Genomic DNA, 57,671 nt, shown 5'->3' on the forward strand with positions numbered 1-57,671 from the left:
GGTAGGAATGGATGCCGATCTGGCGGAACAGGCCTTCCATGCCGAAGGTGCGCGATTCGTCGGGCACGATGGGCACGATGATCTTGCCCAGGGCAGGGTCTTTCAGCAGGGTGCCGAGGATGCGCACGAAGGCCATGGTGGTGGACGCGCCCCGCTCGCCGCTATCCTTGAGCTGGGTGGCGAACGCGGACAGCGGCGGGATGGGCAGGGGCGCCACCTTGCTGATGCGGGCCGGGATGTAGCCGCCCAGCTGTGCCCGGCGCGCGGCAAAGTAGCGCGCTTCCTCGCTGTCCGGCGCCGGTTTCAGATAGGGCATGTCTTCCAGCTGCGCATCGCTGACGGGCAAGGCGAAGCGGTCGCGGAACGCGCGCACGGCGTCGGCGCTCATCTTTTTCAGCTGATGGTTGATATTCTGTCCTTCGCCCGCCTCGCCCATGCCGAAGCCCTTGACGGTCTTGGCCAGGATCACGGTGGGCCGGCCAGTCGTGCGCATGGCTTCCGCGTAGGCCGCGTGGACTTTTTCGGGATCGTGTCCGCCGCGCGTCAGCTGCCAGATTTCGTCATCCGTCATGTGCGCCACCAGCGCCAGCAGTTCCGGATACTTGCCAAAGAAATGCTCGCGCACATACGCGCCGTTCTGCGATTTGAAGGTCTGGTAATCGCCGTCCACGCATTCCATCATGCGCTGACGTAACAAGCCGCTCGTGTCGCTCTGCAATAAAGCATCCCAGCCGCTGCCCCAGATGACCTTGATGACATGCCAGCCCGCCGCGCGGAAGGTGCCTTCCAGTTCCTGGATGACCTTGCTGTTGCCGCGCACGGGGCCATCCAGGCGCTGCAAGTTGCAGTTGACAACAAAGATCAGGTTATCCAGGCGCTCGCGGCCACCCAGGGAAATGGCCGCCAGGGACTCTGGCTGGTCCATCTCGCCATCGCCGAGGAAAGCCCACACCTTGCGCCCCTGGTGCTCCTTCAAGCCGCGGTACTCGAGGTACCGCATGAAACGGGCCTGGTAGGCGGCCGTCAGCGGCCCCAGTCCCATCGATACCGTGGGGAATTGCCAGAAATCCGGCATCAAACGGGGATGCGGATACGACGACAAGCCCTCGCGGCCCGCTTCGCGGCGGTAATTGTCCAGCTGCGCTTCCGTGATGCGGCCTTCCAGATAGGCGCGGCCATAGATGCCGGGCGCGGAATGGCCCTGGATGTAGACCAGATCACCGGCAAACTGGTCCGTATGGCCGCGGAAGAAATGGCTGAAGCCGACGTCGTACAGCACGGCCGCCGACTGGTAGGTGGCGATGTGGCCGCCCACGTTCGAGTGCCTGGCAGCGCGCAGCACCATCACCATGGCGTTCCAGCGGATGTAGGCATTCAGGCGGCGCTCGATGGCCAGGTCGCCCGGATACGCGGGCTGGCGCGCCGTGGCGATGCTGTTGGTGTAGGCGGTGGTGACGCGGCCGGGCATGCCGCCGTGCTGCGCGGCGTCATGATCGACGAGCTGGTCGAGCAGGTAGTGGGCGCGCGGACGCCCTTCCACGGCGACGACGGCTTGCATCGCCTCCAGCCATTCTTTGGTTTCCTGCGGATCGATATCGGGTACAGCGAGGGATGGGGTCATGGCAGTCTCCTGGGGGTGGGCATTCATCGTCATTATCGATTGCCATTGCAATCATTGCATTTGCAATCGTTATGCGGGCCATTGTATCGCGCTATAATTGCATTTGCAACTGTGATCGATCTGGAGGAATACCGATGTCTGCAACTGAGCCTGCAAGCAAGTCCGCAACCGCGCCCGACCTGTGGTTTTCATTCGTGCGCACGCACCGTTTGATGATCCGCGAGATCGAACGCCGTCTGGCGGCGGCCAAGCTGCCCGTGTATGCGTGGTATGACGTGCTGTGGGGACTCGAAAGCGGTCCGGACGGGTCGCGCCGCATGCACGAACTGGCCGACGCGCTGGCCATCGAGCGCTACAACCTCACGCGCCTGGTGGACAAGCTGGAAACGGACGGGCTGGTGACGCGCACGCGCTCGATGGAAGACGGGCGCGCCGCCTTTGTCTCCATCACGGAAGACGGCAAAATCCTGCGCAAGCAAATGTGGGCCGTGTACCAGGCCACGGTGGCCGACCTGTTCCTGGCGCAATTTGACAGCGGCGAGCAGCAGGACTTCAGCGCCGCCCTCGCGCGCGCCGCCGAGGCGGCCCGCGGCGCAGGCCAGAGCAAGGTTCAGAGCAAGGCGTAGCGCCGCAGCGCGTAATCGACGAACTGCACCGGCAGCGCGCCATCGTCGGCCAGGGCTTTCAGCGCGGTGACGGCTAGCCATGGCGCACTCGTTTCCATCCGGGTATCGGCACCGACGGCGATAAAACGCCCGCGCACGCAGCCGCCAATCTGGCCCGCGATATGCTGCCCATAGCCGGTGACGGCGATGACGGGCGCGGCACTGTCATCGAGGCAACGCCGCACATGGGCCAACCTTGGCGTGGCGCGCGGGTGGAGCAGGTTCCACTGTTCCGCCGCCTGCGCATCGCGCGCCAGGCGCGTATAGCTGGGACAACTCCACACTTGCGTGGCAATATCCCAGTCCTCCTTCAGCAGGCGGGCGGCATCGGCAACGACGGCCAGCATCTTCCCTGCCCCGCACAGGCGCACCCGGCCTGGTGCAGGGCCCGGCGGCGACACGCGGTACATGCCCAGGCTGGCCGCTGCCGCATCGGCGGCCGACAATGGCGCCGCCACCGCATCCTCATCTTCATCATGTGTGGCCAGGTAGTAATAGCCAGGCTGCTGTTCCAGGTACAGCGTTGCCAGTGCCGAGCGCAGGATGGCGCGCACTTCCTCGCCCGTCGCCGGGTCGAACGGCATGCAATTGTGCTGCGCGGCCAGCCAGGCGGGCAGCGCGGGGGGCACGCCTTTCGGCCAGTGCGAGGCTTGCGTTTCCGCATCATTACAGACGATGCCACGCTCACCCGACTCGGCCAGCACCGCGCGCAAGGCCGGCAGCGAAGCGGGGCTGCACAGGTAGAGCAGCGGCTTTTCCGCCTGCGTCGCGCCATGCCGGTAGCGCACAGTCCAAGCACCCGCGGACGCTCCCACTTCCCAGGCGTCGCCGTCCGAGAACGGCGGCGCGTGCGTGCCCACCTTGCGCATCCGCGCCACCACGGCGCCGCCCTGCTTCAGGCTGCCCGCCATGGCGCCCAGCGCGCGGCGCGGCGAAGCATGTACCAGTGGCAAGCCCGACGCTGGCGCCAGCGCGGTCATGCAGGCATGGGCGGCACCGCCCGTTTCGCCGCCTGGCAGTGGAGAATGGGGAAATAAATGGGGTGACTGCATGGCGGCTCCTGTTTCCGTATCGCTTGCGCAAGGCAGACATTGCCTATACGATTGCAAATGCAATTATTGTAGTTGCAATCCTTTGCGCGAGCAAGGGACACGAGAGCCAACCGGAGTTCCTGCCTTCAAGGTGAAAAATGACGCTGAACAATTCTGAAACCGTGCGCATGGCCTACGCCGTGAAACTGACGAATGCGCAAGTCGAAGCGGCCAAGCGCCTGTATGCCGCGCATTTCGGCGCCACGGACAACCCGCAGGCGATGGCCGCCATCATCGCGGCGCTGGCGCGCAACTACAGTTCCGCCGTGGCGGCGAATGTGCTGTAGCCCATCACGCATGATGCATGACGCGGGCAAAAAAAAGCCCGCTATGGAAGCGGGCTGAATCTAATTCCTGTGAGGAAGTAGAGGAGACAGATGCATGATGCCGCATCGCAGCATAGCTATCCAATTGCATGTTGTGATGATAGAAATATGTTTTATCAATATCACGTCCGGGCCGTTCCAAAAATGACGAGCTTTCGATGCGACCGTTGTTCGCGCGTCACCAGCACGCGGGCTTGCTCGACGCTTACGCAAGCGTGCGGCGCAAACCCCGCTGGCACTATCTCCGCATCGCGCTCGATGCGTTGCGGGTCATTGATCACGTCATAGTCTGCGCGCTTGAAAAGCAACTGCTCGATTCCGGCGTCCCCTTCTGGCATCGGTTTGAGAACGATGAGCGACCAAAGGCCCTCATCGCCCAGGAATTGCTTGTGCTTCAGAAATGCGTTAACGCGATCCGCATGAGGCGCCGAGTCGCTGATCCCGCTCTCATAAACACCCATCGGGCACAGCATCGTGCCGGCTGGCCAGCCCATATCAGGCAACGCTGCGACCGTGACCGGTCGCAATTGGGCCAGGTGGCGCTCAAGCGGGTGCTTTTCGTCCGAACAGGCACCGAGCGCTATCAGCGCCAGCATGCCGGCGGCGCGAAACAAAGGCATCATCAACTTGTCTCCTTGGGTATGGTCAGGCAACGGTATCTTAAGCGATGAAGCGGTGGAGGCCTGCATGATAATGCGCAAGGGCAAAAAAAAGCCCGCTATGGAAGCGGGCTGAATCTAATTCCTGTGAGGAAGTAGAGGAGACAGATGCATGATGCCGCATCGCAGCATCATTATCCAATTGCATGTTGTGATGACAGAAATACGATTGTTCTATATCTCAGCCATAGCGGCCTCCCCTGCCCCTGCGATCCTTATGCCACGTTGTCGCCGCGCAAGGTTTTCGCCGCCGCCACCATATTGGCCAGCGCGGGAATGACTTCTTTCCAGCCGCGCGTCTTCAGGCCGCAATCGGGGTTGACCCACAGGCGCTGGGCGGGAATGCGCTCGGCCGCCTTGCGCATCAGTTTGACCATCTGTTCCTGGCCAGGAATATTCGGCGAGTGGATGTCGTAGACGCCAGGGCCGATTGCGTTCGGATAGTTAAAGTCATCGAAGGCATCCAGCAATTCCATGTCGGAGCGCGACGTTTCAATGGTGATGACGTCCGCATCCATGTCGGCGATCTGCGCGATGATGTCGTTGAATTCCGAATAGCACATGTGCGTGTGGATCTGCGTCTCGTCGGCCACGCCATTGGCCGTGATACGGAACGATTCCACGGCCCAGCGCAGGTACTCGGCCCACTGGGCTTTACGCAGTGGCAAACCTTCGCGCAAGGCCGCTTCGTCGATCTGGATCACGCGGATGCCGGCCTGTTCCAGGTCCTGCACCTCGGCGCGCATCGCCAGCGCCAGCTGGTGGCACGACACGGAACGGGGCTGGTCGTCGCGCACGAAAGACCAGTTCAGGATGGTGACGGGGCCCGTCAGCATGCCCTTCATCGGCTTGTCCGTGAGCGACTGGGCGTAGGTGCTCCACTCGACCGTCATGGCGCGCGGGCGGCTGATGTCGCCGAACAGGATGGGCGGCTTGACGCAGCGCGAACCGTACGATTGCACCCAGCCGAACTGGCTGAAGGTGTAGCCGTCGAGCTGTTCGCCGAAATACTCCACCATGTCGTTGCGTTCCGCTTCGCCGTGCACGAAGACGTCCAGGCCCAGGGTTTCCTGTTCCTTGACGCAATGCGCGATTTCCGCCTGCATCAGTTTCTTGTAGCTGGCCGCATCCAGCTGGCCGCTGCGAAACTGGCTGCGGGCCTGGCGGATTTGCGCCGTCTGCGGAAATGAGCCGATGGTCGTCGTCGGGTACAGCGGCAGTTGCAGCAGCGCGGCTTGCTTGGCGGCCCGCTCGGCATAGCTGCCGGCGCGCTGGCCCAGGCTTGCGTCGATGCGGGCCACGGCCGCCTTCACTGCGGGATTGTGCACGCGCGGCGACTGGCGGCGCGCTTGCACGGCGGCGAAATTCGCGTCCAGCGCCGCTTGCACGGAGGCGCGTCCATTATTCAACGCGCCGGCCAGGGTGCGCACTTCATCGAGCTTTTGACGGGCAAAGGCCAGCCACGACCGGATATCCGTATCCAGCTTTTGCTCGCTGTCCAGGTCGACGGGCACGTGCAGCAGGGAGCACGACGGCGCGATCCACAGGCGCGACTGCAGGCTGGCGTGCACGGGTTCCAGCCACGCCAGCACTTGCGTCAAATCCGTCTTCCAGATATTGCGGCCATTCACCACGCCCAGCGACAAGACGCTGGAACTTGGCAATTGCGCGATCACTTGCGCCACTTCCTCGCGGGCGTTGACGGCATCCAGGTGCAAGCCTTGCACGGGCAGCTTGCACGCCAGTGCCAGGTTATCTTGCAGCTTGCCGAAATACGTGGCCAGCAGCAGTTTGACGTTGTTGACCTTGCTCAAGGCATCGTAGGCGGCGACCAGCGCCTGCTGCCAGGCGCTGTCCAGTTCCGTGACGAGTACCGGTTCATCGATCTGCACCCACTCCACGCCCTGCGCGGCCAGTTCCTGCAACAGTTGCACATAGACGGGCAGCAAGCCTTGCAGCAGCGCCAGCTTGTCGGAATCGTCCTTGGCCTTGCCCAGCCACAAATAGGTGACAGGGCCGATCAGCACGGGCTTGGCCTTTACATTCAGCTGGCGCGCCTGCGCCAGTTGCTGCAACAGGCGGCTGCTGTCGAGCTTGAACTGCGTGTCGGCCGCAAATTCCGGCACGATGTAGTGATAATTGGTGTCGAACCATTTCGTCATTTCGCCGGCGTGGATACAGCTGCAATCGCTGTCGCTGGCCGAGCGGCCACGGGCCACGCGGAAATAGTTGTCGAGCGCTGCGCCAGTCAGGTGGCGCACGCGCTGCGGCAAATTACCCAGGGTAAAGCTCAGGTCCAGCACCTGGTCATAGAAGGAAAAGTCGCCCACGGGCGCCAGGTCCAGCCCGTCCTGGTCTTGCCAGTGGCGCTGGCGCAGTTCGGCGCCCCGGCCTTCCAGCGCGGCCAGCGTGCTGTTGCCTTTCCAGTAGTCTTCCAGTGCGAATTTCAGTTCGCGTTTGGCGCCGATGCGCGGGTAGCCCAGATTATGTGTCGTGACGGTCATGGCGGTAGTGCCTCCTGGTAAAGTATGGAGACATCATAGAGGCTTTCATCCATGAAAAATAATGGTAAAACTTCATGCATCCATTATTAATATTCATGTGAGCCCAGGCTCGAAGGCGGCGGGGCGCAGGCAAAAAAAAGCCCGCTGCGGGAGCGGGCTGAATCTAATTCCTGTGAGGAAGTAGAGGAGACAAGTGCATGATGCCGCATCGCAGCATAGCTATCCAATTGCATGTTGTGATGATGGAAATATGATTCATCAATATCTGCCGTCAACCGTGCCCGTCAGGCGCTGGCCCGCGCGATCAGCTGGTAGGCCAGCGGCGCCAAGGCTGGCGGCGCGGCGCCCTCGTCCACTTCGCCCAGGCGCTGCAGGATCGCCTGTGCAGCCAGGCGGCCGATGTCATAGCGCGGTACGCGGATCGTCGTCAGCGCGGGCATGAGTTTTTCCGAGAACGGGAAGTCGCCAAAGCCCGCCACCGCGCATTGCTCGGGAATGCGGATGCCCAGGCGCGCCGCTTCGTAGATGGCACCTGCCGCCATGTTGTCGTTGGCAAAAAACAGGGCGTCGGGACGCTCGGCGCGCGCCATTTGCTCGCTGAACACTTGCCCGCCCGCGTCGAGCGGCGCCGTCACCAAAGCTTGCACGATTTCAGGACGCAAACCCAGCTGCCGCATGGTTTCCTCATACCCCTGGGCCCGCTTGCGCGCGCGGAAATCGCTGCCGATGCCGCTGTCCACATACACGATGCGCCGGTAGCCTTGCGCGTGCAGGTACAAGGTCATGTCGCGCCCCGTGGCGATATGCGAAAAGCCGATTTGCGGATACGGCCGCTCGGGGCGAATATCCCACGTTTCGATGACGGGAATCTGCAAGCCCGCCAGCAAGGTTTCCGTGGCGGCGCTGTGGTCGGCGCCCGTCAGCACCAGCGCGCGCGGCGACCAGCCGAGAAAGGCGCGCACCACCTTTTCTTCCGTCTCGATCGAGTAATCGTGGGTGGCCAGCAGCAACTGGTAATTATGCTGCGACAAGGTAGTCGACAAGCCCTGGATGGTTTCCGCAAAGATGGAATTCGACACGCTGGGCACGATGGCGCCCACGATGCGGCCCTGGGTCGACGCGAGGCCGCCGGCCGCCTCGTTGCGGATATAGCCGAGCTGGTCGATGGCGCTCTTGATGCGCTCGCGCGTTTCCTGTGACACGCGGTCCGGCTCCTTGAAATAGCGCGACACGGAAATGGCCGAGGTCTGTGCCAATTTGGCCACATCGAACACGGTGCTGCGGCCGAGGCCGCGCCGCTTGCGTACTGGGTCGTTCATGGGTACTGCCTTCTCAAAAATCGGTGATCACCATGCATCATGCCATGGCCGGCTGCACAGGGGATGCCAGAGTGGCGCCGGTGCGCCACGGCGTGCCGCGATACTGGCAGGCCGGGCCGCAGAAATTCCACCCTGGAAATTGGCGCCAATGAAATCATGCCGATAGTGTAATGGCTGCGCGCATTCCCCCTGCATTAAATCTGTTGACAGCCCCCGGCGATTCAAATTATATTTCGCTGTACTTGCAATGTTAGCGCTAACAAAGACTGACAGCAAGACCCGAGACAGCCGCACTGGAACGCCATACGCAGCGCGCCAGGCAACCAAAAAGGACACACATTGAGCTCCGCTACCTCCCGCCGCACGCTGGAATCCCTGCGCAGCCAGCGCTGGCTGGCCCCAGACGACATGCGCTCGTTCGCCCACCGCCAGCGCTTGCAGCAGATGGGCTTGCGCCGCGAGGAATTCCTCGACCGCCCCGTCATCGCCATCATCAATACCTGGAGCGACCTGTCGCCGTGCCACTCGCACCTGCGTGAGCGGGCCGAAGCCGTCAAACGGGGCATCCTGCTGGCCGGCGGTTTCCCCGTCGAGCTGCCGGCCCTGTCGCTGGGCGAAGTGATGGTCAAGCCCACCACCATGATCTACCGCAACTTCCTCGCCATGGAAACGGAGGAGCTGCTGCGCTCGCTGCCCATCGACGGCGCCGTGCTGCTCGGCGGCTGCGACAAGACGACGCCAGGCATGCTGATGGGCGCCATCAGCATGGACATCCCCGCCATCTTCTGTCCTGCCGGCCCCATGCTCAACGACCGCTACCGCGGCCAGAGCGTGGGCGCGGGCACGCATACCAAGAAATTCTGGGACGACTACGTGGCCGGCGACATCGCCAAGCCCGAGTGGATCAAGCTGGAAGCGAAGATGACGCGCTCGCCCGGCACCTGCAACACCATGGGCACGGCGTCCACCATGACGTCCATCGTCGAAGCGATGGGCTTTACCTTGCCGGGCGCCACCAGCATCCCCGCCATGGATGCCAACCACGTGCGCATGGCCTCGCAATGCGGCGAGCGCATCGTCGGCATGGTGTGGGAAGACTTGAAGCCGTCGCGCTTCTTCACCCGCGCCGCGCTGTCGAACGGCGTGGCGGCCTACATGGCGCTCGGCGGCTCGACCAACGCGGCCATCCACCTGGTGGCCATCGCCGGGCGCGCCGGCCTGGCCCTGTCGCTCGATGAAATGGATGCGATGGCGCAAAAAGTACCGGTCATCGCCAACCTGTTCCCGTCCGGCGACAAGCTGATGGAAGATTTCTTCTATGCGGGCGGCATGCCGGCCCTGCTCAAGGAAATCATGCCGCAGCTGGACTTGACGGCCTTGACGGTGACGGGCCGTACCTTGGGCGAGAATATCGCCGACGCCGTCTGCCTGGACGACAGCGTTATCCGCAAGGTGTCGCAGCCGGTGGCCGACGGCGCGGCGCTGGCCGTGCTGCGCGGCAACCTGTGTCCTGGCGGCGCCGTCATCAAACCATCGGCCGCCAATCCGAAGTTCACCAAACACCGCGGACGCGCCCTCGTGTTCGACTCGAACGCGGAAATGCTGGCGCAAATCCATGCGCCCGACCTCGATATCGATGAAAACACGGTCTTAATCCTGCGCAATGGCGGACCCATCGGCGCGCCAGGCATGCCGGAATGGGGCAATCTGCCGGTGCCGAAAAAGCTGCTGCAGCAGGGCATCCGCGACATGGTGCGCATCTCCGACGCGCGCATGAGCGGCACCCACTACGGCACCTGCGTACTGCACGTGACGCCCGAAGCGGCCGTCGGCGGTCCGCTGGCGTTGGTACGCAACGGCGACATGATAGTGCTCGACATCGCCGCGCGCACCCTGAACATGGAGGTAACGGACGAGGAACTGGCGCGCCGCCGCACCGAGTGGCAGGCGCCGGCGCAAAAATATGCGCGCGGCTACACCAAGCTGTACATGGAGCACGTGACGCAGGCGGACCAGGGCTGCGACCTGGACTTCTTGCTGGGCAACGCCGCCACGCCGGAGCCGCCGATTTTCTGACGCCGCCGCCTTCCCTACCTATATTAGAGAGCACAACTATGGATATCCTGGACAACCGTTTCCGCGCCTTGCTGGCGGACAAAGCAGTACCGCTGGGCAGCTGGCTGATGGCCGGCACGCCCGTGACGGCCGAAGCCATGGGCTGCGCCGGCTTCGACTGGCTGGTGCTGGACATGGAACACGTGCCCATCGACTACCAGGACGCCTACCAGATCCTGCAGGCAGTCGGCGGCACGCCGGCCTGCCCTGTCGTGCGCCTGGCCTGGAACGACCTGGTGCAAATCAAGCGCGCGCTCGACATCGGCGCGCAAACCCTGATGTTCCCGTTCGTGGAAAATGCCGGCGAGGCGCGCAGCGCCGTGGCCGCCACCCGCTATCCGCAGCCGGGCCAGGCCATTCCCGGCACGCGCGGTTTTGCCGCCATGCACCGCGCCAGCCGCTATGGCACCGTGCCCGACTACGCCACGCGCGCCAACGGCGCCGTCTTCTCGATTATCCAGCTGGAAACCCCGGCCGCCCTGGCGCAGCTGGAAGAAATCGCCGCCGTCGATGGCGTCGACGCCCTGTTCGTGGGACCGGGCGACCTGTCGGCCGCCATGGGCCACATCGGCAATATTGGCCACCCGGACGTGCAGGCGGCCATTGCCGACGCGGCCCGCCGCGCGCGCGCCATCGGCAAACCGATCGGCATTGTCGGCCCCTCGCCGGAAATGGTGCACACTTTCATCAGTTACGGCTATGACTACGTGGCCATCGCTTCGGACATGGGCATGATGATGCGCCAGGCCAATGCCTTTATCACGGCCCTGAAACCGTCGCTGGCGAAAGCCCTCGACACGGGAGCCTACTAATTATTCTGTTGCGACACACTGTTGCAACGCACGTAGCGCGCTCAGACGCGTCATTCGCATCTTTTGGAGACAAGCATGTCAGGTGTAAAACTGGAAAAGGTCGTCAAGAAGTACGACAACGGCGTCGAAGTCATTCATGGCATCGACCTGGAAATCAAGCAAGGCGAGTTCGTCGTCTTCGTGGGCCCTTCGGGTTGCGGAAAATCAACACTGATGCGCATGGTGGCGGGCCTGGAATCGATCACGGGCGGCACCATCTCCATCGAGGGACAGGTCGTCAACGACTTGCCGCCGCGCGAGCGCGACATCGCCATGGTGTTCCAGGACTATGCGCTGTATCCGCACAAGTCCGTGTTCGACAACCTGGGCTTTGGCTTGAAGCTGCGCAAGTTCCCCAAGGCGGAAATCGAACAGCGCGTGCGCGCCGCCGCCACCATCCTGAAAATCGACCACTTGCTCGACCGCAAGCCGCGCGCCCTGTCCGGCGGCCAGCGCCAGCGCGTGGCCATGGGCCGCGCCATCGTGCGCCAGGCCAAGCTGTTCCTGTTCGATGAGCCGCTGTCGAACCTGGACGCCCTGCTGCGCTCGGAAATGCGTACAGAAATCAAGAAACTGCACCAGCGCATCGGCGCCACCACCATTTACGTCACGCATGACCAAGTCGAGGCGATGACCCTGGCCGAGCGCATCGTCGTACTGTCTGGCGGCAACATCATGCAGGTCGGCACGCCGGACCAGATCTACAACGAGCCCGTATCGAAATTCGTCGCCGGTTTCACGGGCTCGCCGCCGATGAACTTTCTCGGCGCCAAGGTGGCGCGCAACGGCGCCGGCCAGGCCGAGATCGTCCTGGGCGCGTCCCGCCTGGCCCTGCCGCTCGAGCGCCAGGCCGCATGCGGCAAGCTCGACGGCCGCGCAGTGGAATTCGGCATCCGCCCGGAAGACATCACGCTGGAAGCGGCCAGTCCCGCCAGCGCCGCCCTGGCCGCGACGGTTGTGGTGGTCGAGCCGCTGGGCGCGGAAACCCTGGTCATCTTCCAGTGCGAAGGGGGCGAATTGACGGCGCGCCTGCCGCCCACGTTTGCCCTGGCGCCGGGACAGCAAGTCTCGGTACAGCTGGACATGGAGAAATTCCATCTGTTCGATCCGCAAGGGGGCGCGGTACTGCCCTCCCGATAAGCCGCGAACGACCGGCATACCCATTCCAAAAACAGGAGACAACATCATGCGTATCAAATCCCTCGTCCTGGCGCTCGGCGCCACCTTCGTCCTCGCTACCGGCGCGCACGCGCAAACCGTCAAGGTGTTCGTCGGCGGCCAGGAGCGCCCCGAAGTCATGCGCGAACTGTTCGCCAAGTTCATGGCCGCCAATCCCGGCGTCAAGATCGACCTGGAAACGGGCGGCGCCACGTCCGAACTGCAGCAGAAATACCTGAACACGGTGCTGTCGGCCGGTGACACCACCCTGGACGTGTTCCTGATCGACATCATCCGCCCGGCCCAGTACGCGTCGGCCGGCTGGATCGAAAGCCTGGACAAATACCTGGGCGCCGACCGCGACAAGATCATGGGCCAGTACTTGCCCGCCTACAAGCAAGCCAATATGGTCGACAACAAGGTCGTGGCCCTGCCCGCCTTTGCCGACGCCATGTTCCTCTACTACCGCAAGGACTTGCTGGCCAAGTACAAGCTGGCGGCGCCAAAAACCTGGGATGAGCTGGCCAGCGTGGCGCGCACCATCCAGGCCGGCGAAAAGAATCCGGAACTGCAAGGCATCAGCTTCCAGGGCAAGGCCATCGAAGGCGCCGTCTGCACCTTCCTGTTGCCGTACTGGAGCCAGGGCGGCGAACTGGTCACCAATGGCAAGCTGACCCTGGACAAGCCCAAGGCGGAAGCGGGCCTGGCCATGTGGCGCAAGCTGGTCGACCAGGGCGTGGCGAAAAAGAATATCGCCGAAGTGGCCACCGACGATACGCGCAAGGAATTCCAGGCCGGCAACGTGTTGTTTGCCGTCAACTGGGGCTATGCCTGGAATCATTTCCAGGATGGCGCCGACAGCAGCGTGAAAGATAAAGTCGGCGTCGTCAGCCTGCCGGCCATGGCGGGCGGCAAACCTGCCTCGTGCATCGGCGGCTGGCAGTGGGCCGTGTCTTCGTTCTCGAAAAATAAGGAAGCATCGGCCAAGCTGGTGCGTTGGCTGTCGAGCCCGGAAGTGTCGAAGCAGCTGGCCATCAAGGCATCCAACCTGCCCGTCTACCCGTCCGTCTACCAGGACAAGGAAGTACTGGCCGTCAATGGCTGGTTCGCCGATGCCTTGCCGGTGGTGCAAAGCGCCCGTTCGCGCCCCGTCACGCCGCGCTACAGCGAAGTGTCCGAAGCCGTGCGCGTCAACACGAATGCCGTGATGGCGGGCGTGAAAACGCCGGCGGCGGGCGTGGCCGAGATCGAAAACCGGGTCAAGCGCATCCTGCGCTAAGGAGACCGAACCCGTGCCGCCACGACGGCGGCGCGGGCGGCACACGCATACGCACACCGCAACAGACGAGGAAATCATGAGGCAACGCACCCTGAAAAGCCGCATCACGGACCCCAGCGAAACAACGCTGGCCTGGGTCCTGCTGACGCCGGCGATTCTCTTTTTACTGCTGATCGTGGCCTACCCGGTCAGCAAACTGATCTACAACAGCTTTTTCGACATCCGCCTGTCCGGCGGCAGCCTGCCCAGTTTCGTGGGCCTGGACAACTACAAGATGGCGCTGGAAGACAGCCTGTTCTGGAAGTCCTTGAAAAACACCGTCATCATCACCGTCGTCACCGTGCCGGGCGCGCTGGTGGCGGGCCTGGGCCTGGCCATGCTGGCCAACATGCCGTTCAAATACCGCTGGCCCGTGCGCCTGGCGCTGCTGCTGCCGTGGGCCTTGCCGCTGGCCTTCGTCGGCCTGATCTTCGCCTGGTTCTTCCACAGCGAATACGGCCTGGTGAACGACATCATCCGCCGCATCGACCTCTTGATCCCCGGCCTGGGCTGGGAACCGCAGATCTGGTTCAACTCGCCCGCGCTGACCATGGCTGCCATCTGCATCACGACCATCTGGAAAACCTCGTCGTTCATGGCGCTCATTTTGCTGGCCGGCCTGCAGACCATCCCCGCCTCGCTGTATGAAGCGGCCGAAGTGGACGGCGCCAGCAAATGGAAGCAATTCACGGAAGTGACCCTGCCGCTGCTGGTGCCATCGATGCTGGTGGCGCTGATCTTCCGCACCCTGACGGCCATCCAGTCCTTCGATATTCCGTACAACATGCCCGGCCCTGGCGACGAAACCAAGACCCTGGCCATGTATATCCAGTCCAATACCGTCGACTACCTCGACGTGGGCTACGGCTCGACCCTGGCGGTCTTCATGTTCCTGCTGTCGATGGCCACCACGTTTGTGTATCTGAAATATGTAAGAGGAGACAAAGAATGAGCGGCCTGTTTTCATCGAAGCGCCTGCGCTGGTTCGCCGCAGCGATCGTCATCCTCAACGGCGTCTTCCCCGCCCTGTGGATCCTGTTTACCTCACTGAAAACCGAGAGCGAACTGACGCAAAAGCCGATCACCTACTGGCCGCACGAACCGACCATCGGCAATTTCATCTCCGCCTTCCAGGACCAGCCGCTGCTGACGTTCCTGACCAACAGCCTGATCGTGGCCGGCCTGTCGACCCTGCTCAGCCTGTTCATCAGCGCGCTGGCCGCGTATGCGATTGCCCGCTTGCGCCTGCGCTTCCGCGGCCTGATCCTCACTGCCATCATCGGCGTGTCGATGTTCCCGCTGGTGACGCTGATGGTGCCATTGTTCGAAATCATGCGCAGCCTGGGCTTGCTCAATTCCTACTGGGCGCTGGTGCTGCCGTACACGGTGCTGAACCTGCCCATCTGCACCCTGATGATGGTGAGCTTTTTCCAGGATATCCCGCGCGACATCGAGAACGCGGCCATGCTCGACGGCTGCACCCGGTTGAGCGCCCTGTGGCGCATCGTGCTGCCGCTGGCCGCCCCTGGCGTGGCGACGGCCGCCATCCTCGCGTTTGTGAATTCCTGGGACGAGTTCCTGCTGGCGCTGTCGATGAATTCGGCCGTGGCTTACCGCACCCTGCCCGTCGGCATCCAGCTGTACCAGGGCGAGTTCGCCTTCCCGTGGCCGATCATTTCGGCGGCACTGGTGGTGGCCATCGTGCCCATCGTCGTGCTGATCGTGATCTTCCAGGAAAAGGTCGTCAGCGGCCTGACCTCGGGCGGCTTGAAGGGCTGAAAATGGACCACCAGTCTCCCTTCACCCTGGCGCACGGCGACTGCCGCGCCGACGTCCACCCGGCCACGGGTGGCGCGCTGGCGGCTTTCCGCTGGCGCGGGCGCGACATCCTGCGCGCCGCGCCAGCCGCTGCCGACGTGCGGCAGATGGCCTGCTACCCTTTGGTGCCGTATTCGAACCGCATCGGCAACGCCGTGCTGCAAGCGCAGGAACAGGCGCATGCGCTGCGCGCCAACTTCCCGCCCGAGCCGCACAGCATCCACGGCTTCGGCTGGCAGCGCGCCTGGCACGTTGCGGCGCGTGCGGACGACAGCGCCGAACTGCTGCTGGTGCACGGCGGCGACGCCGACTGGCCGTTCGCCTGCGAAGCGCGGCAAACCGTGCTGCTCGACGCTGCCGGCCTGCGCCTGACCTTATCCGTGCGCAATGACGATACGCGCGCCATGCCCGCCGGCCTGGGGTTTCACCCCTACTTTCCGCTGGCGCCCGGCCTGCGCCTGCAGGCGCAATGGGATGGCGTGTGGAGCATGGGCGATGACCACTTGCCGGCCGGCCTGGCGCCCGTGGCGCAAGCGTCGCCATTCGCCACGCCACAGCCCGTGGCCGGCTGGCGCAGCGACCATTGCTACAGCGGCTGGACGGGCCGCGCCAGCCTCGATTACGGCGACTACAGTGTGCAGCTGTCGGCCAGCGAGAATTGCCGCCATCTCGTGTGCTTCGCGCCCAACGACGAGCGCAGCTTCATCGCCATCGAACCCGTCACGCACGCGAATAACGCGTTTGCGCTGGCCGCGCGCGGCGCGCGTGACACGGGCATGCGCTTGCTGGCGCCCGGCGAGAGTCTGCACATCGCCATGCGCCTGGCCATCGAGGAGAGCCAGCATGCGTGAATGGCAAGCTGAACTCGTGCTCGATGCGCGCGCCCAGCTGGGTGAATGCCCGCTGTGGAGCGTGGCCGAGCAGTGTTTGTACTGGATCGATATCGCCGGGCGCCGCCTGCACCGCTACGATCCGGCCACAAGCCTCGACCGCGTCTGGTGGGTGCCGTGCGAGCCGGGCTGCATCGCGCTGGCTGAAAAGGGCGGCCTGGTGGCGGCCCTGCGCGACGGTTTCTACCGCTTCTATCCGCAGGAAGGCTTGCTCGACAAGCTGGCCGACGCCCCCTACGACAGCCGCGACATGCGTTTCAACGACGGCCGCTGCGACAGCGCCGGGCGTTTCTGGGCCGGCGCCATGTACGAGCCGCGCACGGCGGAACTGGCTGCCATGTTTTGCCTGGAACGGGGCGCCACGCGCCTGGGCTGGGGGCCGCAACAGGATCTTGGCGTGAAAGTCAGCAATGGCCTCGCCTTCGCGGCCGATGGCCAGTCGCTGTTCCAGTCCGACACGCCGAACCACGTGATCTACCGTTTCGCCTTTGACGCGGCCAGCGGCCAGGTGGACGAACGCAAGGTGTTTGCCCGCCTGCCCGTCAAGGGAGAGGACGCCGTGTACGGTGGCCGCCCCGATGGCGCGGCGCTCGATGCGGAAGGCTGCTACTGGAGCGCGCAATACGAAGGCGGCCGGGTGCTGCGCTTTTCGCCGCAGGGAGAGATCATCGGCATCGTGCGCGTGCCCGTCACGCGCCCCACCATGATCGCCTTTGGCGGCGCCGACCTGCGCACTCTGTACATCACCAGCGCGCGCGAAGGCGCAAGCGACGACGAACTGGCGCGCCAGCCACAGGCCGGCGGCCTCTTTGCCGTGCGCCTGGACGTGGCCGGCCGCCCCGAACCCCTATACCGGGATTGATATCCGGATCTTCACCCTGAGGACAGCATGAACGCCAACATCACTCTCTACCCCAGCCTGCAGGACCGCGTGGTCTTCGTTTCCGGCGGCGGCTCCGGCATCGGCGCCGCGCTGGTCGAACACTTCGCCCTGCAAGGCGCGCAAGTGGCTTTTTGCGACATCGACCGCGACGCCAGCGACGCCCTGGCCGCGCGCCTGGCGCCCTTGTGCCGGCACGCGCCCTATTTTATCTACAGCGACATCCGCGACATCGCCGCCTACCAGGCCAGCCTGGCCGACGTCGAGGCGCGCTTCGGCGCCATCCGCGTGCTGCTCAACAACGCGGGCCGCGACGACCGTCATTCGCTGGCGGAACTGACGCCCGAATACTGGGACAACTGCCTGGCGCTGAACTTGAAACACCACGTGTTCGCCATCCAGCAGGTGGCGCCCGGCATGGCGGCCGCCGGCGGCGGTTCCATCATCAACCTGGGCTCGATTTCGTGGATGCGCGGGCGCCCCAACCTGGTCGGCTACACCACGTCCAAGGCGGGCATCGCGGGCCTGTCGCGCACCCTGGCGCGCGAGCTGGGCGAGCAGAATATCCGCGTCAACGCCATCGCGCCGGGCGCCATCGCCACGGACCGCCAGGCCGCGCTGTGGCGCGACCCGGAAGAAGACCGCCGCTTCATCGAACTGCAATGCCTGAAATACCGGCTCGACGCGGGCCACGTGGCGCGCACGGCCCTGTTCCTGGCGGCCGACGATTCGGACGGCATCACGGGCCAGAACATCATCGTCGATGCCGGCCTCGCGCAAGTATCTGTAGCTGGCTAAGCCCCCATTCAAGGAGAACCCTCATGTTGAACCTGCAAGACGCAAGCCTGTTGAAACAGCAATGCCTGATCGACGGCGCCTGGTGCGACGCCGACGACGGCGCCACCATCGATGTCACCAACCCGGCTACCGGCGCCGTGATCGCCACCGTGCCGCGCATGGGCGCCGCCGAGACGCGGCGCGCCATCGCCGCCTCGCATGCGGCCTTCCGGCTGTGGCGCAAGCAGACCGTCAAGGCGCGCGCCACGGTGCTGCGCGCCTGGCATGCGCTAATCCTGCAGCACGCGGACGACCTGGCGCTGATACTCACCAGCGAGCAAGGCAAGTCGCTGGCGGAAGCCAAGGGCGAGATCGTCTCGAACGCGGCCTACCTGGAATGGTTTGCCGAGGAAGGCAAGCGCGCGTATGGCGACGTGATCGCGCCGCCGTCGAACGACAAGCGCATCGTCGTCATCAAGCAGCCGATCGGCGTGTGCGCGGCCATCACGCCGTGGAATTTCCCGAACGGCATGATCACGCGCAAGGCCGGCCCCGCCCTGGCGGCCGGCTGCAGCATGGTCCTGAAACCGGCGTCGCAAACGCCGCTGTCGGCCCTGGCCCTGGCCGAACTGGCGCTGCGCGCCGGCGTGCCGCCCGGCGTGTTCAATGTGGTGACGGGCGCGGCGCAAGCGATCGGCACGGAACTGTGCCATAACGACCTGGTGCGCAAGATCACGTTTACGGGATCGACGGAAGTGGGCGCCTGGCTGTCACGCGAGGCGGCCGGCACGATCAAGAAGCTGTCGCTGGAACTGGGCGGCAATGCGCCCTTCATCGTTTTCGAGGATGCCGATATCGACGCGGCCGTCGAAGGCGTGCTGATGTCGAAATACCGCAACAGCGGCCAGACCTGCGTCTGCGCCAACCGCATCTACGTGCAGGACAGCATCTACGACGACTTCGCCGCCCGCCTGGTGGCCAAGGTGGCCGAGCTGAAACTGGGGGCCGGCACCGAAGCAGGCGTCACGCAAGGCCCGCTGATCGATGAAAACGCCGTGCGCAAGATCGAACAGCATATCGCCGACGCGCTGGCCAAGGGCGGCAAGTTGGCCATCGGCGGCAAGCGCCACGCGCTGGGCGGCAGCTTCTTCGAGCCCAGCGTGGTGCTGGAAGCGAACAGCGACATGCTGGTGGCCACCGAGGAAACCTTCGCCCCGCTGGCGCCCCTGTTCCGCTTCGGCAGCGAAGAGGAAGTCGTCGCCATGGCCAACGCCACGCAGTTCGGCCTGGCCGGCTATTTCTACAGCCGCGACCTGGGCAGAGTCTGGCGCGTGGCGGAAGAACTGGAAGTGGGCATGGTCGGCATCAACACGGGCATGATCGCCAATGAAATGGCGCCGTTCGGCGGCGTCAAGCATTCGGGCATGGGCCGCGAAGGCTCGCATTACGGCATGGACGACTTCCTCGATATCAAATATTTGTGCATGGGAGGGATTTGATTATTTCAAGGTAGGCAAGGCAGGGATCAGCAACCATACTCATAAAAAACACAGGAGACAAGATCATGCAAACGACTTTACGCAAAACCACATTGGCTGCGGCCATCACCGGCGTGCTTCTCTCGGCACCATTTGTTAGCGCTAACGCGCGCGCCGACGAACTGAGCGACATGAAAGCCATGCTGGCCCAGTTGCAGGACCGGGTGGCGCAGATGGAAGCGAAAGCGGCCCAGCCAGCGCCAGCAGCAGCGATGGCTGCCGCACCGGCAGCGGCGCCCGTGAAACCGGTCACCGGCTTCAACTGGAAACTGTACGGCCGTGGCGACATCGGCTATACGGTTTCGCGCGGCAAGGATGCCAGCGGGCGCCAGCTGACCAACCACCGCCTGAACCAGGGCGAGATGGCCAGCCGCCTGGGCCTCACGGGCGCCTGGGTCTTCAGCGATGAATACAAGGCCATCTTCGGCGTCGAGACGGGCTTGAACCTGTTCAACGGCAATGCGGGCGGCGGCACGCAAAACAACACCACCTCGTCCGTGCTGTTCAACCGCGGTTCCACTGTCGGCTTTGCCTCGACCACCTGGGGTTCGATCGAAGGCGGCACCATGTACATGGCGCCGTTCTGGGTCTCGCTGGGCGCCGACCTGGCCTCGGCGCACAATTACGGCGCCAACGACTTCAGCGCCCTGTTCTCGCTCACGCGTCCCGAATCCCTGGGCCGCTACCTGAAGGATCCCGTCACGGGCAACGCCAGCAAGACGACGAGTTTGGCCGGCAACAACTCGGGCACGGCCTTGTTCTACGGCAATGCGCTGCGCTACCGCAGCCCCACCTGGAACAACATCTCGGCGGAAGTGTCGTATTCGGCCGGCCAGCAGGCGTCTTCCGCCACCGACCTGGAAAACGATGGCCGCAGCTGGGCCGCCAACGTGCTGTACAAGAAGGGCGACCTGTTCCTCGGCTATGCGCATATGGATTACCAGCAGAGCAACGACATCAGCACGGGGGGCACGCCGAACTTCCTCAAGCGCAACCAGGTCACGGACATCGTCGGCGCGCGCTACAAGTGGCACGATTTTACCTTGGGTGGCTCCTACACCTCCTACCGCGTGTCGAACGCGGGCGGCTATGCGGCCGACGCCTTCGGCGTCTCGGGCGCGTATGACCTCGGCAAGCACCGCATCGAGGGCAGCCTGGCGCACATCAGCTATGACGGCGCCAACGCCAAAGGCGCGTTCGGCACGAACACGGGCGATGGCGTGGGCAAGCCCACGTCGACAGCCTACTCGCTGGGCTACCTGTACAACTTCCAGCCGACCCTGTCGTTCTACGCGTATGCCACGCGCATCGCCAACAACAGCCATGCCAAGCTGGGCGTATTGCAGTTCCGGGGGGACAATAACTACTTCGGCTACAGCCCCGTCGAGCTGACCGCCGGCATGTTCCTCGTCTTTTAATTTAGTGCTTATTTGTTGATGCACCGCCGGCCCGCCCCACGCCACCATGCGGGCGGCCGGTTTTCACAGGAGTTGATCGTCATGCAGTACACACTACACCAGGAAAATGACAGCGTCGCCCTGCGCTGCGCCGGCCGCTTGCTGCTGCGCCACGGCGCCGATACCCCATGCGTGTTCGTCGGCCAGGGCCGCGAAAGCATGGAAATGTACCGCGGTAACTTCGCCATCGAAGATTACGTCGAGGAGCGCAGCGCCCTGCGCGCGCTGGCCGTCACGCAGGACGGCGACGGCGCCACCCTGAGCTTTGCGCGCCATGCGGGCGATTCTCCGCAACTGGTGCTGGCCATCCAATCACAGCCGCATGGCGTGCACCTGGTGGTGCGCTACGCGGCGCCGGGCTGGAACCGCCTGTGGCTGCGCCTGCCCGCGGAACAGGACGAGCATGTCTGGGGCTGCGGCGAGCAGATGTCGTACTTCGACCTGCGCGGCCGCCATTTCCCCCTGTGGACGTCGGAGCCGGGCGTGGGCCGCGACAAGTCGACGCACCTGACGTGGCAGGCGGACGTCACATCCAAGTCGGGCGGCGACTACTATCACACGAATTATCCGCAGCCGAGCTTCATCTCCTCGCAGCGCTACTGCCTGCATGCGGAGACGACGGCGTATGCGGACTTCGATTTCCGCCAGCCGGATTTCCACGAGCTGCAATTCTGGGCCATGCCCGAGCGCCTGGAATTCATGCTGGCCGAGACCTTCGTCGACCTGGTCGGCGTGGTGTCGCAGCGCTTCGGCCGCCAGCCACAGCTGCCCGCCTGGCTGCAAAATGGCGCCATGCTGGGCCTGAAAGGCGGCGAAGATCACGCGCGCGCCATCCTCGCGCAGGCGCAGGAGCACGGCTTGCCCGTCAGCGCCCTGTGGTGCGAAGACTGGGTGGGCTTGCGCCAGACCTCGTTCGGCAAGCGCCTGTTCTGGGACTGGCGCTGGCAGCCGCAGCGCTATCCGGACCTGAAAAACTGGATCGCCGACCTGGCCAGGCAGGACATCCGCTTCCTCGGCTACGTCAATCCGTATTTGTGCAACGACGGCACCCTGTACCAGGAAGCGCTGCGGCAGGGCTTTCTGGCCACGGCCATCGATGGCGGCGCCTACCTGGTGGACTTCGGCGAATTCGATTGCGGCGTCGTCGACTTCACCAACCCGGCCGCCGCGCTGTGGTTCGAGGAACGCATCCTGCGCCAGGAAATGCTCGACTTCGGCCTGTCCGGCTGGATGGCAGATTTCGGCGAATACCTGCCGATCGACCTGCGCCTGCACAATGGCGTCGATGCGCGCCTGATGCACAACGCCTGGCCGACCCTGTGGGCCGAAGTCAATGCGCGCGCCATCGAAGCAGCCGGCAAGACGGGCGACGCCACCTTCTTCATGCGCGCCGGCTACACGGGCGTGCAGGCGCACTGTCCGCTGCTGTGGGCGGGCGACCAGTCGGTCGACTTCAGCCGCCACGATGGCTTGCAGACGGTGATTTGCGGCGCGCTGTCGTCCGGCCTCCTGGGCAACGCCTACCACCACAGCGATATCGGCGGCTACACGAGCTTGTTCGGCAACCTGCGCACGGCCGAACTGTTCCAGCGCTGGACGGAGATGGCCGTATTCACGTCGATGATGCGCACGCACGAAGGCAACCGTCCCGACGAAAACTTCCAGTTCTACCAGGATGAACAGGTATTCCGCCACTTCGCCCGCATGACGCGGCTGCACGTGGCGCTGGCGCCGACCATCCGCGCCCTGGCCGAGGATGCCGTGGCGCGCGGCCTGCCGCTGCAACGCCCCCTGTTCCTGCACTATGAGCACGACCGCGCCACCTACGCCATCCAGGACCAGTATCTGTTCGGCCCCGACCTGCTGGTGGCGCCCGTGCATGCGGCGGGTGCTGCGCGCTGGAGCGCCTACCTGCCGCAGGGCGACGCCTGGATCCACCTGTGGAGCGGCGCCGCCTTCGAAGGCGGCCAGCGCGTGGAAGTCGATGCGCCGTTGGGCCAGCCGCCCGTGTTCGTGCGGCGCGGCTGCGCGCAGCAGGACTTTTTCCTGTCGCTGGCAAAATGAGCCTGGCATGAGCGTGGCGTCGCATCTGCTGTTCCTGGCCTGCGTGGCGCTGGCCAGTTACGCGCAGAACTTGACGGGCTTTGCCTTCGGCCTGATCCTGCTGGGCCTGACGGCCGTGCTGCACCTGGCCAGCCTGGGCGACGTCGCCAACGTGGTCAGCGTGCTGGTGCTGGTGAATGCCGCCATCACGTTTGGCCGCACGCGCCCGCAGCTGGCCTGGCCCGTATTCGGCCCTGCACTGGCCGTCAGCCAGCTGGGCGTGGGCGCGGGCGTGGCCCTGCTGGGCTGGTTCAGCGCGCAGCAAGTGACCCTGCTGCGCTTCCTGCTCGGTTGCGCCATCGTCGTCTGCGCGTGCATGCTGGTGCTGCGTGCCAGCGCGCGTGCGCGGCAATCCGGCCTGCCCGCCTTCCTGTTCTTCGGCGGCGTGTCCGGCGTGATGGGCGGCCTGTTCGCCAGCGCCGGCCCGCCCATGGTGTACCACCTGTACCGCCAGCCATGGCCGGCCGACATGATCCGCCATTCGCTGATCGTGCTGTTCGCCGCGAATGCCGTGCTGCGCCTGGCCCTCGTGCTGGCGCATGGCCAGTTCAGCATGACGGCCCTGTGGCTGACCCTCGAAGCCTTGCCGCTGGTGACGGGGCTGACCTGGCTGGCGCGCCGCCACCCTTCGCGCCTGCCCATCGAGCACGTGCGCCGCGCCGTCTTCGTGCTGCTGCTGGTCGCCGGCCTGGCCCTGGTGCTGCCGCCCGTGCTGTCGCTGCTTGCCTGAGGCGGCGCCTTTTTTCCTTTTACTTTTACAAGACGAACCTTCCATGTCCGCTTCCCGCTTTTCCTCCCTGCCCTCCGACTGCGACCTGCTGGTCGTCGGCGGCGGCATCAATGGCGCCGGCATCGCGCGCGACGCGGCCGGCCGCGGCTTGCGCGTGGTGCTGTGCGAACAGCACGACCTGGCGCAGCACACCTCGTCCGCCTCCACCAAGCTGATACACGGCGGCCTGCGCTACCTCGAATACTATGAATTCAAACTGGTGCGCAAGGCGCTGCAGGAACGCGAAGTGCTGCTGCGCGCCGCGCCCCACATCATGTGGCCGATGCGCTTCGTCATGCCGCACGACGCCGCCCAGCGCCCCGCCTGGATGATACGCGCGGGCCTGTTCCTGTACGACCACCTGGCCAAACGGGCCTTCCTGCCCGCCTCGCAAGGCATCGCGCTGGACAAACACGCGGCGGGCGCGCCGCTGAAGGCCGGCTACCGCAAGGGCTTCGTGTATTCCGACGGCTGGGTCGACGATGCGCGCCTGGTGGTGCTCAACGCGCTCGACGCGCAGGAGCACGGCGCGCACATCCTCACGCGCACGGCCTGCATCGATGCGCGCCGCGATGGCGGTGCCTGGCACGCCACCCTGCAAGCCGAGGATGGCCAGCGCAAGACACTGCGTGCACGCGCCATCGTCAACGCGGCGGGACCGTGGACGGCGCAATTTGCCGGTGCGGCCGGCGGCGGCAAGACGCAGGGACTGCGCCTGATCAAGGGCAGCCACATCATCGTGCCGCGCCTGTTCGAGCATCCGAACGCCTATATCTTCCAGAACCCGGACCAGCGCATCATCTTCGCCATTCCCTACCAGGACGACTTTACCCTGATCGGCACCACGGACGAGGAATACAAGGGGGAAGTGAGCCAGGTGAAGATCAGCCAGGCGGAGATCGATTACCTGTGCCAGGCGGCGAACCGCTACTTCAAGCGCGAGATCGGCCCCGCCGACGTCGTGTGGACGTATTCGGGCGTGCGCCCCCTGCTCGACGACAGCGCGCAGAACGCGTCGGCTGTCACGCGCGACTACCTGCTGGAAGTGGCGCGCGGCGACGCGGCGACGGGAGCGCCCCTGCTCAATATCTGGGGCGGCAAGATCACCACCTACCGCAAGCTGGCCGAGGAAGCATTGGGCTTGCTGGCGCCCCTGCTGGAGAATGGCGCCCCGGCCTGGACGGCGCAAGCGCCCCTGCCCGGCGGCGACCTGCAGCAGGAGAATCGACTGGTGGACAGCCATGATTTCGACGCTTTCCTCGCCCGCTTCCAGCGCGATCACGCCTGGCTGCCGCCCGCGCTGGCGCGCCGCTATGCGCGCGCGTACGGCAGCCGCGCCACGCGCCTGCTGACGGGCGCCGCTTCGATGGCCGACCTGGGCGAGCAGCTGGCGCCCGGCCTGTACGAGGCCGAGGCGTGCTATCTGATCGAAGTGGAATGGGCCAGAAGCAGCGACGACATCCTGTGGCGGCGCAGTAAACTGGGTTTGCGCTGCGCGCCGGCCGACGTGGCGCGCCTGCAGCAGTGGCTGACGGTCCATCTGGCGCAAGAGGTGGCGGCATGACGTATTTGCTGGCCCTCGACCAGGGCACGTCCAGTTCGCGCAGCATGGTGTTCGATGAAACGGGCGCCATCGTCGCCGTGGCGCAGCGCGAGTTTCGCCAGCTCTTCCCGCAACCGGGCTGGATCGAACACGACCCGATGGAAATCTGGCACAGCCAGTTGGCGACCTGCCGCGAAGTACTGGCCAAGACAGGCCTGAAGGCAGATGCCCTCGGCGCGCTGGGCATCACCAACCAGCGCGAGACGACGGTGGTGTGGGACCGCGCCACGGGCGAACCCGTCTACAACGCCATCGTCTGGCAAGACCGCCGCACGGAAGCGCTGTGCGAGGACTTGCGCGCGCGGGGCCTGGCCGGCGCCATCCACGCGAAAACGGGCCTGGTGCTCGACCCGTATTTTTCCGGCACCAAGCTGCGCTGGATACTCGACGCCGTGCCCGGTGCCCGCGCGCGGGCCATGCGCGGCGAACTGGCTTTCGGCACCATCGACACGTGGCTGGCGTGGCAGATGACGGGCGGCCGCCTGCACGTGAGCGACGTCACCAACGCTTCGCGCACCATGCTGTGGAACCTGCATGAAGGCTGCTGGGATGCCCAGCTGCTCGACTGGCTGGACATTCCCGCCAGCCTGCTGCCGTCCGTCCATCCATCGAGCCACGTGTACGGCGAAACGGATACGGAAGTGCTGGGCAGCCCCGTGATCATCGGCGGCATCGCGGGCGACCAGCAGGCGGCCCTGTTCGGCCAGACCTGTTTCACGCCGGGCATGGCCAAGAATACCTATGGCACGGGCTGCTTCTTGCTGCTCAACACGGGCGAGCAGTGCGCGCAATCGCAGCATGGCTTGATCAGCACGGCCGCCTGCCAGGTGGGCACGCTGCCCGCGTATGCGCTCGAAGGCAGCGTCTTCATCGGCGGCGCCGTGGTGCAGTGGCTGCGCGACGGCCTGGGCGCCATCGGCCACGCGGGCGAAGCGGAAGGCCTGGCCGCCTCCGTGCCCGATTCGGGCGGCGTGGTCTTCGTGCCCTCGTTTACAGGCCTGGGTGCGCCGTACTGGGTGCCATCGGCCAAGGGCGCCATCCTGGGCCTGAGCCGGGGCAGCACGGTGGGCCACATCGCCCGCGCGGCGCTCGAAGCGATCGCCTTCCAGAGCGCCGCCCTGCTGGATGCCATGACTCGCGACGCGCAAGCGCCCATCACCGAGCTGCGCGTGGACGGCGGCGCCTGCGCCAACAACCTGCTGCTGCAATTCCAGGCCGACCTGCTGGGCATCCCCGTGGTACGCCCGCAAGTGATTGAAACGACCGCCCTGGGCGCGGCCTATCTGGCGGGCCTGGCCATCGGCCAGTACCGTGGCGTGGAAGAGCTGGCGTCGCACTGGCGCGCCGACAGGACGTTTTTACCCACCATCGGCCGCGACCAGGCGGGCAGCCTGATGCAGCAATGGGAGGTGGCGGTGCGGCGGTTTGCGGGAAATGGGGAGGGATAGCCAATATAACAGGCAAAAAAAAGCCCGCTGCTGGAGCGGGCTGAATCTATTTCCTTGGAGGAAGATAGAGGAGACACATGAATGATGCCGCGTTGCAGCATATAAAACCACTTTATATTCGTGATGTCAGAAATACGCAACGGTGATATTAAGGGCAACGAAGAATTCCATGCGGCAACTTTTATGCTGCCGCTTCCGTTTTCCCGTCGCCAGAACGCAACATATTCTTGATGCCTCGCAACGCTTGCCGTACCCTCGCCTCGTTTTCGATCAGGGCGAAGCGCACGTATTCGTCGCCGTATTCGCCGAAGCCGATGCCGGGCGACACGCTGACCTTGGCTTTTTGCAGCAGCAGCTTGGCGAACTCCAGCGATCCCAGGTGGCGGTACGCTTGCGGGATATGCGCCCAGATATACATGGAGGCCTTCGGTTTTTCCACCATCCAGCCCGCTTCATGCAAGCCTTTCACCAGCACGTCGCGGCGGCGCTGGTATTGGGCGCAGATTTCCGTCACGCAGCTCTGGTCGCCTTCCAGCGCGGCGATGGCCGCCACCTGCACGGGCGTGAAACTGCCATAGTCGTGGTAGCTCTTGATGCGCGCCAGGGCCGCCACCAGTTCCGCATTGCCCACCATGAAACCGATGCGCCAACCCGCCATGTTGTAGCTTTTCGACATGGTGAAAAATTCCACGGCCACGTCGCGCGCGCCGGGCACCTGCATGATGGATGGCGCCTTCCAGCCATCGAACGTGATGTCGGCATACGCCAGGTCATGCACCACCAGAATATTGTGCTGTTTCGCCAGCGCGACGACCCGTTCAAAGAATTCCAGCTCCACGCATTGCGCGGTCGGGTTGGATGGGAAGCCCAGCACCATCATCTTCGGCTTCGGGTAGCTTTCGCGGATCGCCCGTTCCAGCTCGGCAAAAAAATCCACGCCCGGCCCCATGCGCACGGAGCGGATGTCGGCGCCCGCGATCACGGCGCCCCAGATGTGGATCGGATAGCTGGGATTGGGCACCAGCACCGTGTCGCCACGGTCGAGCGTCGCCAGCATCAGGTGCGCCAGGCCCTCTTTCGAGCCGATGGTGACGATGGCTTCGCTGTCCGGGTCGATGTCGACCTCGTAGCGCTTCTTGTACCAGTGTGCAATGGCGCGGCGCAAACGGGGAATACCTTTTGATGCGGAATAGCCGTGCGTGTCGGGGCGTTTCACCGTCTCGACCAGCTTGTCCACGATGTGGGCCGGCGTGGCGCCATCGGGATTGCCCATCGACATGTCGATGATGTCCTCGCCACGGCGGCGCGCGGCCATCTTGAGTTCGGCGGTGATATTGAAAACGTAGGGGGGAAGGCGATTGATGCGCGAAAAGCTGCGCGGAGCTTGGCTGTCGGTCATGGTTATCTCTGTACGTAAGCGCCCGGATCCGTCCGAGCGACGTTGGCGCAGTGGCTGCGCCTGCAACGATACTAACCCGGCTTCGCAAGAACTGGCAAGGCCGATTCGGACAAGCTACAATACGCGCTGATCGAAAATGAGCGCACCGGTTGGTAACCCGGTAAGTGCCCGGCACCGTCCGGCATGCTCCCGCCCACGCGGACCCACGGCGCTGACCCTTGGCTGTTACACCAGCCGGGGAGGTGTTCTGGTTCGTGCATCTTTCCGCCGCGCCATCCCTCCCCTGCTTTCTATTTTAGGAATGAGACGGATGGCAACACACGACACCGCAGTAACTGGCATGACCCTGGACCGGACCGGCATCGAGCAGCAGCTGGCCCTGCCCGTGCGCCACTTCATCGATTGCGCGTTCGACGGCGAAGACTTGTCGCGCCTCGATTTGCAAGGCTGCACCTTCGAGCGCTGCACCTTTGCCGACACCAACTTATTCGCCAGCAAGCTGGCGCGCAGCACGTGGCGCCGCTGCCGCGCGGGCAGCGCCGATTTCGAATCCGTCGACGCCGTCGACGCCAGCTTCGAAGGCTGCGACCTGAACAACACAAAATGGCGGCGCGCCAAGCTCGCTTCGGCCACCTACCGCGGCTGCAAGCTGACGGGCGCCTCGTTCGAGGAAGTGGCCCACCTGGGCCTCACCTTCGAGGACAGCCTGCTGGTGGGCGCCGATTTGCGCGGCTTTTCGTTCCGCAAGGCGATACTCAAACAGCTGGATTTTTCCGACGCCTACCTGGCCGGCTGCGATTTCCGCGACGCCGTCTTCGAAGGCGGCAGCCTGCGCAACGCCACGATCAAGCTGGCAAAGTTCCAGGGCGCGGACTTGCGCGGCGCCGATATCGACGGTTTCAAATTGAGCGACGCGGCGCTGCTGAAGGGCGCCGTCATCACGCATGCGCAGGCGGCCAACTTCATGCGCGCGCTCGATCTGGTGGTGATTTAATCTGAACAGGCAAAAAAAAAGCCCGCTGCGGGAGCGGGCTGAATCTATTTCCTTGGAGGAGATAGAGGAGACAAGTGCATCTTGCGGCATCGCGGCATATCACGCCACTTTATCTTCATGATGATAGAAATATCCATTAGTGATAACGAGGCGCCATCAGGGTTTCACGCCGTGCGGCGTGTGGCTTGCGGCAGAAATTCTCCCAGCCACACCAGCAGGGCCAGGCCCGGAAACGCCATGCCGGTCAGCAAGGTCGCTTGCCAGCCATAACTGGCGTACACCCAGGCACCGATGGCCGAGCCGGCCGCGCCGCCGGCAAAGAACAGGGCGAAATACAGGCCGTTCAGGCGACCCCGCACTTCCGCGCCCAGGCTGAAGATGGCGCGCTGTCCCAGCACCAGGTTGGCCGCCACGCCCATGTCGAGCACGATGGAGGCGACCACCAGCAGCCCCAGCGCCACGTGTTTCGACTCTGGCGCCAGCATCGGCAAGGCAAAGGCGACGATGCCCAGCGCCAGCGCAGCTGCCGTGGCCGGCAAGGTGTGGCCCGCATCGGCCAGACGGCCGGCGATGGGCGAGGCAACGGCGCCTGCCATGCCCACCAGGGCAAAGATGGCGATACCCGTTTGCGACAGGCCGAACGCGGGGCTGGACAGCACCAGTGGCGTGACGGTCCAGAACAGGCTGAAGGCGCCAAACAGGCCAGCGTGATAGGCGGCGCGGCGGCGCAGCACGGGCGTGCCCAGCAGCAAATGCCACAAGGACGCCATCAAGGCCGGATAGCGCATGTTCGACACGGGCTGGCGCACGGGCAAGGCGCGGCGCAGCACCAGCGCCAGCAGCACCATCAGCACGGCGGCGCCGCCAAACACCACGTGCCAGCTCGCATGGGCCGCCACCAGCGAGGCCACGGGACGGGCCAGCATAATGCCCAGCAACAAGCCACTGACCACCTTGCCCACGGTCTGGCCCCGCGTCGCTTCCTGCGACAGGTGGGCGGCAAACGGCACGATCACTTGCGCCGCCACAGAACCGAGGCCGATGGCCAGCGCGGCAGCGAGAAACACGATGGCGCCCGTGGAAAGGGCCGCCACGACGAGGGCCGTGGCCGTCACCAGCAGGGCCGTGATGATCAGGCGGCGGTTTTCCAGCAAGTCGCCCAGGGGCACGACAAACAGCAGGCCCAGGGTATAGCCCACTTGCGTCAGGGTGACGATCAGCCCGGCCGCCTTGGCCGACAGGCCCGTCGAGGCGCTGATCGGCCCGACGAGGGTTTGTGCGTAATACAGATTGGCGACGATCAGGCCGGAAGCGATGGCCAGCAGCAGCACCATGGCGGGCGCAATGTCGTGGGGAGCAGAAGGTGAGGCCTTGTTCATGTTGTTTCCTCGGTTCGATAGGGATGTCGCTATTCTAGGCAAAGCCGGGGCAAAGATAATTAGGGCATAATCACCCTACACTTTTCACATAATATGAACAATGAAAGCTATCCCATGGACAAGATCAAGGCCATGCAGACCTTCGTGCGCATCGTCGAAGCCAACAGCTTTTCCAAGGCAGCCGAGACACTGAATTTGCCGCGCGCCGCGCTGACAGCCACCCTGCAAAAGCTGGAAGCCTACCTGGGCACGCAACTGCTGCAGCGCACCACGCGCCGCCTGTCCCTGACGCCGGAAGGTGCCGAGTACTTTCGCCATTGCCTCGATATCCTGAAAGCCGTTGACACGGCGGAACTGGCCTTCCGTGGCCCTGACGCGAAAAAACCCCGCGGTTTGCTGCGCATCAACCTGCCCAATACGGTGGGCCGGCGCCTGATCATTCCCCATATCGCGCAATTCCACGCCGCCTGGCCAGACGTGCAATTGCAGCTGAGTCTGACAGACCGCCTGGTCGACCTGACGCAGGAAGGCATCGATTGCGCCTTGCGCGTGGGCACCTTGCAAGATTCCGCCTTCATCGGCAAGCAGGTCGGCCTGATGCACTTCGTCACCTGCGCGTCCCCTGCTTACCTGGCGCGCCACGGCACGCCGCACACCCTGGCCGACCTGGCCGCGCACCGGGGCATCATGCATTACTCGGGCCGTACGGGACGCGCCTTCGATTGGGATTTTCTTCAAGGCAAGGAGGTCGTGCGCGTACAGATGGCCGGCCCCATCGCCGTCAACGACGCGGACGCCAGCGTCGATTGCGCGCTGCAAGGGTTGGGCCTGGCGCAGGCGGCCGTGTACCAGGTGCGCGCGCACCTCGACAGCGGCGCCCTGGTGGCCGTGCTGCCCGGCTGTTCGCCGACGCCGATGCCCATGTCCCTGTTGACGCCGCAAGGCCGATTGGCCACGCCCAAGCTGCAGGCGTTTGCCGGCTGGATCACGGCCCTGCTGGCTGCCCAGCCCGACGTGCAACTGCCCACGCACAAAACCTGAGGCAAAAAAAAGCCCGCTACAAAGAGCGGGCTGAATCTATTTTCTTGGAGGAGAATAGAGGAGACAAGTGAATTATGCTGCATCGCGGCATATCAATCCAATTGATTGTTGGAATGATAGAAATACACCAGACAGATAACTGATGGCGAAAAAAAAACCGGCTCCGCAAGGAACCGGTTTTTTACTGCGTGAAAAACCTTACTTCGCCGCCGTCACCGGTGTTGCCTTGGTGTCCGCGCCATACGGCAAGACCTTGGACGCCAGGCGGGTATCGGCCTTGATCAGCGCCACTTCGTCTGCCAGGATGCGCGCCGCTTCGTTGAGCAGCACGTCCTTGGCGCTCTTCGCGGCCGTTTCAGCGTCCAGTTCGGCACTCAGGGCCCGCTCGTCACCCTGCAAGCCGTCGTCGGTGCGCAAGGCGCCCTTCACGGCGGCAATCTGCTTGGCCGTCTTGTTGGCCGCTTTCGCGCCCTTCAGCACATCTTTCGGATCGGGAATGACCACCAGGTCGTCGGCAGGGTTCGAAATCTGCGCGATCAGGCGTTTTTCACGGGCCTTGGCGCGCGCTTCCTGGGCATCGCGCTCCTTGCGGCGCACGGTTTCATTGAGCGAAATCTGATTTTCCTTGCGCTGCTTGACGACGAGGGCGATGTCATCGAGCAAATACTGGAAATCCTTGTCCTTGGCCACGCGCGCATCATGCTTCTTGTCCAGCAGCGGCACGATGTCCTTCAGGTCGCCCGTCGGCATGTAGGGCGCCGGCTTGATCGCGACCCATGGCAGGGCATTGTCATAGCTCGATTCGCCGAAGTTTTCCGCGTCCGACATGGCTGGCAGCTTGATGTCAGGCGTGACGCCGCGCAACTGCGTGGTGCCGCCATTGATGCGGAAGAACTGGGCGATGGTCATTTTCAGCTCGCCGAAACGGGCTTTCTCGCTGCCGCCGAAACGGTCGAGGTTGAACAAGGTCTGCACCGTGCCCTTGCCAAAGCTGCCTTCGCCGATGATCACGCCACGGCCATAGTCCTGCACGGCGGCGGCGAAAATCTCGGAAGCGGATGCCGAGCCGCGGTTGATCAGCACGCCCATCGGGCCATCCCAGGCCAGGCCGGCGCTGGTATCGCTTTCCACTTCGACCTTGCCTTCGGCATTGCGCTGCATCACGACAGGGCCCTTGTCGATGAACAGGCCCGTCAGTTCGACGGCTTCATTCAGCGATCCGCCGCCATTGTTGCGCAAGTCGATCAGGACGTTGTCGACCTTGTCCTTCTTCAACTCGGCCAGCAAGCGGCTGACGTCGCGCGTGGCGCTTTTGAAGTCCTTGTCGCCGCGGCGGCGCGCTTCGAAGTCCTGGTAGAACGTCGGCAGGGAAATGACGCCGATGCGGCGCTTGACGCCGTTCTCGCGCACTTCGATGATCGATTTCTTCGCCGCCTGCTCTTCCATGCTGATTTTCTTGCGCACCAGCGGCAAGACCACGTGCTTGGCGTCCGGGCCGGCGTCGGCCGGCAGGATGTCGAGGCGCACCACGGAATCCTTGGCGCCGCGGATCAGCTGCACCACGTCGTCGATGCGCATGCCCAGCACTTCGGTGATGGGGCCGCTTTCGCCCTGCCCCACGCCGACGATGCGGTCGCCCACTTTCAGCTTGCCCGACAAGCCGGCCGGGCTGCCCGGCACGACTTCGCGCACCACCGTGTATTCGTCGCGCGTCTGCAGCACGGCGCCGATGCCTTCGAGCGACAGCCGCATGGCGATGTCGAAGTTGTCCGAAGCGCGCGGACCCAGGTAATTGGTATGCGGTTCGATCGACATGGCGTAGGAGTTCATAAAGATCTGGAACACGTCTTCGCTGTTGAGCTTGCGCGCACGGGTCGTGTAGCTCTCATAGCGCTTGTCCAGCGTCTCGCGGATGGCCTTGTCTTCCTTGCCCGCCAGTTTCAGGCGCAGCCAGTCGTTCTTGACGCGCTTGCGCCACAGGTCCCGCACTTCCTCGTCGTTCTTCGGCCAGGCGGCCTTTTCGCGGTCGAGCTGGTAGCTCTCATCGGCCGTAAAGTCGAACTTGGTTTTCAGCAATTCACGCGCATACGCCATGCGCTCGTCGAAACGCTGCTGGTACAGGTTATAGATGGCAAACGGCGCCGTCAGGTCTTCATTGATGATGGCGTCATCGAGCTTGGTGCGCAAGGGCGCGAAACGGTCGATGTCGGCCTGCACGAAAAACAGCTTTTCCGCGTCCAGGGACTTGAAATAGCGGTCGAAGATCTTCTCCGACATGGCGTCGTCGAGCGGCATGGCCTTGTAATGGACGCGCGTCAATACGCGCGATGCCCACAAGGCGGCCTGCGTTTGCTGGGCCAGCGGCTTCATGGGTAGCGGAGGAGCGGCGCTCTTGTCCGTCTGGGCTGCGCCAGCGTGGGCTGACAGGGCAAGCACCAGGGTGACCAGCATCATTTGCTTCTTCATCGGCTTCTCCGAAAATTAGTTGAATCAATTCCAGGCGGCGCAGCCATGCATGCGCCAGCCAGCAAGACAGTAAGGGGAATACACGACTGGTCTGCATATTATTCTACAGGATACGGCCTGGCAGTCTCCCATGGAATATCAGTTTCTTCCTGGAAGCTTAAACGCGAATTAAAGGTGGCGTCTCATTCATTACAAAGTGAAACATTCGTGAGAAAAATTACATCGCCCCTCGGCGCCAAAGATCAAACGCGCCATTGAAATCGAAAAAGTCAATAGGCCGTTTTTATAATCCTTGATACGGATGATGTTTTTACGCGAAAAATTGATTCCTGCGGGAAACACTTAGTAACAAAACGCAAGCAACATGCTATCATCGCGCCCTGAAATCCAGCTTGCCTGCGCGCGGCTCCCAACGCCGGCGCGCCTCAGTTTCAACAGTATTCCCCACCAGATCCCCTCCCCGCGTGTCATGTCATGACCAGGAATGGCCGAGCTGATTACCCTTTGCCAGACTCACACTATGCCTACAAAATCATTCTCCCCCCGCCACTGGAGTGTCGGCGGCAAGATCACCATTTTTACCTTTGCCCTGGTCAGCCTGATCCTCGCCAGCCTGACGACCTTGATCAGCATCCGCACCTCGGCTGCGCTGGAACAGCGCGCCGAAGCGGCCGTCACCAGCGAACTCAATAGCGTCATGACAACCACGGAAGTGTTTCACACGGCCATGGTCAACGAAGCGGCCAGCTTCGCGCGCCTGTTCGCTGCCGAATTTCCCGGCCCGTTCACGGTCGACACGGGTGCGATGGTGGCCGTGGCCGGCAAAGCCACACCCGCCCTGGCCAACGGCGGCAAGGTGCTCAACCTCGACACGGCCGTGGTCGACCGCTACACGGCGCAGACGGGCGTGATCGCCACCATTTTTGCCGCCAATGGCGATGAATTCGTGCGCATCAGCACCTCGCTGAAAAAGCAGGATGGCGAACGGGCCATCGGCACGCAGCTCGACCACAACCACCCCAGCTATGCACCGCTGCGCGCCGGCCAGCGCTTCGTTGGCATGGCCACCTTATTTGGCAAGCAATACATCACGCAATATGATCCCGTGCGCGATGCTGCTGGCAAGGTAGTCGGCGTGCTGTTCATCGGCCTGGACATCAGCAAGAATCTGGCCATGCTGAAAGAGAAGATTCGCCAGGTCAAGATCGGCCAGACGGGCTACATCTATATCGTCGACACGGCCCCTGGCGCCAATTACGGCCACCTGGTGCTGCACCCGAACAGCGAAGGCAAGAGCGCGCTCGAGTTCAAGGCCAGCGACGGCCGCCTGTTCATCCAGGAAATGCTGGCGCAAAAGGACGGCGCCATGCGCTACACGTGGACGGCGCCCGGCGAAACGGCGGCCCTCGCGCGCGAAAAGCAGCTGTTTTACCGTCAATTCAAGGATTGGCAATGGATCATCGCGGGCGGCACGTTCACGGACGAGATCACCCTGGAAGCGCGCCAGCTGCGCAACCAGCTGGCCATTTCCGGCTTCATCGCCCTGCTCGTCTTCGCCCTGCTGCTGTACTGGCTGGTGCGCACGCTCGTGTCGCGCCCGCTGGCCGCCGCCGAAACGGCCGCCGCGCAGATTGCCGCCGGCGACCTGACGGTGCACCTCGATACCAGCAGCCTGGACGAAATCGGCCGCCTGCTGCTCGCCATGAACCGCATCAGCGACAACTTGTCGCAAGTGGTCAGCAATGTGCGCGGCAGCGCCGGGCAGATCGCCACGGCATCCGGTGAAATCGCCAGCGGCAACCTGGACTTGTCGAGCCGCACGGAACAGCAAGCCAGTTCGCTGGAAGAAACGGCCGCCTCCATGGAAGAACTCAGTTCCACCGTGCGCCAGAACGTCGACCATGCACAGCAGGCAAGCCGGCTCGCGCACGACTCCTCCAGCCTCGCAGCAGAAGGCGGCGCCGCCGTGGCGCAGGTGGCCAGCACCATGGATGCCATCCGCAGCTCCTCGGGCAAGATCGCCGACATCATCGGCGTCATCGACGGCATCGCCTTCCAGACGAATATCCTGGCCTTGAACGCGGCCGTGGAAGCGGCGCGCGCCGGTGAGCAGGGACGCGGCTTTGCCGTCGTCGCCACCGAGGTGCGCACCCTGGCGCAGCGCTCGACGGCAGCGGCGAAAGACATCAAGGACCTGATCCAGGCATCCGCCAGCACGGTGGACCTGGGCCATGCGCAAGTGAGCCAGGCCAGCGCCACCATGGACACCGTGGTGGCCAGCGTGCAGCAAGTGAGCACCATCATGGCCGAAATCGCCCAGGCAAGCGAAGAGCAGCGCAGCGGAATCGAGCAAGTCAACCAGGCCATCGCCCAGATGGACCAGGTAACCCAGCAGAATGCGGCCCTGGTGGAAGAAGCGGCCGCGGCCGCCGACGCCTTGCAGGAGCAGGCGCAGGAGCTGAACCAGGTGGTAGGCGTGTTCAAGCTGTAAAAGCGGGTCCGGTGCTAAGATGGCGCATACCACCGCGCCAGGAGAGACCATGCACGACGACTACGTTTTAATTGCCCGGCTGATGATCCCCACGGATGCGCACGTCATCCGCGGCTGCCTGGCAGCGGCCGGCATCGACGTGCTGCTGACGGACGACCAGCACATGCAGGCCGACATGCTGCTGGCAGCCGCCATCGGCGGCGCCCGCGTGCTGGTGCGCGAACACGACGTGGCGCGCGCCAATGACATCCTCGCCGCCTTCGAGCGGGGCGATCTGGCGCTGGCGGACGATGCCGATGTAGGCGCGCCCGTCGCCGAATAAGAACACCTGTCAAAACCTACTGCGCGTCGTAATTTGCGGTCTGCGATGCTCACTGTACCTTCGTACAGTTGCGCTTCTCAACCACAACTTCCTTCCGCTCGCTACGGTTTTGCTAGGCGTTGTAAATCAGGCATAGAAACAGCGCCCGCATGCCTGGCGGTAACTCTCGTTGCCGCCAATGCTGATCTGTTCGCCTTCCTTGATGCGGCGGCCCTGCTCATCCACGCGGATGTTCATCGTGGCCTTCTTGCCGCACGTACAGATATTCTTCAATTCCTCGATATCGTCGGCCAGCGCCAGCAGATAGGCCGAGCCGGGGAACGGTTCGCCCTTGAAATCCGTGCGCAAGCCGTAGCAGATGACAGGCACGCCCTTCACTTGCGCCAGCTGGTGCAGCTGCTGCACCTGGGCCGTGCTGAGAAATTGCGCCTCATCCACCAGCAAACAGGCGACCTGGGGGATATCGTTGAGGAAATTCGTGTCGGCATGGAAAATATCGACCTGACGCTGCGGGCCCAGGCGCGACGTCACTCTGCCCACGCCGTAGCGGCTGTCGATGGCGGCCGTGTACAGGCGTACCTGCTGGCCCTGCTCTTCATAGTTGTGCGCGACTTGCAACAAGGCCGTCGACTTGCCCGCGTTCATTGCGGAATACCGGAAATAAAGTTTTGCCACTGCCGCCTGCCCTGTTTGTCTGGTTTTCAGGATACTGTTTAGTTCCTTTTCGAGGCGTGATTATAAATCGCAATGGCGGGCTTGCGGCAGCTTAATAGTCGTGTCATTGGTGCGGCAAGCGAGAAAAAAACGGCGCATACTCGAAGCGCGCACGCTGTAGCCGCGCTGCAGCCGATATGCGCAAAGTGCATATGCAAGCATGCAAACATTCGTTCGCCGCACTCGTCCACCCGCCTACACTGCGCGGCACGGAAGGCGGCTCGGGACACAATCCCGGGCGGCTGTTTCTCTGACAGGAGCCACCATGAATGATCGAATGCCATCCCCACCCCAGCCGCCAGCGCTATACAAGCTGATCGGCAATACCCCGCTGGTCGAAGTGACCAGGCTCGACACGGGCCTGTGCCAGCTGTTCCTGAAACTGGAATCGCAAAATCCCGGCGGTTCCATCAAGGACCGCATCGGCCTGTCCATCATCGAAGCGGCCGAAGCCGACGGCCGCTTGCAGCCGGGCGGCACCATCGTCGAGGCAACGGCCGGCAACACGGGCATCGGCCTGGCGCTGGTCGGCCGCATCAAGGGCTATCGCGTGATTCTCGTCGTGCCCGACAAGATGTCGACGGAAAAAGTGCTGCACCTGAAAGCCCTGGGCGCGGAAGTGCACACCACGCGCTCGGACGTGGGCAAGGGCCATCCCGAGTACTACCAGGATTACGCGGCGCGCCTGGCGCGCGAACTGCCGGGCGCCTTCTTTGCCGACCAGTTCAACAATCCCGCCAATCCGCTGGCCCACGAAACGACGACGGCGCCCGAAATCTGGGAGCAAAGCGGCCATGACGTGGACGCCATCGTCGTCGGCGTCGGTTCGTCCGGCACCCTGACGGGCCTGACGCGCTACTTCCGCAAGGCGCAGCCGAAGCTGGAATTCGTGCTGGCCGACCCGCAAGGCTCCATCCTCACCGAATACATCGACACGGGCAAGGTATCGGACACGAGCGGCTCGTGGGCCGTCGAAGGCATCGGCGAAGACTTCATCCCCTCGATCGCCGACATGGACAGTGTCACCAAGGCCTACACCATCAGCGACCAGGAAAGTTTTGATTCCGCGCGCGCCCTCTTGCGCGCCGAAGGCATCCTCGGCGGCTCGTCCACGGGCACGCTGCTGGCCGCCGCCCTCAAATACTGCCGCGAACAGACCACGCCGAAGCGCGTCGTCACCTTTGTCTGCGACACGGGAACGCGCTATCTATCCAAAGTCTATAACGATGGCTGGATGCGCGACCAGGGCTTGTTGCAACGGGCCGTGTCGGGCGACTTGCGCGACCTGATCGGGCGCCGCTACGACGAGGGCGATGTCGTCAGCGTGGCGCCGGGCGACACCCTGCTGACGGCCTTCAACCGCATGCGTGCCAGCGACCTGGCCCAGCTGCCCGTCATCGATGGCGGCCAGCTGGTCGGCATTATCGACGAATCGGACTTGCTGCTGCATGTCTCGGGCGACGCCGCCCATTTCGCGGGTCTGGTGGGCGCCACCATGACGACGCAGATCGAAACCCTGGCGCCGTCCAGCGGCTTGCCCGCCCTGCGCGCCACCCTGGACCGGGGCTTGACGGCCGTCGTCGCCGACGATACTGCCTTCTATGGCCTGATCACCCGCTTCGACCTTCTCAACCACTTACGCAGGACACTATCTTGAGCCAGCACATTCCCCGCAAGAGCCGCCTCGCCACGCGCGTCATCCACGCCGGCCAGTCGCCCGACCCGTCGACGGGCGCCATCATGCCGCCCATTTACGCCACCTCCACCTTCGTGCAGGACAGCCCCGGCGTGCACAAAGGCCTCGACTACGGCCGCTCGCACAATCCCACGCGCTGGGCGCTCGAGCGCTGCGTGGCCGACCTGGAAGGCGGCAGCGCGGCCTTCGCGTTTGCCTCGGGCCTGGCAGCCATCTCGTCCGTGCTGGAATTGCTGGACGCGGGCAGCCATATCGTCGCCGGCGACGATATGTACGGCGGCACATATCGATTGTTCGAGCGGGTGCGCCGCCGCTCGGCCGGCCATGAGTTCACGTATGTCGATTTGACGAATCCGGAAAACCTGCTGGCCGCGCTGCGCCCGGAAACGAAGATGGTGTGGGTGGAGACGCCCACCAACCCGATGCTGAAACTGGCGGATTTGCGGGCGATTGCCGACATCTGCCGCGCACGGGGCATCATCGCCGTGGCGGATAACACCTTCGCCAGCCCGCTGGTGCAGCGCCCGCTGGAACACGGCTTCGACATCGTCGTGCACTCGACCACCAAGTATTTGAACGGCCACTCGGACATCATCGGCGGCATCGCCATCGTCGGCGCGGAAGAGCGCCAGGCGGAGTGGCGCGAGCAGCTGGGCTTTTTGCAAAACTCGGTGGGCGCGATTGCCGGACCGTTCGACAGCTTCCTCGCCCTGCGTGGCGTGAAAACCCTGGCCATCCGCATGCAGCGCCATTGCGAAAGCGCCCTGGCGCTGGCGCAGTGGCTGGAGCAGCAAAAGGAAGTGCGCAAGGTGTTTTATCCGGGGCTGGAATCGCATCCGCAGCATGCGCTGGCGCGGCGCCAGATGGATGGTTTCGGCGGCATCATCTCCATCGACCTGGACACGGATCTGGCCGGCGCGCGACGCTTCCTCGAACGCTGCGAAGTGTTTGCCCTGGCCGAAAGCCTGGGCGGCGTGGAAAGCCTGATCGAACACCCCGCCCTGATGACGCATGCCAGCATCCCGCCCGAACAGCGGGCAAAACTGGGCATAGGCGACGGCTTGATCCGCCTGTCGGTGGGCATCGAAGACATCGAAGACCTGCGGCATGACTTGCGCACGGCGCTCGACGCGATTTGATATTTCAGATCAACCCAGGACCAGTACCGTAGGTCGGATTAGCGAAGCGTAATCCGACACATTGTTGCCATGAACAGCAACGCTTACTCCCCCGGCCGGTACCTGCGCTCCAGGTGCCGGGCCACGTCTTCGGGATAAAACAGCACCTCCTTGAATTCGCCGCGCGCATACATGGCCGCCTGGTCCTGGAAGTGCGGCGACTTCGGGTCGCCGCTCTGGCCGCCGGCGAGGATGCTTTTCGCCTTGATGCGGGGGCCGAATTCCACGGCCGCCACAAAGCTGTTGCCGCGCTCGCCGTAGATGCGTCGCGTCGTACTCTTGCTGCTCTGCCCATATGCGGCCAGCGCGCCCCAGTTACCCGACGCGTAAGGCACGGGCAGGCTGGCTTGCGCATCATCGAACGGCTGCACCACGTCGCCTGTCAGGCGCTGGTAGCGGTTGATCTCGCCCCACGGCGTTTGCCAGTTGCCGAAATCGCGCTGCAGCTTATCGGCCGCACTGGCCAGTGCCGCCAGCCGCTGGTCGGCCGGGACCCTGTCCGTCGCCAGAAAATCGACCACGGGCACGCCCTGCTCGCGCGCCTGCTTGCCTGCCAGTTCGGCCAGCTCCTGGCCCCAGAACACGGCCAGCGAGGTGGCAGTGGACGTCAGCGAATAGCGCCAGTCCCAGGCACGCAGCAAAGCCACCTTGTCGGCCAGCGCCAGCTTTTGCGGCGAATTCTCCGGTAGCGCATCGTACGCCGCGAACAACGGCGGCAGCAAAGATTCGAACGCCGTCAGTTCGCTGTCGTAGGAGGCGGCGATCAGGCTGTCCAGGGTAAAACCCGTCCTGTTCTGGAAAACCTTGACGGCATGCAGGCCGCGCGCATTTTCGCCATACACGGACATGTAGGCGGGATAGTCGTGCTGGCGCGGGCTGTTGGCGCCGGCCGCCGAATACGGCCAGTTGTTCGTGTTCTGGATCCAGCCATTCTTCGGATTGAACAGGGTGATGGTTTGCGCCACCGTGTGCAGCCCTTGCCATTCCGTGGCCGGGTCGCTGCCATCGACGGGCTGCTTCCAGTTGAAACGCGGGTCGCGCACGGGGATGAAATTGCCGTGAAAATAGGCGATATTGCCATCCGCATCCGCGTACACCGTATTGTTCGACGAATTCGTGCGCAGCTCCATCGTCTTGTAGAACGCCGCATAATCGCGCGCCTTGGTGCGCGTGTACGACTGCATGAGCGCCTTCAACGGCTCGTTCATCAGGCGCACGGCCACCCATTTACCGTCCAGCGCGCGCACGATGGGGCCGTGGTGGCTGTAGTAGACGGTGATGGTTTTCGAGCCCATGCCGCCATCAGCCAGTCTATATGGCAAGGTGATGGGCACGGCTTTCAAGGGACGCAGCCCGCCGTCATAACGGTAGAACCATGCGCCATCCCGGTCGACGATGCTTTCCAGGTATTCGTCGATGACATCGCCGCCGCCCGAGGTATGCATCCAGCCGAGACGGTCGTTAAAACCCTGGTAGACAAAGAACTGGCCCCAGGTGACGGCGCCATACGCGTTCAAGCCTTCGCCGCTGGTGACTTGCACTTCGGGACGGAAGTAGAACGAGGTGTGCGGATTGATCATCAGCAGCGCATGGCCGTTTTTCGTGATGGCGGGTGCGATGGCGAAACCGTTCGAGCCGCTCGGCTCCGGATCCAAGCCCGTCTCCACGCTGGCCAGCGCCACGGCGGCAGGCCTGGCTTGCTGGCCATAGAACGCTTCGAGCTGCGCCAGGTTGACCGATTCGATATCGCCGCCGATGCTGCCCTCGCTGAAGCTCAAGGCCATCCACGGCTCGAAATGCGCGATCAGCCGCGGTTTCACCTGCGGATGCGTGGCCAGGTAAAAATTCAGGCCATCGGCAAAGGCGTCCATCAGCTTGCGCAGCCACGCCGGGCTGGCGCGGTACTGCGCCTGCAAGTCGGCCGGATCGATGAAGAGCTTCATGCGCAGGTCGCGGTACAGCTCCCGCTCGCCCTCCACTTCCGCCAGGCGGCCCATGGCGTTGATGTAATTGAGTTCCACGCGGGGGAAATCGTCTTCGGCCTGCGCATACATCAGGCCAAAGACGGCATCCGCATCGCTCTTGCCCGTCACATGGGGCACGCCCCATGTATCGCGCGCGATGCTGACATTGGCGGCTTGCGCCTGCCAGCGGGCCATGTCGGGACTGGATGCCGCCAGCACGGGAGGAACGGCAACGATGCCGCAGGCGATGGCGGCGAACAGGGTACGGCTATGCAGCATGCACTACTCCAGAATCAAGTCGGCAATCAGGATGCATCGATCAGCGCGGCGATGCGCTGGTTCAATTCGGTATTTTCCGCCTGCAGCTGCGCCACCTTCTGTTTCAGGCTGGCGATCTCGCCGCGCAGGCGTTCCGCTTCGGACGGCGCCTGCGCCGCGTTCTCCGCCCACGGCTCGTTGCCCGTTTCCGGCGTGTCCTGCGATACATGCACCTTCGGCTCGCGCGGCGTGCGCGTGGCGGCGCGCTGTTCGCGGATTTCCTTGGCCGCCTGGCGTAATAATTTCTTGCCGCCGGCGACGGCCGCCACCTGCTCTTCCGGCGGCAGGGACGCCACGGTGGCCGCCGCATTGATGGAAATCGTGCCCGAGCGGACGGCTTCCACCAGTTCCGGCGAAGCGGCCTTCTGGATCTTCTCGATCTGGCTGATCTGGTTGCTGCTCAATCTCGCCGCCTTGGCCACCTCTTCGCGCGTGCTCATGGCCGGCTTGGGCGCGTTTTCGCCGTCCGGCGCATCCTGGGCGCTGACGGGCGCCGGGCTGCGCGCGGCGACGATTTCCTTCTTGCGCAGGGCCAGCACGCCGCGCTGGAAGTCCGACACGCTGCGGCGCGCCAGGTGATTGTCGATCATCCACAGCATGACATCGTCGAGCGAGGTAAAGCTGGTGTTCTGGATGGTCTTGAATTCGATGCCGTGCTGGCGGCAGATGGCGTAGCGGTTATGCCCGTCGATCAGCACGTCGTTCCACAGCACCAGCGCGTCGCGGCAGCCTTCGGCCAGCAGGCTGCGTTCGAGCGCCGCGTATTCGCTGGCGGTGAGCGGATCGATATACGACTGCAGCACCTGATTGATAGTGATATTCATGGTTGTCCTCAATATTGCGGCGCGATGGTCCGCGCCGGCACGAATGCTACACCATCCGCCACCCATCCAGCTGATCGAGGTCCGCCATCGTCCGTCACAATGGCAAAAAGCGCATTTTCCCTTTCTTTCATAGGCAACTGAACTTATCATTTGGCAATATTTAGCTACCATTCCCCTTACTCGCGCCTGCTTGCGCATGAGCGCTCCGAAGACAAACAAGGAAATCAATGAAAAAGTTATACCGCGTCGCCATCGCTGCCCTGGTACTCAGCGGGTGCGCCACCATGGAGGTCCGCGAGACGACCCGCACGATGGAGCGCATCGGCCATGATCCGCAACTGAACATCGTTTCAAAGGTCACTGCTGGTGAAGCACTATTGTCCACCTTCCAGTACACAAGCAAAACGGGGTATCAGATTTACGACGGGCGCGCCGTGTCAATCGGCGGCGGACGTGTCGCCGTCATCGAGGGCGACTTCCTGTACCGCGCCGATGTCGAGGGGAAACCTGCTTACTGCACTGAACGGCAGGTATTCAACATGTTGCTACCCGGAATGACCAAGAATGCCTGTTTTGCCGACCGCAACAATGATGGCCTGCTGGACCAAGTAATGATCGCAAGCGATCTGGCGTGGTGGCATGAAGATGTCAGCCCCGGCATCAAATTCGGCCCGGGAGTGGAAACAGCACCTATCGACAGGTCCATCAATTCGCAATTGCTATACCAGGGCTACAGCAATCAAACCTTGCGCATTGCCTACCGGGAGTATGCGGGCAACCTGGCACGGCCTTCGTTTTCGCAAGACTTATCGTTTGAGATCACCAGTTTTCCTGCAGAAATCACCTTCAGGAAAGTCAGGATCCAGGTACGCAGCGCAGGAAATCAGGGCCTGGAATACCAGATCCTTGGCGGCTATTGACTCTCACGGGCAAGCTGCGATCCAAGCAGATATAGTATGAAAAGAAAGTACGCCACCGCGATCATTTTTACCGTTGCCGCCATCGGCTTCACCTGGGTCAGCCCCTACATCGCCATGTACCGCATCAGCATCGCGGCGAAATCCGTGCGCCTGGAAACCCTGGCACAGCAGGCCGACCTGCCCGCCGTGCGCGCCAGCGTGGCGCGCCAGTTGCGGGCGGCCGGCGAAACGGCCAACGAGGAGGATTTCAAGGAAATGCTCGACACCATCGTCTCGCCGCCCGGCATTACGGTATTGATCCTGCACGGCAAGCAGGGGGCGGACGGCAAGCGCCACGACTTTGGCATGGCATACCGCTCGTGGAACGAAGTGGTGCTGCGGCGCAGCGGCGCTGGCCCCGCCGCCAGCCAATTTTTGCTGCGCCGCCATGGCATCTGGGACTGGAAACTGACGGACATCACCTTGCCGCCGGAATTACTTTAAAGAAACTTGATCTAAAACAACACTTACCTAAACTGCCATATTGATTTTGGGAAATATTATGTAGAATGCCAACACTTCAGGCGCACCGGGTCGCCAGGCATCCAAAAGATTGCACAATGAAAAGAATGATGCTTCTTGCTGTAGTGGCACTGGTCGCGCTGGCCGGCGTCTTCTATGGCAGCCCGTATTTCACCATGAACAAGATACGCGCGGCCACGATGGACGAGGATACCCAGGCCCTGGCCGCGCATATCGACCTGCCCCAGCTGCGCGGCAGCCTGGGGCAGCAACTGCATGCCCTGTTCTCGGCGCCGGAAGTGGCCGACGACATCAGCCCCGACGTCATCGACCCTTTGCTCGATACCATGCTGATGCCCGAGGGCATCGTCGCCTTGATGAAGCTCAATGACCGCTATGAAAAACCGATCGCCAAGGTCAGCGATATCAGCGGGCGCAAGCGTACTACCAAACCCGACTACAAACTGCGCTACACCTCCTGGGATAGCGTCGTGGTGCAGCGCGCGCACAGCAAAAGCCATATCGGCGAGCTGACCCTGGCGCGCGACGGCCTGTGGCACTGGAAGCTGGTGTCGGTGGCCCTGCCGAAAAACCTGCTGGCCGACGCGTAAGGCACCAGGCCAGCGTAGCGGCAAACCAGCGGCGGTGCGACACTGCTATCATCGGGTTTTGATTTCCAACGGAGGCAACATGTCAGACCTGGTACAACACGCCCTGACCCACGCGGGCAAACCGGCCACCACGCCGTGGGTGGTGACCCTGACCAGCGGTGAGAAACTCACCGGCCCCATTTCCCCGCTCAGTGACGGCTGCTACGCCATCGGCCTGGGACAAATCAAGTACTTTTCCAGCGACAAGGTCGCCTGCCTGAATGTATCGGGCGCCGGCGCGTTTCCCATCTGAAGACCTTGGCAATGGACCGCACGCGGGACAGTACGCAAGGCAACGCACACCTGGCGGCGCAGTTGCAGGCGCTGGAAGCGGCGCTGCAAAGCCAGGCGGTGCGCGCTGACAGCGCCAGGCTGGCAGCTCTGCTGGCCGACGAGTTCTTCGAATTCGGCAGCTCGGGCAATCTCTGGACGCGCGCGGCGACCTTGGCCGATCTGCCGGCAGAAGATTTTTGCCTGCGCAGCATCAGCGATTTCCAGGCCCGCTTGCTGGCCGAGGATGTTGCCTTCGTTACCTACCGCTCGCAGCGGCACGCCAGCAGCGCCCTGCCCGCCAGCGCCAGCTTGCGCAGTTCGCTGTGGAAGTGGCGCGATGGCCGCTGGCAAATGGCCTTTCACCAGGGCACGCCGATTCCCGGCTGATTCTCCGCCCCTCGGACGCTTTTCCCACGCCCGCTCCACAGGCGCGGGAACAAGCTGCACATGTCGAAAAGTTGTTTTTTGATCTGTAAAATCTCATTGATTTACTGAATTTTTTATGTAAAAATGATTTTAATAAATAAAACAAATTAATTATTTAAATCAGTTTTCAAGTAACGCGATCCTCACACCACGAATCCGTGTTCTGGATAGAGAAGCACTGCGCAGGCCACGATTCGTTGCCAGGCAATCGCCTGCCCTCGTCCCGCGCAAGCCCCCTTTCTAATCGTCACCACGTATTTTTGGGAGAGACATCATGGATAAATTCACCGTACGCACCCAGCTCACTCTGGCTTTCGGCCTGCTGGTCTTTTTCCTCATCGGCATCTCGGTCTTGTCCGTGCGCAGTTTTTCCACCTTCAACACCGGCTTTGACCAGTATGTCAACGGCATCACGGCCCGCGCCAATACGGCGCACCGCGTGCGTGACGCGATCGATATGCGTGCCGTGGCGGCCAGGAACCTGGTACTCGTCACCAAGCCGGAAGACCTGGAAATCGAACGCAGGCAGGTCTTGCAGGCGCACGCCGATGTCGTCAGGAACATGCAGCAGCTGCTGCAGCTGGCACAGCAGCCGGAGGTATCGGACGAGGTGCGCGCCATCATCAGCAAGATCGACAGTATCGAAAAACGCTATGCTCCCGTGGCGCTAGGCATCGTGGACCTGGCGCTGCAAAAGAAAACCGAACAAGCCATCGTCAAGATGAACGAGGAATGCCGCCCGCTGCTGGCCGCCCTCGTCGCCGCCAGCAATGAATATTTCGCCCTGACGGACCAGCGCTCCGCTCTCATCCTGCAGGAAGACAACGAACGCTACATTCTCAACAGGAATATCCTGATCGGCGCCAGCTTGCTGTCCATCGTGCTGGCGGCCCTGGCGGGTTGGCTCATCACGCGTCACCTGCTCAAGGCGCTGGGCGCCGAACCGAAACAGCTGTGCGACGCCGTCAGCCTGCTTGCCGCGGGCGACCTGACAGGAAAACTCAGCGTCGCTCCGAACGATAGCGTCAGCGTGCTGTCCGCGCTGCAGCGCATGCAGGTATCGCTGACTTCGGTTGTGTCCTCCGTCCGCCAGGATTCCGACACGGTAGCCCTTGCCGCCACGGAAATTTCCACCGGCAATAGCGACCTGTCGCTGCGCACGGAACAGCAGGCCAGCTCACTGGAAGAAACCGCTTCCTCGATGGAAGAACTCACCAGCACCGTGCGCAAGAATGCGGAAAATGCCCGCGAAGCCAATGTGCTGGCCACGACCGCCTCGGACGTCGCCAGCAAGGGCGGCGCCGTGGTGGGACAAGTGATGGGCACCATGGACCTGATCAGCGAATCGTCGCGCAAGATTGTCGACATCATCAGCGTCATTGACGGCATCGCCTTCCAGACCAATATCCTGGCCCTGAATGCCGCCGTGGAAGCGGCGCGTGCCGGTGAACAGGGCCGCGGCTTCGCCGTCGTGGCCACCGAAGTGCGCGGCCTGGCCCAGCGCAGCGCCAGCGCGGCCAAGGAAATCAAGACGCTGATCGACGATTCCGTGAGCCGCGTCGATGCGGGCGCCAGGCTGGCGGCGCAAGCGGGTACGACGATGTCCGAGGTGGTCGCCAGTGTCGCCCGCGTCAGCAACATCATCGCTGACATCACGATGGCCAGCCAGGAACAGACCACCGGCATCGAGCAGATCAATCAGGCGGTGGCCCAGATGGATAGCGTCACGCAACAAAACGCGTCGCTGGTGGAAGAAGCGGCGGCGGCGGCCGAATCCCTGCGCGACCAGGCCAGCCACCTGGTGCAGACGGTGAGCATCTTCAAGACGCACGACGGCCATGTGGCGGCGCCCACGCCAGCATCAGCGCGCGCCAGCCGCAAGCCGCTGCGCCTGGTACCGGCCCCGGCCAGCAGCACCGTCAAGCGCCAGGCAGCGCCGGCAAAACACCGTGCGGCGCAAGCGGAGACCGTGACGGCCGGCGATTGGGAAGAGTTTTAAGCGTTAAACCGATATGGGCATGCCGCCACGCATGCCCCCGTGACGCGCGCAGGAGATAGCCGCCACCGGCACCGTCCCCTGTCGCGCAGCAACAACACGCCCCTGCCGAAAAAATCCGCGGCAGTTGTTGTATTTCCACTGTCCGGACATGGGCAGCACGGCAAAAGCCATCCCTCTTTTTGCGCTCCCGCAGGAAACTCCATCCCCATGCCAGGCCACTTTTGCGCTCGCGCAAGCCTGGCGGCACTCCACTATGCACCCGCCAGATATTGACGACAAATACGATTTTATTCGTGTATTCAGTCGAAACGGATATGAATAGCCGTCGCTGGAAAATGGCATGAATACCAAAACTTTCCGTGCTAGCATGATTTTTCGTCCAGCTGGCCAGCGCCAGCTAGCAGTGCCCCAACAACCTTCACCGACAGGAGCCGTTTCATGATGACACCGCATGCCAGCACACGCGCCAGCACAATACGCCACACCCTGATTGCCCTGGCAATCACTGCCGCCTTCCCCCTGCAGGCGATGGCGCAGGCACAGGACAGCATCCCGGCGCCAGCCGCCGACGCGCCTGCGGCTCCGGCGGCACAGGCCGGCCCTGGCCAGCTGGAAACGGTGATCGTGACGGCGCAGCGGCGCGCGGAAAACATCAAGGACGTGCCCATGTCCATCGCCACCCTGAAAGGCGATAAGCTCGACACCCTGACGGCCGGCGGCGCCGACATCCGCTTCCTCAACAGCCGATCGCCCAGCGTGTCCGTCGAATCGGATTACGGCCGCACCTTTCCCCGCTTCTACATTCGCGGCCTGGGCAATACCGACTTCGACCTGAATGCCTCGCAGCCCGTGGGCCTGGTGATGGATGACGTGGTGCAGGAAAACGCCATGCTGAAAGGTTTTCCCGTGTTTGACGTCGACCAGGTCGAAGTATTGCGCGGCCCGCAAGGCACCTTGTTCGGCCGCAACTCGCCGGCCGGTGTGATCAAGTTCGATTCCGCCAAGCCCGTCTTCAAGACAGAGGGCTACCTGAGCGGCGGCTTCGGCAAGGATGGCATGAAGAACCTGGAAGGCGCCTTCAACGTGCCGGTCAGCGACACGGTAGCCCTGCGCTTTTCCGGCCAGACGCAGCGCCGCGACGACCGCGTGCACAACCCGCGCCCGACCGGCACGCGCGACTTCGAAGGCTATGAAGACAGCGCAGGCCGCCTGCAGGTGCTGGTCAAGCCCACGCGCGACTTCAGCGCCCTGTTCAACGTGCACGCGCGCAACCTCGACGGCACGGCCACGCTGTTCCGCGCCAATATCCTCAAGCAAGGCACCAACGACCTGGTCGACGGCTTTGATTACGATAACTACCCGACCGACGGCATCAACCGCCAGCACCTGAAAACCAAGGGCGGCAGCATGCGCCTGAAATGGGACTTGCCCGGGGTCACCCTGCATTCGATCACCGGCTACGAAAAACTCGATTTCTTCAGCCGCGCCGACGTCGACGGCGGCTATGGCGCCGTGTATGCCCCGCCGATGGGCCCGGGCTTCATCCCCTTCGTCGTGGAAACGGCCGACGTGATCCCCAACCACAAGCAGATTTCGCAGGAATTCCGCGCCGAATCGTCTGCCCGCGGCCCGCTGCAATGGATAGCCGGCTTGTTCTACTTCAAGGAAGATATCCAGATCGACAGCATCAGCTTTGACAGCCTGGCGCCCGGCAATCCGCAAAACAGCGCCTACGCCACGCAAAACCAGAGTTCGAAGTCGTACGCGGCCTTCGGCTCGCTCAACTACACGGTCTCGGACGCCCTGAAACTGCGTGCCGGCCTGCGCTACACGACCGACAAGAAGGATTTTTCCGCCAAGCGGGTGGAAGCGACCACGGCCGGCCCCTTCAACCTGAACGACACCTCGCACAACATCAGCTGGGACGTGAGCGGCACCTATGTGCTGACGCCGGAAACCAATGCCTACGCGCGCATCGCCACCGGCTACCGCGCGCCGTCGATGCAGGGACGCCTGAACGGCCTGGCCGACCGCCCCTCGTTTGCCGGCGCCGAGAAAGCGCTGTCCGTCGAGGCCGGCATCAAGCAGGATCTGTTCGACAAGCGCGCGCGCCTGAGCCTGGCCGTGTTCCAGTACCGTGTAAAAGACAAGCAGCTGACGGCTGGCAGTGGCGCCGTCAACATGAACCAGCTGATCAACGCCGACAAGGCCACGGGCAGTGGCGTGGAACTCGATTTCCAGGCGAACCTCAGCGACTCGCTCAGCATGACCCTGGGCGGCAGCTATAACCACACAGAAATCCAGGACAAGAAGCTATTCGTGCAAAGCTGCGGCAACGCGCAAAACAACCCGGCCAGCGGCTGTACCGTCACCGACCCGCTGGGCCCGTTCAAAGGCACGGCCTACATCGACGGCAACCCGCTGCCGCGCGCGCCGGAATGGCAAACCAACTTCACCCTGAAATACAGCATTCCCCTCGCCAATGGCGAGTTCTACGCCTACACGGACTGGGCCTACCGCACCAGCTACAACTTCTTCCTGTATGAAGCGAAGGAATACAAGGCCAAGGAATTGCTGGAAGGCGGCTTGCGCGTCGGCTACAAATGGGACCGCTATGAACTGTCCGCGTACGGGCGCAACATCACCAATCAGATCCAGTCGCTGGGCGCCATCGATTTCGACAACCTGACGGGCATCGTCAACGAACCGCGCACATATGGGGTGCAGTTCAAGGCGACGTTCTGATAGCCGCCGGAAGCACCGCGCACAGGAATGCCCTCGGCGCCAGCTGAACGGCATTTTTCATGCCCGTCCGCTGGCAACCCCGCTTCAGCGTCCCGATAATGCGCCTATTGTGGCATTGTCGGGCGCGTAAGGCTGTCCGTCAAAGTAACGCCTGCCGATATTCGCCACCACCTTCCCGACATGTCCGGCTGACACGATGCGCATGCTCTCGTCATGCATCCCCATATTGGCCACGGTCGCGTTACTACCTATGAAATGCGGACCAAAGATACTATTTTGATCAAAACTGCTGCCGGCCATACGCGCCTTGTAGGTCACGATATTGTTTGTCGTGCCATCAGCTCCTGTGTAAAAACCGTCGCCGCTCATACCGCTTCCTTCCGTGAAATAAATATTCCGGTCGCCCGTCGGACGGCCGGCTCCAGGGTTCAGATTGACCATGCGGGGGAAACGCGCCACAAGCGGATCGCGCTTGAAATATACAAGGTTGTTGCTGAAATTGACGAAGCCATCGGCTGCAGTCCCGTCGACATAAAGTGCCGTACACTGCTGCTTGCCTGCGGGATCGGTTAGCGCCTCATCGTAATAGATCGTGTTTTGATAGACACTCAATCCCTTCCCTCCCGATATGCGCACTCCGCGAAGTCCTGGCAAGACAATCATATTGTGATGCGCAACGTTATCGAAATTCCTGGTGTTCGTGGTATCGTTGTTGGCCAGGCTGCCAGCACTGTGATAGTTGTTGGCGAACCAAATACCACCGGAAGCATAAGCAAGATGGCGCCGGTCGCGCGTCGTGCTGTAATAGCCATAGTTGTAGCGGATGATGCTGTTATCGTTGGATGACCAGAGCTCCACGATTGAATTGCCGCCGCAATTGCTGCTGTTATTCTTTTCAACGATAAGTCCCGAAGTGCAGCTGTATTCAATCGCGTTGTTAAGCACATCGTCGATGCGGTTCCCTGCCACGTAGCCCCCTTTCAGGCGTATCGCGTCTGACAGTCCAATGATAGCGATACCGTCCGAGGCAAGCACAGGACCATCGGCGCCAGCCTGGGTAGCGCGGCAACCGACCAGGCTGATATCGGTGACACTGACGATGGCATCGACCACTCCAGACGTCGGAGGCGTCACCGAAATGGAGACATTGCGTGCCTTGCGCACATCAAGGCCGCAGACATGGATGTGCCCGGTGTGCGGCACGTTCGAGTAGTTGATCATGATGCCATGCTGGCTACTCGAAACCTCCATTTGTCCCAGACGTGGATCCTCACCGCCGTAGGGGCGCACGTACAAGATGCCGTTAACGTACGCACTGCTGCCTTCCGTGATCAGGCTTGCTGCGGCGCTGCCAGCAAATGTCTTCTTCCACAGACGCACTTCATTTTGCCAGCAGTCATGCTCAATGGCGCCCATGGGATAGGACCAGATATTCGCTGCGCCGTCCACCAGCGTCCAGTTCAGGACGACCGCGCCACTCGTAATGATGGGTAATGCTTCGGCATCGCCATACGGGCAAATGGTGAATGGCTTGCCAGGCGAACCGTACACGTCCAGTTGCAGGCCCATTGGGCCCGTCACGCGCAAGGTCGTTCCCCGCTTCATGCCCAGTACCTGCCCGGACATATTTCCATTAATTACCAGCATTAACTGGGCCTGCGTGAAATACGGATGTTTCAACGTTCCCAGTCCAAGGCTGGATGTGGCGCTGGGATCGAAAAACAGGGAAGGCCGGCGAATAAACCCTTTATCGTACAGATCAATGCCGCTCAGAGTATCGTCGAGCCATGTCAATCCTTTCGGCACATTGATATCAAGGCTCAGCGGGATCGCATTCAATTCACGGCCCTCCTCTGAAGCAGTAGTAGTGTGCGGTTCGGTACTAGCGATTTTTTTTTGCATGACAACTTTCAAACAAGAAATTGAGGAAGCGTCCCGGCGTGCGGGACGCGTGATTCAAGCCTTGGGGGCAGTGATGGCAAGGATATGGCCGCTTTGCTCGCGCACCTTGGCCGGGCTTGCAATGATCGCAGCCTCGCATGAGATGGAGGTGCTGATTTTTGCCCCCTCCTTACGTTGACCTTGCGGCCATAAAAATCTATGGTTATCTATCCTATGGTTACCCTCCCTTTGCAAGCTGATTGTGAATGATGCAAGCAGGCTCGCTTCAATCTGTCCGACGTCTGGCGGGAGATGATTCTTCTCGCTACGATGAGGGTCGCGCCTGTCGCCGCTTAAAAGAGCCGCAAGATAAGCGTGCTACAAGAATGGCACGCACGTTGCGGCGCCGGGAGTGTTTGTTGAGCCTCCATTGTGGGCGCGACGAAACGCATGGCGGAGCGGCTAGCCGCCGCGCAAATGGCTTCGGCATCAATGAAGTTCGCTTCCGCACAAGCCGCCATGACAATGGTGTATGGGTAGAATTTGGCGAAAAACTCGATCAGTTATTTACTTCTGCCCCCCTTGCGCGGCAATATTTTCCACCACGCTCCTGTCCGTGGACATGAAGACTGTATTTGCCGAGATCAATGCCGACGAGCGTAACGTTGTCCAGTAAGCACCCACCAATCTGGAGAAGTAACTCGATCAACCGGACTGACGCAAATGCGGCGCAGCATGGCGTTATCTATATCACTTGTGCTAGAATCTTGCCGCGCTGCCCGGATGGTGAAACTGGTAGACACTGGAGACTTAAAATCTCCCGCCTGTAAGGGCGTGCCGGTTCGATTCCGGCTCCGGGCACCAGCGCACAGAATTTGGAAACATCGAAAAAGCCACTAAACCCAATATAATCAATGGGTTAGTGGCTTTTTTACGTCCAGGTACTCGTCTTGATCAGACTCACCAAAAAACCCGGCAATGGCAAAGCCGGAAAAATTCAAGATGGCCCCATGTTTTGTCCGATCTTCATGAAACCAAAAACGCAATCTTGATGGCGTACTTCGTTTCGTTGGGGAAAGCGAAAGGTATTGAAACATTTGATTTTCTGCGATGCGTATAGCGGTTATCTATGACTTTGCCATGACAATTTGAATGCCTCGGTGTGGTGAAAAATCTGGTTAATTTTCTCATCCGCTACAGGCATGTCACCTTAGTCAAATGGCGGAAGTCGATAAGATGCTTCCTATGCTGAAGAGCTGCTTTTAATCAACATCATTGATTGCAGTACGAATAAACTTCGATACATGACGCAGCAATGACATGCTCGAAGAGTGAATGCCTCTACTCAGTTTTTTGCGCATCGCTACAACCGTTTTTCGTACTACCATATGCCAGGCTTTTTTTCTACTGGTCCAGCCATTCATCTTCCTGGAGAAGATTTAGAGACTTCATTCGGTTTCTTCAAGAAGCACAATTAATTCATCGGCCGCCATTCCCTGCGGTGCGGTGATCTGAGACAATATAACTACTCTCATAAGCCGCCATCGATCATGCAAAAGAGCTTTTCAGACTTGGAATCCCCCGCAAAGAAAAAACTGATCCGAGGCGGCCGCTTCATGTCCATGATCGACAACGAGCCCCCTTGGGACAAGTTGCCCGGCACCGCCAGACAGGAAATGCGCTTGGTCGGCTCGCCGTTCGATCATTTGAGACGTCAAACTCTCTAAGAAAGAGAGTTGATCCGCACTTCCCTGGTTCAGGGTATTGCAGTGCAATGCAAATACCCATGAACAAACCTCTACAGTGTCCAAGACTGGATGATCACGCAGCACATTCAGACAGGTCATTGCGTTTGCAGTCAACCTTTTTGCATACCAAAATGAAAACAACTTCCCAAACCTTGCGTCTGTCGCGTGACCGCCTCCGGCTCGTATTGTCATTGTCATGGCTATGCGCACTGGCAGCCTGTGGTGGCGGAACTTCGGCCTCGGCTCCGGCTCCGGTTCTAAGCCCCAGCCCGCCTCCGTCGACGTGTGAGAAGTCGCAATGCGCACCCTCTCCCTGACATGGTGAACGCCAGGCGTCTATTTGACATCCAGGACGGACGTGCCGACCGGCCTGCATTTCGCCAAGCAAGCAGCACCACCTGACCACCCATCCACCAAACATCGCTACCTGCAGCCCCCACCATGTCCACAAACAATTCCAAACGCCAGTTCCTGCGCAATTCGTTCGGCACGATGGCGTCCATTGCCGCCTTGTCCGCATTCCCGCCGTCGATCCGGCGCGCCCTGGCGATCGAAGCCAACAACGTCACGGGGACGATCAATGATGTTCAACATGTCGTCATGATCATGTTGGAAAACCGCTCATTCGATAGCCACTTCGGAACCTTCAAGGGCGTTCGGGGATATGGGGATCGATTCGTTGCGCCATCGCCGAACGGGTCCAACATCATGTACCAGACCCAGACAAAGCCTGCCGGAACGTATATTCCATTCCACCTTGATGAAGCAAAGGGCAATGCGCAACGCGCCGGCAGCACACCGCACACATGGGGCGACTCACAGGCGGCGTGGGACCACGGCCGGATGAATCGTTGGCCGGACTCCAAGGGTGCCCTTTCCATGGGATATTTCGATACTGCGGAAGTTCCGTTTCAACGTGCGCTGGCCGATGCCTTTACCGTCTGTGACCACTATCACTGTGGCATGCACACGGGGACAATTGCGAACCGGCTGTTCTATTTTACTGGCACAAATGGCCCTAACGGCCGCAGTCCCATCGATGGCAAAAGAGTGGAGATAGCTGTACTCAACAACCAGTACAACGGCGGTAATGACATCGGGCCTTCGAGTGAAGGATGGACCTGGACGACATATGCAGACCGCCTGGAAAAGGCGGGGGTGCGTTGGAAGGTGTACCAGAGTCTGATCGACAACTTTGGTTGCAATGAGATGATGAGTTTTCGCCACTGGCGCGCTGAAATTGAAAAACTTCCCGCCAGTCGCCGTCCACTCCATGTTCCCGCCACCGATATCACCCAGGATGTCACCCGCGCCGGACCATTCTATCAATCCAGCATTGACGACACCCTCAGCCCGTTGGCCAAGGGATTCCACAACACCATGCCCCATGGCTTCCTGGAAACTTTCCGCGAAGACATCAACAACGGCAAGCTGCCAGCGGTATCTTGGATCATTGCACCCTCGGCCTACAGCGAGCATCCTGAATGCTCCAGCCCTGCCCAGGGCGGCTGGTATATCCAGCAGGTTCTCGATGCACTCACGGCGAATCCTGAGGTGTGGAGCAAGACAGTGCTACTGATCAACTTTGACGAGAACGACGGTTTCTTCGACCACTTGCCGCCACCGTGCGCGCCATCGGTCAATTCTGACGGCAGCGTCGCAGGCGCCACCACGCTCAGCAAGGCCGACATCGCGGTCGAATACCACAACCATAAACCGGCGACCAGCATTCAACCAGGCATTGATGGCCGACCGTACGGACCAGGACTGCGTGTGCCGATGTGGATAGTTTCACCGTGGAGTCGTGGCGGCTGGGTCAACTCGCAGGTCTTCGACCATACTTCGGTACTGCAATTTCTCGAGAAGCGATTCGGTGTCCTCGAGCCGCAGATCAGCGCCTATCGGCGTGCTGTCTGTGGCGACCTCACCTCTTGCTTTAATTTTATCAGCCCGAATGCGGGGGCGTTGCCTACGCTCACCGGGCATGGCAGCAAAGCAGATGTGGATGCGCTGGCGCTAAGCCAGAGCAGAGCCCGCACGCTGGCGAGACCGTTGGCTTCTACAACCGCCATATTGCCGGTGCAGGCTGGTGGCACCCGTCCATCGCGTGCCCTGCCTTATGTTTTACATGTGACCGCTCGCGCCGACTCCGGCGCAAAAAAAGTAACGCTGGTATTTGCCAACGACAGCAGCAACCAGGCTGGCGCGGTGTTTCACGTGTACGACGAGTTGCATCTGGATAGGATCCCGCGGCGCTACGTCGTAGAGGCCGGCAAGACGCTGGAGGGCAGTTGGGAAGTTGCGTCCGATGGCGGTTCGTACCGCCTGTGGGTGCTCGGCCCCAACGGATTTCATCGCCACTTTGTTGGCGACCTCAAGGAACAGGCGGATACTAGAGGTCCGGAAATTCAGGTCTGCTATATGACGTGCAGCCCCACTGAACTCGCTCTCAAACTGCACAACAAAAGCAGCGCCCGTTGCTTATTCACAATATCGGCAGAGGCATATCGAAGCGATGGCCCCTGGACAATCGAGGTAGCCGCCGGTGAGGTGGGATCATTTCACTGGTCCCTGGCCAACAGCGGCAACTGGTATGACTTCTCGGTTACCTGCAGTACCCAGAAAACTTTCCGGCGCCGCGTCGCCGGGCGAATCGAGAATGGCAAGGACTCCGTGAGCGACCCGTCCCTGGGACGCTCATAACTCAAAAGTGAGCCTGAATTGATAAGGCTGCGGCGCATAGTCAACCCGATGCCGGGGTGCGCCGCAGGGCCGCACCATCATCTCGATCAATTCCCACACCCCGTACTCGCCAGCGCCCCCGCTGGCGTT

Annotated in this window: 43 protein-coding genes, 1 tRNA gene and 1 pseudogene (1 of these 45 cut by a window edge); 32 read left to right on the top strand and 13 right to left on the bottom strand. The window is 62.5% G+C overall.

The genetic code is table 11. The features are described 5' to 3' along the window. Window positions 1-1,621, bottom strand: the 5' portion of a protein-coding gene (gene aceE, locus LSO07_RS18820; protein WP_151096262.1) for a pyruvate dehydrogenase (acetyl-transferring), homodimeric type. Its footprint begins 1,055 nt before the window's first position; 1,621 of the gene's 2,676 nt are visible here — the first part of the coding sequence; the start codon lies at window positions 1,619-1,621; its stop codon lies beyond the left edge, outside the window. A 134-nt stretch (window positions 1,622-1,755) separates the two neighbouring features. Between aceE and LSO07_RS18825 the strand changes: the two genes are divergently transcribed. Then, window positions 1,756-2,247, top strand: coding sequence for a MarR family winged helix-turn-helix transcriptional regulator (locus tag LSO07_RS18825; RefSeq protein ID WP_034781061.1), 492 nt, complete (start codon window positions 1,756-1,758; stop codon window positions 2,245-2,247). On the opposite strand, the gene LSO07_RS18830 is transcribed toward LSO07_RS18825, so the two are convergent. Continuing rightward, on the bottom strand, window positions 2,232-3,338 hold the full coding sequence (locus LSO07_RS18830) for a transketolase-like TK C-terminal-containing protein (protein ID WP_151096263.1): 1,107 nt from the start codon (window positions 3,336-3,338) through the stop codon (window positions 2,232-2,234). The two genes, LSO07_RS18825 and LSO07_RS18830, sit on opposite strands and share 16 nt — an antisense overlap. Before the next feature lie 137 nt (window positions 3,339-3,475). Here LSO07_RS18830 and LSO07_RS18835 point away from each other — a divergent pair, with 137 nt between their 5' ends. Next, complete coding sequence (locus LSO07_RS18835) at window positions 3,476-3,664, top strand: hypothetical protein (RefSeq protein WP_034781057.1); 189 nt, start codon at window positions 3,476-3,478, stop codon at window positions 3,662-3,664. 161 nt (window positions 3,665-3,825) lie between these two features. Here LSO07_RS18835 and LSO07_RS18840 read toward each other — a convergent pair whose 3' ends face one another. From LSO07_RS18840 to LSO07_RS18850, 3 genes are all read right to left on the bottom strand, one after another. After that, window positions 3,826-4,392: a hypothetical protein gene (locus tag LSO07_RS18840; RefSeq protein WP_225317354.1), complete on the bottom strand. Its 567-nt coding sequence runs from the start codon at window positions 4,390-4,392 to the stop codon at window positions 3,826-3,828. 185 nt (window positions 4,393-4,577) lie between these two features. Further along, the gene (metE, locus tag LSO07_RS18845) at window positions 4,578-6,866 is read right to left on the bottom strand and encodes a 5-methyltetrahydropteroyltriglutamate--homocysteine S-methyltransferase (RefSeq protein ID WP_151096264.1); all 2,289 of its coding nucleotides are present in this window, start codon (window positions 6,864-6,866) and stop codon (window positions 4,578-4,580) included. 284 nt (window positions 6,867-7,150) lie between these two features. Next, a complete protein-coding gene (locus LSO07_RS18850; protein WP_151096265.1) occupies window positions 7,151-8,185 on the bottom strand; it encodes a LacI family DNA-binding transcriptional regulator in 1,035 nt (344 codons plus the stop codon). Window positions 8,186-8,593: 408 nt separating this feature from the next. Here LSO07_RS18850 and araD point away from each other — a divergent pair, with 408 nt between their 5' ends. The 15 genes from araD to glpK all read left to right on the top strand — a co-directional run bounded on the left by araD (window position 8,594) and on the right by glpK (window position 26,910). After that, window positions 8,594-10,261: an L-arabinonate dehydratase gene (gene araD / locus LSO07_RS18855; protein WP_231773020.1), complete on the top strand. Its 1,668-nt coding sequence runs from the start codon at window positions 8,594-8,596 to the stop codon at window positions 10,259-10,261. A gap of 38 nt (window positions 10,262-10,299) precedes the next feature. Next, window positions 10,300-11,112, top strand: coding sequence for an HpcH/HpaI aldolase family protein (locus LSO07_RS18860; RefSeq protein ID WP_034778555.1), 813 nt, complete (start codon window positions 10,300-10,302; stop codon window positions 11,110-11,112). Window positions 11,113-11,187: 75 nt separating this feature from the next. Then, window positions 11,188-12,291 (top strand): ABC transporter ATP-binding protein, encoded by a 1,104-nt coding sequence (locus LSO07_RS18865; protein WP_151096267.1) that lies wholly within the window; start codon window positions 11,188-11,190, stop codon window positions 12,289-12,291. Window positions 12,292-12,337: 46 nt separating this feature from the next. Beyond that, the gene (locus LSO07_RS18870) at window positions 12,338-13,588 is read left to right on the top strand and encodes an ABC transporter substrate-binding protein (protein WP_034778560.1); all 1,251 of its coding nucleotides are present in this window, start codon (window positions 12,338-12,340) and stop codon (window positions 13,586-13,588) included. A gap of 76 nt (window positions 13,589-13,664) precedes the next feature. Beyond that, window positions 13,665-14,579: a carbohydrate ABC transporter permease gene (locus tag LSO07_RS18875; RefSeq protein ID WP_034755235.1), complete on the top strand. Its 915-nt coding sequence runs from the start codon at window positions 13,665-13,667 to the stop codon at window positions 14,577-14,579. Further along, complete coding sequence (locus LSO07_RS18880; RefSeq protein WP_034755232.1) at window positions 14,576-15,406, top strand: carbohydrate ABC transporter permease; 831 nt, start codon at window positions 14,576-14,578, stop codon at window positions 15,404-15,406. Before LSO07_RS18875 ends, LSO07_RS18880 begins: the two co-directional genes overlap by 4 nt. A 2-nt stretch (window positions 15,407-15,408) precedes the next feature. After that, on the top strand, window positions 15,409-16,296 hold the full coding sequence (locus tag LSO07_RS18885; protein WP_083299904.1) for an aldose 1-epimerase: 888 nt from the start codon (window positions 15,409-15,411) through the stop codon (window positions 16,294-16,296). Further along, complete coding sequence (locus LSO07_RS18890) at window positions 16,289-17,197, top strand: SMP-30/gluconolactonase/LRE family protein (protein WP_151096268.1); 909 nt, start codon at window positions 16,289-16,291, stop codon at window positions 17,195-17,197. Before LSO07_RS18885 ends, LSO07_RS18890 begins: the two co-directional genes overlap by 8 nt. Window positions 17,198-17,224: 27 nt before the next feature. Then, window positions 17,225-18,013, top strand: coding sequence for an SDR family NAD(P)-dependent oxidoreductase (locus LSO07_RS18895; protein WP_151096269.1), 789 nt, complete (start codon window positions 17,225-17,227; stop codon window positions 18,011-18,013). 23 nt (window positions 18,014-18,036) lie between these two features. Beyond that, the gene (locus LSO07_RS18900; protein WP_151096270.1) at window positions 18,037-19,491 is read left to right on the top strand and encodes an NAD-dependent succinate-semialdehyde dehydrogenase; all 1,455 of its coding nucleotides are present in this window, start codon (window positions 18,037-18,039) and stop codon (window positions 19,489-19,491) included. Window positions 19,492-19,556: 65 nt separating this feature from the next. Then, window positions 19,557-20,948 carry a porin gene (locus LSO07_RS18905; protein WP_099388109.1) on the top strand — a complete coding sequence of 464 codons (1,392 nt, stop codon included), beginning with the start codon at window positions 19,557-19,559 and terminating at the stop codon, window positions 20,946-20,948. An 81-nt stretch (window positions 20,949-21,029) separates the two neighbouring features. Continuing rightward, complete coding sequence (locus LSO07_RS18910; protein ID WP_151096271.1) at window positions 21,030-23,051, top strand: alpha-glucosidase; 2,022 nt, start codon at window positions 21,030-21,032, stop codon at window positions 23,049-23,051. A 7-nt stretch (window positions 23,052-23,058) separates the two neighbouring features. Then, entirely contained in the window at window positions 23,059-23,820 is a 762-nt protein-coding gene (locus LSO07_RS18915) for a TSUP family transporter (RefSeq protein ID WP_034778569.1), read from the top strand. 43 nt (window positions 23,821-23,863) lie between these two features. Beyond that, complete coding sequence (gene glpD / locus LSO07_RS18920) at window positions 23,864-25,423, top strand: glycerol-3-phosphate dehydrogenase (protein ID WP_151096272.1); 1,560 nt, start codon at window positions 23,864-23,866, stop codon at window positions 25,421-25,423. Beyond that, window positions 25,420-26,910 (top strand): glycerol kinase GlpK, encoded by a 1,491-nt coding sequence (gene glpK / locus LSO07_RS18925; RefSeq protein WP_151096273.1) that lies wholly within the window; start codon window positions 25,420-25,422, stop codon window positions 26,908-26,910. The genes glpD and glpK overlap by 4 nt, the downstream gene beginning before the upstream one ends. Window positions 26,911-27,091: 181 nt before the next feature. Here the strand turns inward: glpK and alaC are convergent, their stop codons facing one another. Next, window positions 27,092-28,309, bottom strand: a complete 1,218-nt coding sequence (alaC, locus tag LSO07_RS18930) for an alanine transaminase (RefSeq protein WP_034778578.1) — start codon at window positions 28,307-28,309, stop codon at window positions 27,092-27,094. 310 nt (window positions 28,310-28,619) lie between these two features. On the opposite strand from alaC, the gene LSO07_RS18935 reads away from it, so the two are divergent. Continuing rightward, window positions 28,620-29,303, top strand: coding sequence for a pentapeptide repeat-containing protein (locus tag LSO07_RS18935; protein WP_373606024.1), 684 nt, complete (start codon window positions 28,620-28,622; stop codon window positions 29,301-29,303). A gap of 164 nt (window positions 29,304-29,467) precedes the next feature. Here LSO07_RS18935 and LSO07_RS18940 read toward each other — a convergent pair whose 3' ends face one another. Further along, a complete protein-coding gene (locus LSO07_RS18940; protein ID WP_070256721.1) occupies window positions 29,468-30,682 on the bottom strand; it encodes an MFS transporter in 1,215 nt (404 codons plus the stop codon). 114 nt (window positions 30,683-30,796) lie between these two features. Here LSO07_RS18940 and LSO07_RS18945 point away from each other — a divergent pair, with 114 nt between their 5' ends. Then, window positions 30,797-31,723 (top strand): LysR family transcriptional regulator, encoded by a 927-nt coding sequence (locus LSO07_RS18945; protein WP_151096274.1) that lies wholly within the window; start codon window positions 30,797-30,799, stop codon window positions 31,721-31,723. Between the two features lie 198 nt (window positions 31,724-31,921). Here LSO07_RS18945 and LSO07_RS18950 read toward each other — a convergent pair whose 3' ends face one another. Next, on the bottom strand, window positions 31,922-34,189 hold the full coding sequence (locus LSO07_RS18950; protein ID WP_151096275.1) for a carboxy terminal-processing peptidase: 2,268 nt from the start codon (window positions 34,187-34,189) through the stop codon (window positions 31,922-31,924). A 520-nt stretch (window positions 34,190-34,709) separates the two neighbouring features. Here LSO07_RS18950 and LSO07_RS18955 point away from each other — a divergent pair. Next, window positions 34,710-36,680, top strand: a complete 1,971-nt coding sequence (locus LSO07_RS18955; protein WP_191909724.1) for a methyl-accepting chemotaxis protein — start codon at window positions 34,710-34,712, stop codon at window positions 36,678-36,680. Window positions 36,681-36,729: 49 nt separating this feature from the next. Then, complete coding sequence (locus LSO07_RS18960) at window positions 36,730-37,002, top strand: putative signal transducing protein (protein ID WP_070256715.1); 273 nt, start codon at window positions 36,730-36,732, stop codon at window positions 37,000-37,002. A 126-nt stretch (window positions 37,003-37,128) separates the two neighbouring features. Here the strand turns inward: LSO07_RS18960 and LSO07_RS18965 are convergent, their stop codons facing one another. Beyond that, entirely contained in the window at window positions 37,129-37,647 is a 519-nt protein-coding gene (locus tag LSO07_RS18965; RefSeq protein WP_231772991.1) for a thymidine kinase, read from the bottom strand. 334 nt (window positions 37,648-37,981) lie between these two features. Here LSO07_RS18965 and LSO07_RS18970 point away from each other — a divergent pair, with 334 nt between their 5' ends. Both LSO07_RS18970 and LSO07_RS18975 read left to right on the top strand, forming a co-directional pair. Then, on the top strand, window positions 37,982-39,373 hold the full coding sequence (locus tag LSO07_RS18970; protein ID WP_404811494.1) for a pyridoxal-phosphate dependent enzyme: 1,392 nt from the start codon (window positions 37,982-37,984) through the stop codon (window positions 39,371-39,373). Further along, the gene (locus LSO07_RS18975) at window positions 39,370-40,551 is read left to right on the top strand and encodes a trans-sulfuration enzyme family protein (RefSeq protein ID WP_151096276.1); all 1,182 of its coding nucleotides are present in this window, start codon (window positions 39,370-39,372) and stop codon (window positions 40,549-40,551) included. The genes LSO07_RS18970 and LSO07_RS18975 overlap by 4 nt, the downstream gene beginning before the upstream one ends. Before the next feature lie 83 nt (window positions 40,552-40,634). On the opposite strand, the gene LSO07_RS18980 is transcribed toward LSO07_RS18975, so the two are convergent. Both LSO07_RS18980 and LSO07_RS18985 read right to left on the bottom strand, forming a co-directional pair. Continuing rightward, window positions 40,635-42,833: a penicillin acylase family protein gene (locus LSO07_RS18980; RefSeq protein ID WP_151096277.1), complete on the bottom strand. Its 2,199-nt coding sequence runs from the start codon at window positions 42,831-42,833 to the stop codon at window positions 40,635-40,637. Window positions 42,834-42,859: 26 nt separating this feature from the next. Continuing rightward, the gene (locus tag LSO07_RS18985) at window positions 42,860-43,696 is read right to left on the bottom strand and encodes a hypothetical protein (RefSeq protein ID WP_070257620.1); all 837 of its coding nucleotides are present in this window, start codon (window positions 43,694-43,696) and stop codon (window positions 42,860-42,862) included. 227 nt (window positions 43,697-43,923) lie between these two features. On the opposite strand from LSO07_RS18985, the gene LSO07_RS18990 reads away from it, so the two are divergent. From LSO07_RS18990 to LSO07_RS19025, 7 genes are all read left to right on the top strand, one after another. Continuing rightward, window positions 43,924-44,616 carry a hypothetical protein gene (locus LSO07_RS18990; RefSeq protein ID WP_151096278.1) on the top strand — a complete coding sequence of 231 codons (693 nt, stop codon included), beginning with the start codon at window positions 43,924-43,926 and terminating at the stop codon, window positions 44,614-44,616. A 36-nt stretch (window positions 44,617-44,652) separates the two neighbouring features. Beyond that, complete coding sequence (locus LSO07_RS18995) at window positions 44,653-45,099, top strand: DUF2939 domain-containing protein (RefSeq protein WP_151096279.1); 447 nt, start codon at window positions 44,653-44,655, stop codon at window positions 45,097-45,099. Window positions 45,100-45,224: 125 nt separating this feature from the next. Beyond that, window positions 45,225-45,728 carry a DUF2939 domain-containing protein gene (locus LSO07_RS19000; RefSeq protein WP_161789550.1) on the top strand — a complete coding sequence of 168 codons (504 nt, stop codon included), beginning with the start codon at window positions 45,225-45,227 and terminating at the stop codon, window positions 45,726-45,728. A 79-nt stretch (window positions 45,729-45,807) separates the two neighbouring features. Then, on the top strand, window positions 45,808-46,020 hold the full coding sequence (locus LSO07_RS19005; RefSeq protein WP_092605562.1) for a hypothetical protein: 213 nt from the start codon (window positions 45,808-45,810) through the stop codon (window positions 46,018-46,020). A gap of 11 nt (window positions 46,021-46,031) precedes the next feature. Further along, window positions 46,032-46,427 carry a nuclear transport factor 2 family protein gene (locus LSO07_RS19010; RefSeq protein ID WP_151096281.1) on the top strand — a complete coding sequence of 132 codons (396 nt, stop codon included), beginning with the start codon at window positions 46,032-46,034 and terminating at the stop codon, window positions 46,425-46,427. Window positions 46,428-46,740: 313 nt separating this feature from the next. Beyond that, window positions 46,741-48,465, top strand: coding sequence for a methyl-accepting chemotaxis protein (locus LSO07_RS28400; RefSeq protein ID WP_151096282.1), 1,725 nt, complete (start codon window positions 46,741-46,743; stop codon window positions 48,463-48,465). A 441-nt stretch (window positions 48,466-48,906) separates the two neighbouring features. Beyond that, complete coding sequence (locus LSO07_RS19025; protein WP_151097768.1) at window positions 48,907-51,210, top strand: TonB-dependent receptor; 2,304 nt, start codon at window positions 48,907-48,909, stop codon at window positions 51,208-51,210. 84 nt (window positions 51,211-51,294) lie between these two features. Here LSO07_RS19025 and LSO07_RS19030 read toward each other — a convergent pair whose 3' ends face one another. Further along, complete coding sequence (locus LSO07_RS19030; protein ID WP_151096283.1) at window positions 51,295-53,112, bottom strand: hypothetical protein; 1,818 nt, start codon at window positions 53,110-53,112, stop codon at window positions 51,295-51,297. A 374-nt stretch (window positions 53,113-53,486) separates the two neighbouring features. Continuing rightward, window positions 53,487-53,764, bottom strand: a pseudogene (locus LSO07_RS19035) (IS110 family transposase); the annotation flags it as partial. Window positions 53,765-53,868: 104 nt separating this feature from the next. Here LSO07_RS19035 and LSO07_RS19040 point away from each other — a divergent pair. Beyond that, window positions 53,869-53,955: transfer RNA gene (locus LSO07_RS19040), tRNA-Leu, on the top strand. 1,325 nt (window positions 53,956-55,280) lie between these two features. Continuing rightward, a complete protein-coding gene (locus tag LSO07_RS19050; protein WP_151096284.1) occupies window positions 55,281-57,542 on the top strand; it encodes a phosphocholine-specific phospholipase C in 2,262 nt (753 codons plus the stop codon). Window positions 57,543-57,671: the final 129 nt, after the last annotated feature.

This window comes from Janthinobacterium sp. PLB04, from assembly GCF_021165895.1.
Taxonomy (GTDB): Bacteria; Pseudomonadota; Gammaproteobacteria; order Burkholderiales; family Burkholderiaceae_D; genus Janthinobacterium; species Janthinobacterium lividum.

Bases quoted from the DNA above. Each gene is read 5' to 3' on its own strand.
- LSO07_RS18935 (WP_373606024.1), top strand. From the start codon at position 28,620: ATGGCAACACACGACACCGCAGTAACTGGCATGACCCTGGACCGGACC.
- LSO07_RS18900 (WP_151096270.1), top strand. From the start codon at position 18,037: ATGTTGAACCTGCAAGACGCAAGCCTGTTGAAACAGCAATGCCTGATC.
- glpK (WP_151096273.1), top strand. From the start codon at position 25,420: ATGACGTATTTGCTGGCCCTCGACCAGGGCACGTCCAGTTCGCGCAGC.
- LSO07_RS18980 (WP_151096277.1), bottom strand. From the start codon at position 42,833: ATGCTGCATAGCCGTACCCTGTTCGCCGCCATCGCCTGCGGCATCGTT.
- metE (WP_151096264.1), bottom strand. From the start codon at position 6,866: ATGACCGTCACGACACATAATCTGGGCTACCCGCGCATCGGCGCCAAA.
- glpD (WP_151096272.1), top strand. From the start codon at position 23,864: ATGTCCGCTTCCCGCTTTTCCTCCCTGCCCTCCGACTGCGACCTGCTG.
- LSO07_RS18985 (WP_070257620.1), bottom strand. From the start codon at position 43,696: ATGAATATCACTATCAATCAGGTGCTGCAGTCGTATATCGATCCGCTC.
- LSO07_RS18825 (WP_034781061.1), top strand. From the start codon at position 1,756: ATGTCTGCAACTGAGCCTGCAAGCAAGTCCGCAACCGCGCCCGACCTG.
- LSO07_RS18890 (WP_151096268.1), top strand. From the start codon at position 16,289: ATGCGTGAATGGCAAGCTGAACTCGTGCTCGATGCGCGCGCCCAGCTG.
- LSO07_RS18970 (WP_404811494.1), top strand. From the start codon at position 37,982: ATGAATGATCGAATGCCATCCCCACCCCAGCCGCCAGCGCTATACAAG.
- LSO07_RS18940 (WP_070256721.1), bottom strand. From the start codon at position 30,682: ATGAACAAGGCCTCACCTTCTGCTCCCCACGACATTGCGCCCGCCATG.
- LSO07_RS18830 (WP_151096263.1), bottom strand. From the start codon at position 3,338: ATGCAGTCACCCCATTTATTTCCCCATTCTCCACTGCCAGGCGGCGAA.
- LSO07_RS18990 (WP_151096278.1), top strand. From the start codon at position 43,924: ATGAAAAAGTTATACCGCGTCGCCATCGCTGCCCTGGTACTCAGCGGG.
- LSO07_RS28400 (WP_151096282.1), top strand. From the start codon at position 46,741: ATGGATAAATTCACCGTACGCACCCAGCTCACTCTGGCTTTCGGCCTG.
- LSO07_RS18910 (WP_151096271.1), top strand. From the start codon at position 21,030: ATGCAGTACACACTACACCAGGAAAATGACAGCGTCGCCCTGCGCTGC.
- LSO07_RS18905 (WP_099388109.1), top strand. From the start codon at position 19,557: ATGCAAACGACTTTACGCAAAACCACATTGGCTGCGGCCATCACCGGC.
- LSO07_RS18840 (WP_225317354.1), bottom strand. From the start codon at position 4,392: ATGCAGGCCTCCACCGCTTCATCGCTTAAGATACCGTTGCCTGACCAT.
- LSO07_RS19000 (WP_161789550.1), top strand. From the start codon at position 45,225: ATGATGCTTCTTGCTGTAGTGGCACTGGTCGCGCTGGCCGGCGTCTTC.
- LSO07_RS18895 (WP_151096269.1), top strand. From the start codon at position 17,225: ATGAACGCCAACATCACTCTCTACCCCAGCCTGCAGGACCGCGTGGTC.
- LSO07_RS19005 (WP_092605562.1), top strand. From the start codon at position 45,808: ATGTCAGACCTGGTACAACACGCCCTGACCCACGCGGGCAAACCGGCC.
- LSO07_RS18945 (WP_151096274.1), top strand. From the start codon at position 30,797: ATGGACAAGATCAAGGCCATGCAGACCTTCGTGCGCATCGTCGAAGCC.
- LSO07_RS19025 (WP_151097768.1), top strand. From the start codon at position 48,907: ATGACACCGCATGCCAGCACACGCGCCAGCACAATACGCCACACCCTG.
- LSO07_RS18885 (WP_083299904.1), top strand. From the start codon at position 15,409: ATGGACCACCAGTCTCCCTTCACCCTGGCGCACGGCGACTGCCGCGCC.
- LSO07_RS18995 (WP_151096279.1), top strand. From the start codon at position 44,653: ATGAAAAGAAAGTACGCCACCGCGATCATTTTTACCGTTGCCGCCATC.
- LSO07_RS19030 (WP_151096283.1), bottom strand. From the start codon at position 53,112: ATGCAAAAAAAAATCGCTAGTACCGAACCGCACACTACTACTGCTTCA.
- LSO07_RS18950 (WP_151096275.1), bottom strand. From the start codon at position 34,189: ATGAAGAAGCAAATGATGCTGGTCACCCTGGTGCTTGCCCTGTCAGCC.
- alaC (WP_034778578.1), bottom strand. From the start codon at position 28,309: ATGACCGACAGCCAAGCTCCGCGCAGCTTTTCGCGCATCAATCGCCTT.
- LSO07_RS19010 (WP_151096281.1), top strand. From the start codon at position 46,032: ATGGACCGCACGCGGGACAGTACGCAAGGCAACGCACACCTGGCGGCG.
- LSO07_RS18835 (WP_034781057.1), top strand. From the start codon at position 3,476: ATGACGCTGAACAATTCTGAAACCGTGCGCATGGCCTACGCCGTGAAA.
- LSO07_RS19050 (WP_151096284.1), top strand. From the start codon at position 55,281: ATGTCCACAAACAATTCCAAACGCCAGTTCCTGCGCAATTCGTTCGGC.
- LSO07_RS18865 (WP_151096267.1), top strand. From the start codon at position 11,188: ATGTCAGGTGTAAAACTGGAAAAGGTCGTCAAGAAGTACGACAACGGC.
- LSO07_RS18955 (WP_191909724.1), top strand. From the start codon at position 34,710: ATGCCTACAAAATCATTCTCCCCCCGCCACTGGAGTGTCGGCGGCAAG.
- araD (WP_231773020.1), top strand. From the start codon at position 8,594: ATGCGCTCGTTCGCCCACCGCCAGCGCTTGCAGCAGATGGGCTTGCGC.
- LSO07_RS18915 (WP_034778569.1), top strand. From the start codon at position 23,059: ATGAGCGTGGCGTCGCATCTGCTGTTCCTGGCCTGCGTGGCGCTGGCC.
- LSO07_RS18870 (WP_034778560.1), top strand. From the start codon at position 12,338: ATGCGTATCAAATCCCTCGTCCTGGCGCTCGGCGCCACCTTCGTCCTC.
- LSO07_RS18850 (WP_151096265.1), bottom strand. From the start codon at position 8,185: ATGAACGACCCAGTACGCAAGCGGCGCGGCCTCGGCCGCAGCACCGTG.
- LSO07_RS18960 (WP_070256715.1), top strand. From the start codon at position 36,730: ATGCACGACGACTACGTTTTAATTGCCCGGCTGATGATCCCCACGGAT.
- LSO07_RS18965 (WP_231772991.1), bottom strand. From the start codon at position 37,647: ATGAACGCGGGCAAGTCGACGGCCTTGTTGCAAGTCGCGCACAACTAT.
- LSO07_RS18860 (WP_034778555.1), top strand. From the start codon at position 10,300: ATGGATATCCTGGACAACCGTTTCCGCGCCTTGCTGGCGGACAAAGCA.
- LSO07_RS18880 (WP_034755232.1), top strand. From the start codon at position 14,576: ATGAGCGGCCTGTTTTCATCGAAGCGCCTGCGCTGGTTCGCCGCAGCG.
- LSO07_RS18875 (WP_034755235.1), top strand. From the start codon at position 13,665: ATGAGGCAACGCACCCTGAAAAGCCGCATCACGGACCCCAGCGAAACA.